Annotated in this window: 61 protein-coding genes and 1 tRNA gene (2 of these 62 cut by a window edge); 28 read left to right on the forward strand and 34 right to left on the reverse strand. The window is 36.6% G+C overall.

Going from position 1 to position 57,671, the window contains the following annotated elements:
• A protein-coding gene (locus V4D31_RS05155) for a CbiX/SirB N-terminal domain-containing protein (RefSeq protein WP_353685395.1) crosses the window boundary here: on the forward strand, positions 1-227 show its 3' portion. 157 nt of this gene lie to the left of the window's left edge; the window shows 227 of its 384 coding nt (coding positions 158-384); the start codon falls outside the window, past its left edge; it ends in the stop codon at positions 225-227.
• Here V4D31_RS05155 and V4D31_RS05160 read toward each other — a convergent pair.
• From V4D31_RS05160 to V4D31_RS05205, 10 genes are all read right to left on the reverse strand, one after another.
• On the reverse strand, positions 208-957 hold the full coding sequence (locus V4D31_RS05160; RefSeq protein WP_353685396.1) for a methyltransferase domain-containing protein: 750 nt from the start codon (positions 955-957) through the stop codon (positions 208-210). The genes V4D31_RS05155 and V4D31_RS05160 overlap by 20 nt on opposite strands.
• Positions 958-976: 19 nt before the next feature.
• Positions 977-2,812 carry a VWA domain-containing protein gene (locus V4D31_RS05165; protein ID WP_353685397.1) on the reverse strand — a complete coding sequence of 612 codons (1,836 nt, stop codon included), beginning with the start codon at positions 2,810-2,812 and terminating at the stop codon, positions 977-979.
• Positions 2,790-3,800, reverse strand: a complete 1,011-nt coding sequence (locus tag V4D31_RS05170) for an AAA family ATPase (RefSeq protein ID WP_353685398.1) — start codon at positions 3,798-3,800, stop codon at positions 2,790-2,792. Before V4D31_RS05170 ends, V4D31_RS05165 begins: the two co-directional genes overlap by 23 nt.
• Positions 3,797-5,266: a cobaltochelatase subunit CobN gene (locus tag V4D31_RS05175; protein WP_353685399.1), complete on the reverse strand. Its 1,470-nt coding sequence runs from the start codon at positions 5,264-5,266 to the stop codon at positions 3,797-3,799. The genes V4D31_RS05170 and V4D31_RS05175 overlap by 4 nt, the downstream gene beginning before the upstream one ends.
• Positions 5,266-7,647 (reverse strand): cobaltochelatase subunit CobN, encoded by a 2,382-nt coding sequence (locus V4D31_RS05180; RefSeq protein ID WP_353685400.1) that lies wholly within the window; start codon positions 7,645-7,647, stop codon positions 5,266-5,268. Before V4D31_RS05180 ends, V4D31_RS05175 begins: the two co-directional genes overlap by 1 nt.
• 10 nt (positions 7,648-7,657) lie before the next feature.
• On the reverse strand, positions 7,658-8,428 hold the full coding sequence (locus tag V4D31_RS05185) for an ABC transporter ATP-binding protein (protein WP_353685401.1): 771 nt from the start codon (positions 8,426-8,428) through the stop codon (positions 7,658-7,660).
• Positions 8,428-9,429 (reverse strand): iron ABC transporter permease, encoded by a 1,002-nt coding sequence (locus tag V4D31_RS05190; RefSeq protein ID WP_353685402.1) that lies wholly within the window; start codon positions 9,427-9,429, stop codon positions 8,428-8,430. The genes V4D31_RS05185 and V4D31_RS05190 overlap by 1 nt, the downstream gene beginning before the upstream one ends.
• Positions 9,416-10,411: an ABC transporter substrate-binding protein gene (locus tag V4D31_RS05195; RefSeq protein ID WP_353685403.1), complete on the reverse strand. Its 996-nt coding sequence runs from the start codon at positions 10,409-10,411 to the stop codon at positions 9,416-9,418. Before V4D31_RS05195 ends, V4D31_RS05190 begins: the two co-directional genes overlap by 14 nt.
• A complete protein-coding gene (locus tag V4D31_RS05200) occupies positions 10,381-12,597 on the reverse strand; it encodes a TonB-dependent receptor (RefSeq protein WP_353685404.1) in 2,217 nt (738 codons plus the stop codon). The genes V4D31_RS05195 and V4D31_RS05200 overlap by 31 nt, the downstream gene beginning before the upstream one ends.
• 353 nt (positions 12,598-12,950) lie before the next feature.
• Positions 12,951-13,505 (reverse strand): PEGA domain-containing protein, encoded by a 555-nt coding sequence (locus V4D31_RS05205; protein ID WP_353685405.1) that lies wholly within the window; start codon positions 13,503-13,505, stop codon positions 12,951-12,953.
• Positions 13,506-13,672: 167 nt separating this feature from the next.
• Here V4D31_RS05205 and V4D31_RS05210 point away from each other — a divergent pair, with 167 nt between their 5' ends.
• A complete protein-coding gene (locus tag V4D31_RS05210; RefSeq protein WP_353685406.1) occupies positions 13,673-14,368 on the forward strand; it encodes a phosphoribosylanthranilate isomerase in 696 nt (231 codons plus the stop codon).
• Positions 14,369-14,394: 26 nt separating this feature from the next.
• On the opposite strand, the gene V4D31_RS05215 is transcribed toward V4D31_RS05210, so the two are convergent.
• On the reverse strand, positions 14,395-15,105 hold the full coding sequence (locus tag V4D31_RS05215) for a nuclease-related domain-containing protein (protein WP_353685407.1): 711 nt from the start codon (positions 15,103-15,105) through the stop codon (positions 14,395-14,397).
• A gap of 153 nt (positions 15,106-15,258) precedes the next feature.
• On the opposite strand from V4D31_RS05215, the gene V4D31_RS05220 reads away from it, so the two are divergent.
• The 3 genes from V4D31_RS05220 (at position 15,259) to V4D31_RS05230 (ending at position 16,754) form a co-directional block, all read left to right on the forward strand.
• Positions 15,259-15,393 carry a hypothetical protein gene (locus tag V4D31_RS05220; protein WP_353685408.1) on the forward strand — a complete coding sequence of 45 codons (135 nt, stop codon included), beginning with the start codon at positions 15,259-15,261 and terminating at the stop codon, positions 15,391-15,393.
• Between the two features lie 115 nt (positions 15,394-15,508).
• Positions 15,509-15,826, forward strand: a complete 318-nt coding sequence (locus V4D31_RS05225; protein ID WP_353685409.1) for a hypothetical protein — start codon at positions 15,509-15,511, stop codon at positions 15,824-15,826.
• 235 nt (positions 15,827-16,061) lie between these two features.
• Entirely contained in the window at positions 16,062-16,754 is a 693-nt protein-coding gene (locus V4D31_RS05230) for a class I SAM-dependent methyltransferase (RefSeq protein ID WP_353685410.1), read from the forward strand.
• Here V4D31_RS05230 and V4D31_RS05235 read toward each other — a convergent pair.
• Positions 16,674-16,979, reverse strand: coding sequence for a DNA/RNA nuclease SfsA (locus V4D31_RS05235; protein ID WP_353685411.1), 306 nt, complete (start codon positions 16,977-16,979; stop codon positions 16,674-16,676). The genes V4D31_RS05230 and V4D31_RS05235 overlap by 81 nt on opposite strands.
• Before the next feature lie 202 nt (positions 16,980-17,181).
• Here V4D31_RS05235 and V4D31_RS05240 point away from each other — a divergent pair, with 202 nt between their 5' ends.
• From V4D31_RS05240 to V4D31_RS05250, 3 genes are read left to right on the forward strand one after another with little or no spacing between them, the layout of a single operon-like run.
• Positions 17,182-18,486, forward strand: a complete 1,305-nt coding sequence (locus tag V4D31_RS05240; protein ID WP_353685412.1) for a cytochrome ubiquinol oxidase subunit I — start codon at positions 17,182-17,184, stop codon at positions 18,484-18,486.
• A 2-nt stretch (positions 18,487-18,488) separates the two neighbouring features.
• Positions 18,489-19,511 (forward strand): cytochrome d ubiquinol oxidase subunit II, encoded by a 1,023-nt coding sequence (gene cydB / locus V4D31_RS05245; protein ID WP_353685413.1) that lies wholly within the window; start codon positions 18,489-18,491, stop codon positions 19,509-19,511.
• Positions 19,429-19,926 (forward strand): Rrf2 family transcriptional regulator, encoded by a 498-nt coding sequence (locus V4D31_RS05250; protein ID WP_353685414.1) that lies wholly within the window; start codon positions 19,429-19,431, stop codon positions 19,924-19,926. The genes cydB and V4D31_RS05250 overlap by 83 nt, the downstream gene beginning before the upstream one ends.
• 76 nt (positions 19,927-20,002) lie before the next feature.
• Here the strand turns inward: V4D31_RS05250 and V4D31_RS05255 are convergent, their stop codons facing one another.
• The 5 genes from V4D31_RS05255 to V4D31_RS05275 all read right to left on the reverse strand — a co-directional run bounded on the left by V4D31_RS05255 (position 20,003) and on the right by V4D31_RS05275 (position 24,675).
• On the reverse strand, positions 20,003-21,472 hold the full coding sequence (locus tag V4D31_RS05255; RefSeq protein ID WP_353685415.1) for an ammonia-forming cytochrome c nitrite reductase subunit c552: 1,470 nt from the start codon (positions 21,470-21,472) through the stop codon (positions 20,003-20,005).
• Positions 21,473-21,485: 13 nt separating this feature from the next.
• Complete coding sequence (gene nrfH / locus V4D31_RS05260) at positions 21,486-21,938, reverse strand: cytochrome c nitrite reductase small subunit (RefSeq protein ID WP_353685416.1); 453 nt, start codon at positions 21,936-21,938, stop codon at positions 21,486-21,488.
• Positions 21,939-22,263: 325 nt separating this feature from the next.
• Positions 22,264-23,397 carry a cysteine desulfurase family protein gene (locus tag V4D31_RS05265; RefSeq protein WP_353685417.1) on the reverse strand — a complete coding sequence of 378 codons (1,134 nt, stop codon included), beginning with the start codon at positions 23,395-23,397 and terminating at the stop codon, positions 22,264-22,266.
• 17 nt (positions 23,398-23,414) lie between these two features.
• Positions 23,415-23,488 (reverse strand) — tRNA-Arg (locus V4D31_RS05270).
• Positions 23,489-23,598: 110 nt separating this feature from the next.
• A complete protein-coding gene (locus tag V4D31_RS05275) occupies positions 23,599-24,675 on the reverse strand; it encodes a tyrosine-type recombinase/integrase (RefSeq protein ID WP_353685418.1) in 1,077 nt (358 codons plus the stop codon).
• A 159-nt stretch (positions 24,676-24,834) separates the two neighbouring features.
• On the opposite strand from V4D31_RS05275, the gene V4D31_RS05280 reads away from it, so the two are divergent.
• The 17 genes from V4D31_RS05280 (at position 24,835) to V4D31_RS05360 (ending at position 39,928) form a co-directional block, all read left to right on the forward strand.
• The gene (locus V4D31_RS05280) at positions 24,835-25,170 is read left to right on the forward strand and encodes a hypothetical protein (RefSeq protein WP_353685419.1); all 336 of its coding nucleotides are present in this window, start codon (positions 24,835-24,837) and stop codon (positions 25,168-25,170) included.
• Between the two features lie 24 nt (positions 25,171-25,194).
• Positions 25,195-25,395 (forward strand): hypothetical protein, encoded by a 201-nt coding sequence (locus V4D31_RS05285; protein WP_353685420.1) that lies wholly within the window; start codon positions 25,195-25,197, stop codon positions 25,393-25,395.
• A 113-nt stretch (positions 25,396-25,508) separates the two neighbouring features.
• Positions 25,509-26,018, forward strand: coding sequence for a sigma-70 family RNA polymerase sigma factor (locus V4D31_RS05290; RefSeq protein ID WP_353685421.1), 510 nt, complete (start codon positions 25,509-25,511; stop codon positions 26,016-26,018).
• A gap of 4 nt (positions 26,019-26,022) precedes the next feature.
• Entirely contained in the window at positions 26,023-26,904 is an 882-nt protein-coding gene (locus tag V4D31_RS05295; protein WP_353685422.1) for an AAA family ATPase, read from the forward strand.
• Positions 26,905-27,510: 606 nt separating this feature from the next.
• A complete protein-coding gene (locus tag V4D31_RS05300; RefSeq protein ID WP_353685423.1) occupies positions 27,511-27,780 on the forward strand; it encodes a helix-turn-helix domain-containing protein in 270 nt (89 codons plus the stop codon).
• Positions 27,777-27,914: a hypothetical protein gene (locus V4D31_RS05305; protein ID WP_353685424.1), complete on the forward strand. Its 138-nt coding sequence runs from the start codon at positions 27,777-27,779 to the stop codon at positions 27,912-27,914. Before V4D31_RS05300 ends, V4D31_RS05305 begins: the two co-directional genes overlap by 4 nt.
• A gap of 3 nt (positions 27,915-27,917) precedes the next feature.
• Positions 27,918-31,160, forward strand: coding sequence for a MobF family relaxase (gene mobF / locus V4D31_RS05310; RefSeq protein ID WP_353685425.1), 3,243 nt, complete (start codon positions 27,918-27,920; stop codon positions 31,158-31,160).
• 468 nt (positions 31,161-31,628) lie between these two features.
• Positions 31,629-32,018 carry a hypothetical protein gene (locus tag V4D31_RS05315; protein WP_353685426.1) on the forward strand — a complete coding sequence of 130 codons (390 nt, stop codon included), beginning with the start codon at positions 31,629-31,631 and terminating at the stop codon, positions 32,016-32,018.
• Positions 32,019-32,045: 27 nt separating this feature from the next.
• The gene (locus V4D31_RS05320) at positions 32,046-32,228 is read left to right on the forward strand and encodes a hypothetical protein (RefSeq protein ID WP_353685427.1); all 183 of its coding nucleotides are present in this window, start codon (positions 32,046-32,048) and stop codon (positions 32,226-32,228) included.
• A 61-nt stretch (positions 32,229-32,289) separates the two neighbouring features.
• Positions 32,290-32,505 (forward strand): hypothetical protein, encoded by a 216-nt coding sequence (locus tag V4D31_RS05325; protein ID WP_353685428.1) that lies wholly within the window; start codon positions 32,290-32,292, stop codon positions 32,503-32,505.
• A gap of 1 nt (position 32,506) precedes the next feature.
• Complete coding sequence (locus V4D31_RS05330; RefSeq protein WP_353685429.1) at positions 32,507-34,180, forward strand: type IV secretion system DNA-binding domain-containing protein; 1,674 nt, start codon at positions 32,507-32,509, stop codon at positions 34,178-34,180.
• Between the two features lie 46 nt (positions 34,181-34,226).
• Complete coding sequence (locus tag V4D31_RS05335) at positions 34,227-34,598, forward strand: hypothetical protein (RefSeq protein WP_353685430.1); 372 nt, start codon at positions 34,227-34,229, stop codon at positions 34,596-34,598.
• Between the two features lie 65 nt (positions 34,599-34,663).
• Entirely contained in the window at positions 34,664-35,746 is a 1,083-nt protein-coding gene (locus V4D31_RS05340) for a hypothetical protein (RefSeq protein ID WP_353685431.1), read from the forward strand.
• Positions 35,747-35,756: 10 nt separating this feature from the next.
• Positions 35,757-36,077, forward strand: coding sequence for a hypothetical protein (locus tag V4D31_RS05345; protein ID WP_353685432.1), 321 nt, complete (start codon positions 35,757-35,759; stop codon positions 36,075-36,077).
• Positions 36,078-36,087: 10 nt separating this feature from the next.
• Positions 36,088-37,230: a hypothetical protein gene (locus tag V4D31_RS05350; RefSeq protein WP_353685433.1), complete on the forward strand. Its 1,143-nt coding sequence runs from the start codon at positions 36,088-36,090 to the stop codon at positions 37,228-37,230.
• Complete coding sequence (locus V4D31_RS05355; RefSeq protein ID WP_353685434.1) at positions 37,227-38,294, forward strand: hypothetical protein; 1,068 nt, start codon at positions 37,227-37,229, stop codon at positions 38,292-38,294. The genes V4D31_RS05350 and V4D31_RS05355 overlap by 4 nt, the downstream gene beginning before the upstream one ends.
• A gap of 434 nt (positions 38,295-38,728) precedes the next feature.
• On the forward strand, positions 38,729-39,928 hold the full coding sequence (locus V4D31_RS05360; RefSeq protein WP_353685435.1) for a transglycosylase SLT domain-containing protein: 1,200 nt from the start codon (positions 38,729-38,731) through the stop codon (positions 39,926-39,928).
• A 1-nt stretch (position 39,929) separates the two neighbouring features.
• On the opposite strand, the gene V4D31_RS05365 is transcribed toward V4D31_RS05360, so the two are convergent.
• The 13 genes from V4D31_RS05365 to V4D31_RS05425 form a co-directional block, all read right to left on the reverse strand.
• A complete protein-coding gene (locus V4D31_RS05365) occupies positions 39,930-40,535 on the reverse strand; it encodes a tetratricopeptide repeat protein (protein ID WP_353685436.1) in 606 nt (201 codons plus the stop codon).
• The gene (locus V4D31_RS05370; protein WP_353685437.1) at positions 40,532-41,182 is read right to left on the reverse strand and encodes a histidinol phosphate phosphatase domain-containing protein; all 651 of its coding nucleotides are present in this window, start codon (positions 41,180-41,182) and stop codon (positions 40,532-40,534) included. Before V4D31_RS05370 ends, V4D31_RS05365 begins: the two co-directional genes overlap by 4 nt.
• A complete protein-coding gene (locus V4D31_RS05375) occupies positions 41,179-41,739 on the reverse strand; it encodes an isochorismatase family protein (RefSeq protein ID WP_353685438.1) in 561 nt (186 codons plus the stop codon). The genes V4D31_RS05370 and V4D31_RS05375 overlap by 4 nt, the downstream gene beginning before the upstream one ends.
• A gap of 1 nt (position 41,740) precedes the next feature.
• Entirely contained in the window at positions 41,741-42,115 is a 375-nt protein-coding gene (locus V4D31_RS05380) for a response regulator (RefSeq protein WP_353685439.1), read from the reverse strand.
• Entirely contained in the window at positions 42,096-43,952 is a 1,857-nt protein-coding gene (locus tag V4D31_RS05385) for an ATP-binding protein (protein ID WP_353685440.1), read from the reverse strand. Before V4D31_RS05385 ends, V4D31_RS05380 begins: the two co-directional genes overlap by 20 nt.
• Before the next feature lie 2 nt (positions 43,953-43,954).
• Positions 43,955-45,199: an ABC transporter substrate-binding protein gene (locus V4D31_RS05390; protein ID WP_353685441.1), complete on the reverse strand. Its 1,245-nt coding sequence runs from the start codon at positions 45,197-45,199 to the stop codon at positions 43,955-43,957.
• Positions 45,181-45,405: a sulfurtransferase TusA family protein gene (locus V4D31_RS05395; RefSeq protein WP_353684635.1), complete on the reverse strand. Its 225-nt coding sequence runs from the start codon at positions 45,403-45,405 to the stop codon at positions 45,181-45,183. The genes V4D31_RS05390 and V4D31_RS05395 overlap by 19 nt, the downstream gene beginning before the upstream one ends.
• On the reverse strand, positions 45,386-47,209 hold the full coding sequence (locus V4D31_RS05400) for an FAD-dependent oxidoreductase (protein ID WP_353685442.1): 1,824 nt from the start codon (positions 47,207-47,209) through the stop codon (positions 45,386-45,388). The genes V4D31_RS05395 and V4D31_RS05400 overlap by 20 nt, the downstream gene beginning before the upstream one ends.
• A gap of 43 nt (positions 47,210-47,252) precedes the next feature.
• The gene (locus V4D31_RS05405; protein ID WP_353685443.1) at positions 47,253-47,480 is read right to left on the reverse strand and encodes a 4Fe-4S binding protein; all 228 of its coding nucleotides are present in this window, start codon (positions 47,478-47,480) and stop codon (positions 47,253-47,255) included.
• 80 nt (positions 47,481-47,560) lie between these two features.
• A complete protein-coding gene (extJ, locus tag V4D31_RS05410; RefSeq protein ID WP_353685444.1) occupies positions 47,561-47,857 on the reverse strand; it encodes a selenite/tellurite reduction operon protein ExtJ in 297 nt (98 codons plus the stop codon).
• A 39-nt stretch (positions 47,858-47,896) separates the two neighbouring features.
• On the reverse strand, positions 47,897-48,886 hold the full coding sequence (gene nrfD / locus V4D31_RS05415; RefSeq protein ID WP_353685445.1) for an NrfD/PsrC family molybdoenzyme membrane anchor subunit: 990 nt from the start codon (positions 48,884-48,886) through the stop codon (positions 47,897-47,899).
• Positions 48,883-49,440, reverse strand: coding sequence for a 4Fe-4S dicluster domain-containing protein (locus tag V4D31_RS05420; protein WP_353685446.1), 558 nt, complete (start codon positions 49,438-49,440; stop codon positions 48,883-48,885). The genes nrfD and V4D31_RS05420 overlap by 4 nt, the downstream gene beginning before the upstream one ends.
• A 1-nt stretch (position 49,441) precedes the next feature.
• Positions 49,442-51,634: a molybdopterin-dependent oxidoreductase gene (locus V4D31_RS05425; protein ID WP_353685447.1), complete on the reverse strand. Its 2,193-nt coding sequence runs from the start codon at positions 51,632-51,634 to the stop codon at positions 49,442-49,444.
• A gap of 92 nt (positions 51,635-51,726) precedes the next feature.
• On the opposite strand from V4D31_RS05425, the gene V4D31_RS05430 reads away from it, so the two are divergent.
• The 3 genes from V4D31_RS05430 to V4D31_RS05440 are packed head-to-tail and all read left to right on the forward strand — an operon-like array spanning position 51,727 to position 53,197.
• A complete protein-coding gene (locus tag V4D31_RS05430) occupies positions 51,727-52,200 on the forward strand; it encodes a ubiquinol-cytochrome c reductase iron-sulfur subunit (protein WP_353685448.1) in 474 nt (157 codons plus the stop codon).
• The gene (locus V4D31_RS05435; RefSeq protein ID WP_353685449.1) at positions 52,197-52,841 is read left to right on the forward strand and encodes a cytochrome b N-terminal domain-containing protein; all 645 of its coding nucleotides are present in this window, start codon (positions 52,197-52,199) and stop codon (positions 52,839-52,841) included. The genes V4D31_RS05430 and V4D31_RS05435 overlap by 4 nt, the downstream gene beginning before the upstream one ends.
• Positions 52,838-53,197, forward strand: a complete 360-nt coding sequence (locus V4D31_RS05440) for a hypothetical protein (protein WP_353685450.1) — start codon at positions 52,838-52,840, stop codon at positions 53,195-53,197. Before V4D31_RS05435 ends, V4D31_RS05440 begins: the two co-directional genes overlap by 4 nt.
• A 27-nt stretch (positions 53,198-53,224) precedes the next feature.
• Here the strand turns inward: V4D31_RS05440 and V4D31_RS05445 are convergent, their stop codons facing one another.
• From V4D31_RS05445 to V4D31_RS05460, 4 genes are all read right to left on the reverse strand, one after another.
• Entirely contained in the window at positions 53,225-53,767 is a 543-nt protein-coding gene (locus V4D31_RS05445; protein ID WP_353685451.1) for an HD domain-containing protein, read from the reverse strand.
• Positions 53,768-53,780: 13 nt separating this feature from the next.
• Positions 53,781-54,977 carry an MFS transporter gene (locus V4D31_RS05450; RefSeq protein WP_353685452.1) on the reverse strand — a complete coding sequence of 399 codons (1,197 nt, stop codon included), beginning with the start codon at positions 54,975-54,977 and terminating at the stop codon, positions 53,781-53,783.
• 87 nt (positions 54,978-55,064) lie between these two features.
• Entirely contained in the window at positions 55,065-57,602 is a 2,538-nt protein-coding gene (gene leuS / locus V4D31_RS05455) for a leucine--tRNA ligase (RefSeq protein WP_353685453.1), read from the reverse strand.
• Positions 57,603-57,664: 62 nt separating this feature from the next.
• A protein-coding gene (locus V4D31_RS05460; RefSeq protein WP_353685454.1) for a cytochrome c biogenesis protein CcdA crosses the window boundary here: on the reverse strand, positions 57,665-57,671 show its end. 659 nt of this gene lie beyond the right edge of the window; the window shows 7 of its 666 coding nt (coding positions 660-666); its start codon lies off the right edge, out of view; it ends in the stop codon at positions 57,665-57,667.

The following is a 57,671-nucleotide window of genomic DNA, read 5'->3' on the forward strand; positions in this document are numbered from 1 at the left end:
AAGTTTTGTTAGAATGCGTAAAAGAAAAAGCAAAAACAATTATAGTTCATCCACTTTTTCTTTTCTCAGGAGGCCATGTAATATCAGAGATTCCAGAAATTATTGCAAAATTTAAAAAAAATTATCCTGATATTGAAATTAATGTTACAAAACCTCTGGGTCTTCATGAAAAACTCATTGAAATCATAAAGGAAAGAATTGAGGAACTTAAACAATGCCTTTTATAAATAGAACTTCATAGGTAGCGTAAACTCCGCTGTGATTACTAAAAAATCTTTTATAGGTATCACAAAAATTTTTAAATGCATTTTTCCCTGAAAATTTTTTGCCTTCAGTATAGTTCGTTCCTGTAAGTTTATGAAAAATCAGTAAATCTCGAGGAGAATTATAAATTTCACGGTAATTTTTTACTTCATAATTAAAAGAAAATCCTGTTTTTTTAATTAGCTCAAAATAAAACTCAACTTTTTTTAAAGGAAAAACCGAGCCAAAACCTGTGATTTCTGAAATCTCCTTTAATTCTTTCAAGGTATTTGAAGTAAAAATAGAAAAGTAAAATCTCCCACCTTTTTTTAAAATTTCTAAAATTTTTATAAGATTTTGTTCAGGATCCTTAATCCAGTGAAGCGCTGAAGAGCTAACCATTAAATCAGCGATATTTTTTCTTAAAGGGATTTCTTCTCCGCTGGCATTGACAAAAAAATGATTACCCTTTAAATTTGTTCTAAGTTTTTTAAGAAATTCAAAAGAAATATCAATGTGAATATAGTTTTTAAAAGAAATAGACTCACTTAAAGGAATACTCAAAAATCCTTTTCCACTACCAATTTCTACGATACAGTCATAATTTTTCTTTTCAATTTTTCTTAAAAGTTCAAAGGCAATCTTTTTCTGTAAAATTCCGATTTTTTCATAAGTATCAATAGCTTTGTTAAAATAAAATTTGACAGGCTTCATTATTTAATTCTAACACAGCTTAAATTTTGAAGGTTTTTACGATACCTAAAAGACTTTCACTTTTAAGCTCTTCTATCAGAAAATACTTTGCCTGAAGCCATTCTGCAATTTTAACAGCAAAATCTATTTTCATAAATTTATTTTTCTTTTCAGTATCAATCACAATAAAGTCAACTGAAGTTAGATTGCTTAACATAAAACAAATGCTTCTGAGTTCATCAAAAACTGTTTTACCAGTCAAAGAAACATTTGCCTTTCCATCAGTAATAAGAAGAATTAAAAAACGACTCTCAGGCTCTTTAATTGCCATCCTTCGAATTAGTCTGTACGCTTCCATTAGGCCTGCTGAAAGAGGGGTTTTACCTCCTGTTGGAATTTCTCTAAGTCTTTTTAAAGCAAGTTCATGCGATGAAGTTGGTGGAAGAATTGTTTCTGCTCTGTCTTTTCTGAATAAAATCATTGAAACTTTATCTCTTTTTTGATAACAATCCATTAAAAGTGAAAGAATCGCTCCTTTTGTTTGTATCATCCTTTGCTCAACTCCCATAGAGCCAGAGCCATCAACAACAAATACTACAGTATGGCTCATTCTTTTTTCTTTTTCCTTGTATCTTAAATCCTCCTCTTTAATTATCAACAAATCCTTCATACCTCTAATTTTTTGAAACGCAGCAGCAGCCCTCACTGTTGCATCAATTGCAATATCATTTCTTTTATGAAGAAGACTTCTTACATATCTGCCTGCCCTGCCTTTTGTTTTTGTCTTTGTTCTTCTTCCAGTGGATTGCCTTAAAGTTCTGTCTTTTCTGAAGAAAAATTTTCTTATTTTATAACTTTCACCAACAGGAAAAACATCTTCTTTTTCAGATGATGGAGTGTTTTGCGATTTCCCGTGTTCATGATCTTCATCTATTCGAGAAGGAGTCTGATTTTTATTTTTTTGTTCTTCATCATTTCTTTCTGAGCTTTGAGAATTGTCGAATTGGTGTTCAGGCTCATATTCTGGCTGTTGGTGTAAAAGTTTTTTTCTGTGATTTAAAACAAGTGGAGCTACTGTGATAACATGCTTTTTTTTAACAAAATTATCTCCAAAATAAGCTGCATAAGCCTTTGATGCATATAAAAGAAAAATGTCTGCTCTGTGAGACAAAACAGCTTCTTTTAAAACAACTTCAGAAATAAACTCTGTTATCTCATCTATTACTTTAATTTTTTTTATAAACTCTTTGCTTTTTATGATTTTTTCAATTAAAGAAATATCTTCTGCTATCTGGAGCTCCCTTGAAAAATTTAATCTTATTATTTCCTTTCTTTTTTCTTTGTCAATTATATTGTCCATGATAACACACATACCAAATCTATCAAGAAAGTGAGAGGAAAAATCAGCTTCTTCAGGGTTCATTGTTGCAAGGATTTGAAAATTAGCAGACTCTCTCAATGTAATTCCTTCTCTTTCAACTATATTTTCTCCTCTTGACTGAACTTCAAAGACAATTGAAAGCAAGTCATGAGGAAAAAGATTTATGTCTTCAATGATAAGAAATCCTCCATCTGCCTTTGAAAGAAGACCTTTCTGAAACCTTCTTTCCCCGGTTTTAATGGTTTCCTCTATGTCAATTCCACCTAAAACAGCCTCTTCAGTAGAATTCATAGGTAATTCAATAAAGGGCATGTTTAAGGCTTTAACAATTTCTTTAAATGCTTTCAGCAAAGTTGATTTACCTGTGCCTTTTTTGCCAGCAAGCAAAACTCCACCACAGGCTGGCTCAATGAGATTCAACAAAAGAGCAAGTCTGGCATTTTCCTGTCCTACAAAATCTGAAAACTTTATTTTAAATTGTTTCAAGTATTGCATTAAGCTTGTCTACTTCTTGAGATATATCTTCAAAGGGAAGTCTTTTAAGTCTATGTCTTAAGGTAAAAGGTGCAACTGCTTTAATATCTTCCTGGGTTATTCCATTCTTTCCATTAAACGCTGCAAAGGCTCTTGCAGCTTTAAGCATAACAATGTCTGCTCTGTGACCATCAAGATTAAGCTGACAAGTAATGTCAACTACAAAAGAAAGAGCACTGTCATCAATTTTAATGTTTTTAAGATTTTCTTTTGCCTTTATAATTTTTCTTACAAGAATTTGCTGTTCAGAATCCCATTTTTTGAAAAATTCTTCTGGATTATCGTCAAATTCTGCTTTTCTTTTAAGTACTTCAATTCTTAAGTTCTTATCTGTCAATGAATTGACCTGAACGCAAAGACCAAATCTATCAAGAAGCTGAGGTCTCAGTTCACCTTCTTCAGGATTCATTGTCCCTACAAGTATGAACTTTGCAGGATGAATAAAAGAGATGCCTTCTCTTTCAACAGTATTTACTCCCATTGCAGCAGAGTCAAGTAAAAGATCTACAATGTGATCTTCAAGCAAATTTACTTCGTCAATATACAAAAAGTTTCTATTTGCCTCTGCAAGAATTCCTGGTTCAAAGCGTTTTTCACCCTTTTTAATTGCATACTCAATGTCAAGTGTGCCAACAACCCTGTCTTCTGTAACACCTAATGGAAGTTCAACAACACGCATCTTCTTTTTTTCAATTTCAATTGAGCCATTTTTGTTAAGTTTCTCAATGCAGTCACTGCAGAAAGGTCCTTCAGGTGCGCAGTTAAATCTGCAGCCTTTAACCACATCAATCTCAGGAAGCAAATCAGCAAGTGCTCTCACAGCTGTTGACTTTGCAGTGCCCTTTTCGCCCATAATAAGAACGCCACCTATGTTGGGATCAATCACATTTAAAATAAGAGCAAGCTTCATCTCATCCTGGTCAACAATTGCAGTAAATGGAAATATCACCCTATTACCTCCTTCATCTTTTTTTTCCAGTATTCAACCTCATCTGCTGTAACTACATCTATTGAACCACCCTGAAAGTTTCCTTTTGTGTCTGCCATCTTCTCCTCAATCCATCCTTCAATCTCAAGATAAATTGCTTTTAATGCCTCTTTCACATCCTCTGAAGGATCCCACAGTCCTCGTTCAGTTGCCTCAATTAACCTTCTTGCAATCTCTTCCAATGCCCATGGATTGTGCTCTTCGAAAAATTTTTTGTTTTCTTCATTTATCAAAAATGTTCTTGCAATGTCATCAAAAATCCAATCATCAACCTCACGGGTTGTTGCCTCCCAACCGTAAACTCTTCCGATTCTTTTTGATATATCTCCGGCACCCTTGTATCCATGTCTTTTCATTCCTTCAATCCATTTTGGATTAAGCAGCTTTGTTCTTACAACTCTCCTTATCTCATCAGCAAGGTCTCTTACCTCAACATGGTCTGGATTGCGAGTATCTCCGTAATAAGTTTTAACCTCTTTTCCACTTAAATGTCTTGCCGCAGCAGTCATTCCTCCATGAGTTCCAAAATAACAACAGCATCCAAAAAGGTCATACTCATCTGAAACGACTTTATTGTAAGTTACATCAATTGTTTTTAAAACATTAGCAAGCTCTTTATGTTTAGATTCGCCCCATATTCCCTTTCCATAGGCATAACCATTCCAGTAAAGAAAAACTTCTGCTAAATCTTTCTCTTCTTTCCATGCAGAAGCATATACAGCAAGTTGAGTTCCTGCCTGATATGTGCCTGGCATTGAGCAGAAAATCCTCAGTGTTGCTGAACGCAGGTCTGCCCCATTCTGAGAAAGCTGCTCCAGTGTATGTTTTCTTACAAAATTCATATCATCAGGTTCATCAAGAGAGGCAACTGCCTGCACTGCCTCATCTATAAGCTCAATACACATTGGAAAGTTATCCCTTGTTATTCCAGAAACTCTTATTGTTACATCAATACGTGGTCTTCCAAGTTCACTTAAAGGGATTATCTCAATCCCTTTTATTCTTCCATTTGAAAGCCACACTGGTTTTACACCGAGAAGATACATTATCTGTCCCATTCCTTCTCCATCTGCCCACATTATGTCTGTGCACTGCCAGTAAATACCTACATTCTCAGGGTATCTACCTTCTTCATCAAGATGTTTTTTAATAAGTTTTTGAGCAAGCCTTTTACCAATCTCATAGGCAGAACGAGTTGGAACTCTGTGAGGGTCAAGGCTATAAAAGTTTCTTCCTGTTGGCAAAACATCATCTCTTCCACGGGTTATCAATCCAGAAGGACCAGAAGGAATATATCCACCAGAAAAACCATGAAGGAGAGATTCAATCTCTTTTGATTGCTCAATTTTTCTATTAAGTTCCAATATTTTCTCTTTAATTGCCCTCCATTCAGGCTTATCCCACTCTATTTTTTTAAGGACTTCCATCATGTTACCTCCTTCAATACTTCTTTTACAACTTCTTTACTTATCCTATCTATCTCTTCAATTATTGCACCGTATGATTTTCCTGTAAAAGAATCAATTTTTTCCTGCTGTGATAAAAGTTCATCAAACTCGTAACCAAGCAGTCTTGCTATCTCTTTTCTCAAAGAGTGTTTTTCTCCTGAATCATATCTTAAAATGGAATAAATGAAATCAACCCTTCTTTGTCCTTCTGGTATTTCACCAAATATGTGCATTCCATCCTGAATTTGAGTGTTTCTTATAAGTGATAGCCTGCCATGAGCCTCTTCAACTATTTTTTCAAAAGGTATTTGATGAAGTTCTTCATGGGTGAGAGTTGAAAGCTGAACTTTTTTGCCATTGTAAAAAATCTTTATTTCATGATCAAGTTTAGTTTTTTTTATCTCAGCAATTATCAAATGTTCAAGAGCATGTTTTCTTGCAGGCTCTTTCTTTGCATCCTCATACTCACCAAGAAGTCTTTCAAGCTCTGAAAGCTCGCTGTACAGCCCGCCTTCAGTAAGCACAGTCTGCATATGATCAACAAGCACTGCATAGCTACGCCTTTTTGCAATGGTTCCCTCAGGAGGATTATCAGCATTGTAAATATAAAGATGAGGCAGTGTATCTATGGCAATATCAGGAAAACACGCATTTGAAAGCCCCGCTCCTTTACCAGGCAAAAATTCAAGATTTCCATGAGTTCCCACATGAACTATCGCATGAGCCTTAAATTCACGGCTGAGCCACTTATATGTTGCAATATACTGATGAGGTGGTGGCACATCTGGGTCATGAAGTATTTTACACACCTGTCCATCACATCTTGCACCAGCACAGCCACGCTTTGGCTGCACACATACAATAACATTTCCATATTGCAAACCTGTAATTACAATTTTATTTTTATAAACCATTGCTGGTGGGATACCATTTTTATGTTCACCTGGAGGCTGTCCCCATGCATCAATCATTCTGAGCCTCGTTTTTTCAGGTAGTTCATTAAACCACTCTAAATACTTTTCTTTATCTACAAAGGCAATTGCTCCACCTTTTTCAACAATTTCTTCAATAGTTGTCCACCTGAACTCTGATATTGCCTTTTTATTCATTATTTCATCAATAAGTGCTTTACCACTGTCAGGCGGTTCAACATCATAACCAGCCTGTTTCATTTTTTTCATGATTCTTACAACACTTTCAAGGCTGTCAAGATGAGCTGCTCCTCCAACAGTTGCTTCCACAGATGCACATGGATTGTTATGAAGAACAAAAACAATACGCCTTTGCTCAGGAGGTGTTTTCCTAAGTTCAATCCATCTTTCAACCCTGTTTACAAGTTTTTTAACACGCTCTGCAATTGGCATCTTTCTTCTTTCATCCTGAGAACCTTCAACCTGAGCAGAAATTATTAATGGCTCAATTACTCCCTCAAACTCAGGCAAAGCAATTGACCAGCCTATGTCAAGATTAAGCTCTCCTTTTTCCCATTCTTCAATTGTTTTATAGTAAGATGAAATGGGCGATATCACAGGTACATCAAGTTTTTTCAAAATCTCAACTCCATCAGATGCAACATTAGTGTTGTCCATTCTTTTTTCTCGGCTTGTTCCAAGAAAAAATGATATAAGCTTTATCATTGCATCAATTCTTGGCTTTCCTTCTTTATCAATAAACCATTCAAGGACCACCTCTCCGCTTCCCTTTGTTCCAAGTGCTTCATCCTTAACTGAATAAGCAAAAGCAGGAATTACATTAAATCCCCTTGCTTCAAGCTCTTTAATAAGCAAATCTTCTACATCTGTATTACCATTTATCCAATAATGCCTTGAAAAGAGAATACCAACAGTAGGAGCATTCTTCCTTTCATACCATTGCATATATTCATCAATGCTGGTAAAAATCTTTTCAGCATCTGGATGATAAAGTCCTTCCCATGGAATCTGCTCTGGCTCCTCATATGAAATATCAAATCCAGCAAGCTTATTTGCTAAAAATAAAAACATATTCTTTATATTTTTTTCGCCATTTATAACAAGATACTGATAGGCTTTACTTAATAGCTCAGGCTTTACATTTGAAAGCATCCAATATGAAGGATCATGACCAAGACAGACAATTTTAGCTTTCATGCTACTTTCTTTCAGCTTTTTTTCAATCTCCTCCCATACAGACTCGTTTGAACGATAGAAAAAAAGGATATCCGCATCTTCCATTTCTTTTAAAACACTGTTAAGTCTTTCAGGTTCATTTTCAACTACTCTTGCAGAGTAAACTTTGAGTGAGAACTCATTAATATTTTTTGATGCTTTAAGAAGCATATTATAGTAACTTTGCCATACAACTGCTAAAATTTTTAACATAAAAAGCCTCCTAAATTATCGGACAGATTATGCTATGGCCATCAATAAAGCTTCTTTTCACATCCACACCATAAACCCTTTTTATCAAATCTTCAGTAATAATCTCACCTGGAGCACCCTCTGAAATTATACTGCCAGAGTTAATTACAACCACCTTGTCTGAAAAAAGTAATGACAAATTAGGATCATGAAGTGTCATAATTATCGTAAGAGCTCTTTGAATGGCTATTTCCTTAATTTTCTTAAGCACATTTATCTGATTTTTAAAATCAAGATGACTTGTTGGCTCATCAAGAAGCATAACTGGTGAGCCCTGTGCAATTGCCCTTGCAATAAGTGTAAGCTGACGCTCCCCTCCACTTATTTTTGTGTAAGGAGTATCTTTTAACCTTCCAATTCCTACTATTTCCAATGCCTCTTCTGCTTTTTCATAATCCCTTTTACCAGGAGATGAAAAAACGCCAACATAGCTTGCTCTTCCCATCAAAACAACATCAAAAACAGAGTATGGGAAAGGTGGTTCATGCTCCTGTGGAACAACAGAAAAAAAACGAGCCCTCTTTCTGAATGAAAGCCTTTCAACAGAAGCTCCATCTACTTTGACTTCTCCTCTGTAATACTTCCACAGTCCTAAAATACATTTAAAAAGTGTAGTTTTTCCAGATCCATTTGGTCCAAGAATCGTGGTTATAAAGCCTCTGTTTGCAGTAAAACTCACACCTTTTATTACATCACTACTACTACCTTTATGTCTGAAAAATAATTCTTTAATCTCTACCATCACTTACCCCATGCTTCTTTACCACCTTTTTTCATTAAATATACAAAGAATGGAGCACCTGTAAGAGCTGTGATTATTCCTACAGGGATGTCAAAGCTTGTAAGTGTACGAGACACAGTATCTGCAGCAATCATAAAAGATGCTCCTGCTGTAAGGCTTAGTGGCAGAAGTGTTTTATGATCAGGTCCTGTAAGCATTCTTACAAGGTGTGGAACCATGAGCCCTACCCATCCAATAATTCCGCAGAGAGATGTGGCAACTGCTACTGAAAGTGTTGAAAATCCTATGAAAAGAAGTCTGTCCCTTGAAATATTTACTCCTAAGGCTTTGGCTTCCTCCTCTACCATGCTCATAACATTAAGCCTCCATCTCATGAGAAATATTGGAAAAATTCCAGCAAGCACCCCTAATCCAGCAATTCTTACTGCCTTCCAGTCAGCAAGACAAAAGCTTCCCATTAGCCAGTAAACAATGCTCTGAAGCTTATGAGGATCAACAATAAACTTCACAATTGAAACCATTGCTGTAAAAAAAGCTGAAACAATAACACCTGATAGAATCAACGGAAGACGGCTTACTTCACCCTGTGTTCTTGCAACTGTATAAGCAATAATTACTGCAGTAACAGCAAAAACAAAAGCCATAAACTGAATTGGAAGGTAACTTAAAAATCCAATTGTTATAGCACATCCAAAGGCTGCACCTGCTGAAATTCCCAAGATAAAAGGGTCAACAAGGGGATTACGAAATATACCTTGAAGTGTTACACCCGCGCCTGAAAGTGTGGCTCCTACAAGACCAGCTAATATAATTCTTGGAAGTCTTATATCTAATATAATTGCTTTTTCTGGAATCTCTCCGATATCAAATATATGCACAGTCTCGTTTAATAAAATTTTTAAAACCATCAAAGGACTAATTCCATAAGCACCAAGAAAGAGGGCTATCCATCCTACAAAGACTGGAGAAATTAAAATTATCAATGCCTTAATAACCTTCATATTGTCTCACTTTATAATAAGATATTCCGAATACTTTTCTGTAGAAGTTATCAGCCAGCTTTTCAAAATTAATGTCTTTGAATGCTTCTGGATAAAGCTTTATTGCCATATAAAGAGCTATTGGTGCAAGTCTTGGAGACCATGTTGACCATTTAGGAAGCTTGTAAACTTTATGCTCTTTTACTGCCTTCACGAATCTCCATTGAGAGTTATTGTATAGCCATGATTCATTGTATCCTGCCCCACCCCATATAAAAATCACATCAGGATTCCACTGAATTATCTTTTCAATAGATATATCCATGTTTCTCTGATTTATTGATTTAGCAGAATTTAGTCCTCCTGCAATCTCAATAACATCGTTTGTAACACCAACTGCACCTGAAACAGTTGTTGGCTTTCCTCCAAGATGTATTGCTTTTTTCCTTTTATCAATAGGGATTTTTGATACCCTGCTCTTAATAAGCTTAAAAATTTTCTCCATCTCAGCAATAACTTCCTCTGCTCTGTTTTCTTTACCAAAAAGTTTTCCATGCATTCTTATTACCTGATAAAGCTCTCTGAGACTGTCAGGATATATTCCAATTACATTGATGCCCTTTTGCTCAAGAAAAGTTATTGTATTTGGATTGTATGTCCATGTAATCACGATATCTGGATTAAGTTTTAAAATTGCTTCTACATTGATATCAGTGCCTGCACCAGTAGTTGGCTTTTTAAATTGAGGATTTGTTTTAACTATTGCTTTATAAAGATCACAGTTTTCCTCTGCCCAACGGGACACACCTGCAACCTGACTCCAAATATTCAATGCTGGAATAAGTTCGTAGGATATTACAATAACAGCCCTTTTTACAGGTATGTTAACTGTAACAGTTCTTCCAAGCTTGTCAGTTATAGTATAGGTAGAGGCATAAGCTGCCCCTACCCATGCTAATGTAACTAAAGTAGCTAAAACTTTAATGTAAGTTCTGTAAACCATGATCTTCCAGGTGCCCTGTAGTATTGGTAGTATTTTCTATCAAATATATTGTCCACTGAAAAACTCAGCTTTGCAAACTTTGTAATCTGATATGCAATTCTTCCATCAACAACAAAATATGGGTCATAGGAACCATAAACATTGTTTACGCGATCAGAGTTATCATCATTACTGAACCACTTACCAACATATCTTCCAACAACCATAGCTGAAAAGCCTGATTTTTCAAATTCTGCTCCTACATTTGCTCTCCATAGAGGTGTATAAGTGAGTCTACACCCTACAGTGCTTGGATTTGCATTATTTTCTTTAATTTCAGAGTCAGTATAGGTAAAATTACCAAATAATCTAAGCCATTTTTCAAATCTTTGCTCAAATTCAAACTCAACTCCGCGGGATTCAGCTTTACCTACATTTACATATTCTTGATAGGTTGATGTAACTGTTTTACGATAAATTAAGTCTTTCATATAGTTTTCAAAATATGTGAGAGACACCTTTGCACCTTTCCATAGTTTTTGTTCAACTCCAATATCCCATGATGTAACAGTTTCAGGGTCTAATTGAGGATTCCCAGCATAAGTAATTCCTGTGGATGATGTCCAAGTTCTGTAAAGCTCATATACTGTTGGTGCTCTGAATGCTTTTCCAACTGAGCCACGAAGAGTTGTTGTTTCAAAGGGTTTATAAACAATGGCAAACTTTGGTGAAAAAGAGGATTTTGATTTTGATGGATACTCCTTTGGATAACCTGCTTTTCCAACATCATTTACATATCCATCATAGGTTTTCCACCAGTCCTGCCTGAAGCCTATATAAGCAGTGAGATTATTTAAAAGCATTATTTCATCCTGAATAAAAATTGCATATGTTTTATCCTTTCCTTTTGACTCATACTTTAAAGTTGTTGTTGAATTTTCATCTCTCCAATCTCTTAAATATTTTTCCTTTGTATTAGCATATCCGTGTCTGAAGGAGCTACCAAATGTAAGAATTTGATTGTTGAAAATTGGAAGACTAAATTGTAAATCAACCATGTATACTTCTGAAGGAGTATTTGATACATAACCACATTTTGTTGGATCTAAACCACATCCTAATCTTGTTGCCTGAGACAATGTTGTTACATACCAGTTTTTTTCTGTATCAAGGTATGAAAGATTTAGCTTCATTAAAAGCTCTTTATAAAGCTTTGTCTCAAATCCTAAGGAATATGTATTCTGGATTCTGCCTCCTCCGCCAGGAAGAAATGAATTTTCATATATTGTTGTTCTTCCAACTGTATATGTCCATACAGGATTTCCTGCAGCATTTCTTAAATATGTATGAGGCTCATCATAGTTGTATTCATAACGATTTCTCATAAAACTAAACTTTATTTTAGTATCCTTTGTAAACTCATACTGAGTTTTAATGGTAATTCCATCATCCCACCAGCGGTTGTCTCCTTTATCGCCTATGATATACGCTGTTTTTCCATCTCTTGTTGAAGTTATTTCGTATCCTGTAATCCCTGTAGGTGGTTTTGTGTTCTGAACATTCAAATCAGTGGGATATCCATTTGTTCCCTGCCAGCCATAGCTTAAAAATATGCTTAATTTATCCCACAGTTTATCACCATAAGAGATATAAACTCTTCTTAAGTCATCCATTGCTTCACCACGGCTCCAGCTTGAGCCATATCCTGATTTAAATGTAAACTCCCTTTTTTCAGGCATCTTTGTAATAAAATTTACAACTCCACCCATTGCATATCCACCATAAAGTGATGAAAAAGGACCTTTAACAACCTCAACTCTTTCAAGATCCTCTGGATAGTATCCACCCATCCTTACTTCACCAGTATAAGGATTATTTAGAACCATTCCATCCATAAGAATAAGAGTTCTTTTTTGCTCTGGAATGCCTCTTAAAGTTATAGCTGAAAGAGTATCCATTAGTCCCTTTCCCCTTCTTACAAATACACCGGAAATATCATTTAATGCCTGATCAATTGTCTTTGGTGCTTTAAGCTCAATTTTTTCTTTTGTTACAACACTTACAGAAGCTGGTGCTGATTCAACAGGAGTTTCAGTTCTTGTAGCAGTAACCACAATCTCCTCAAGTTCTTCCTCCTTTTTCTCAGCAAAAGCAGGTAAAATAAGGCATAAAATAAACATAATGCATATAAGAGTTTGAAAAATCATTTTTACGCCCCTCCTTGAAATTTTTCCAGTATCTGCTCCCTTCTTGAGAGGCATAGACTCTTCATGAGCCTGAATTCATAAAAAAGCCGTGCAAGGGATACATTCCCTTACACGGCCTTCATGACCAATCTACCCTTCTTGGGTTAAAATATTAAAGCAAAAATTTAAAATTCATGTCAAGTTCTATTGTAGAATCCAAATTTTTCAAGATTTTTTAATATCTCTGTGTAATAACTGTAGAAAGTTAAAATATCATCAATCGGAATTGCAGTTTCAATCGGCATTTTCAGGAATTCGTTGAAGTTGTGAAAAAAGGAGAGCCTCTGGGACGGAAGCTCTCCTTAAAAAGCTTTTTAAAATTGTATATCCTGCACTTTGCCGTCTTTGTTTACTACAACTTTTATTTCCTGCATTCCATTTTTCGTTGTCACTTTGCCGATGTAGTGATAGGTCGTTATGTTATCGTTTTGGCTGATTTTTACTGGCTTGCCCCAGAGGTTTTCAATCTCAAAAACTGTGGTTTTACCTTTTTCAAAAAGTATTCCTGATTGCTTTTTCTCATCAAGTTTGATATTTACAGGATCAATTGTCATAGCTCCACCTGAAATGGCATCAATGATAATACCTGGAAGCAACCACAGAATGTTTCCAAAAATTGTAGCGCCAGCATTAAAATGTTTTGAAAGCTCATAGGTTTGCTCAAAGCCATCCTTTTTAATCGTAATCTTTTCAGCCTTTCTTGACACTGTCATTGTGCATGGAGTTACACAAGACTGTGTCTCAATAATAGCCGTTGCACCAGGTGGTTCGGTACTGATAGAAAGCTCCTGTTTTGTTCCATGAACAAATGTTCCACAACCTGAAGCTATTAATGTTAATCCAATAAGTCCTGATAAAACTTTTCTCATACCTTGACCTCCTTTTTTTTATTTTTATTTTAACTTCTCAAAGTTAAGGTTTTGATAAAAAACAATATTGCAACAATATTGTAAAAGGGGTTAGGAATTGAGTATTGAATATGGGGACATGGCAAAGTGTAATATTAAAAAACAAAACTACTAAGGAGGTTCATTGTATGCTACCTTATCAAGTTAAAATCTGTGGTATTCGTTCAGCACAGGATCTTAAAGTAGTATCTGAAGCAAAACCTGATGCAGTTGGTTTTATTGTAGGTGCAAGACATTATACTCCAGATGAAGTAAGCCCGAACTTTGTAAGGTTTGCTATTGAGCTACTACCTGAAGAGATAATTCCAGTGATGGTTACACATGTAACAACTGCCAAAGAAGCTCTTGACCTTTTAGACCAAACTGGTTGTAAGGTAGTACAACTGCATGGGAATATCCCACCAGAAGAAGTTTATCTTCTGATGAAGAAAGCACCTGAATTGACAGTAATAAAAGCCTTCCATGCCAATAGAGCTGAATCCCTCGTATTAATTTCCCTTTATACGGGTCTGGTAGATGCAATAATCCTTGATACAGCCAGTGATGGCAGAGTAGGTGGAACTGGAAAAACTCATGACTGGAAAGTAAGTGCCAGGATCTCACAGGGGCTGACTGTTCCGTTGATCCTTGCTGGTGGACTGACTCCTGACAATGTAGACCTTGCCATAGAGCAGGTAGCCCCACATGCAGTAGATGTAAACACTGGAGTTGAAGATGAAGAAGGTAACAAAGATATAAAGAAAGTAAGAACTTTTATAAAGAAAGCTAAACAGGCTCTTGAAAAAATTCAGATAGAGTCAAAGCCAGCTTTGAAATCTTCATAAGAAGAGCCAGAGCCATGTGCTCTGGCTTATTTTTTGTTTGCTTCAATTACTCTGCTAATTCTTTCCACAGTTTCATCTTTTAGCTTCTCTGGTAAGTGTTCAAAAAACTGAGGTAGCTCCTCTACTTTAAGAATTTTAAACTTAGGGTTATCACTTTCAACAGAAAGCTTTGCATCCTGATTTGTAAAAACTACCAAAGCAGTAATAGGCACTTTTATGCCATAGGATAGAAGCAATTTCTTTATTTCCATGCTACCTCTTACTACCTGTCTTCCTGGATCTTTTAATGAGCCTTTGTAAGCTGTGCCCCTCTGTCCTATTTTTATATGATTCCAACCATCTGATGTGTAAGTTATATTTCCTTTGTCGTTTTTAACTTCCATAACAAACACACCTTTAGGGCCTATGACAATGCAGTCAATATCTCCACCATTAGGGATCTGATAGCCGTAAAACACAGTGTAGTTATCAGGAAGAATAAGACTCAGAATTCGCCTTAAACGTCGCTCTCCTTGTATTCCCAATTCAAAGGTAATTTTTTGCCCCGAGACTTCCTGTGCTTGATAAAACAGTATAATTGATATGATAAATCCAGCCAATGTTAAAAAAGGTATCAAAGGAAGAAGTATAATGGAAAATACAAGTACTACAGCAGCTCCTAAGTGATACTTGCTACAAGTGTGCTCCAGCTGAGATACTGTTTGCTGGAGGTAAGTTGACATAAAAACTTCCCTCATACAAACCTCCTCCAAGGTATTTTTAAGGAAATATTACTACATTTTAGAGAAAAACCTGCAAGAACTTTTTGCTTTTTTTATTTGACAAAACTTTTAGATAAGAGTAATATTTTGTATAAAAGATATAAGATCCTAAAAAAGGAGGACTCTTTTATGAACAAAGAGACAGAAAAATACAGAAAGGAAATAGAAAAATTAAAAGACACCCCCTACAGTAAAACATTCAAGTTCAAAACAAGCAAACTCAAAAAAAGTGCAAGAACAATAGAAAATAGTTGCAGGGATTAGTATACCTATTATAGGTTGTTGTTACACAGTTTATCGTATACTTAAATATGCAGGTACTGATCTTGAATCTGCCAAATGGATTCTTCTTTTTACAGTAACATATTTTTTATTTCTTTTGCTTTCTGTAATTAAAATCCTCCCTATTGAAAAAGAAGACGTTAAAGAAAAAACAGAAAAAGATAATATTTACAGTTGTTTAGATAATGAAAAAGATCTTTTTACCCATAAGAAAAACTTAGATTGGGAAGAAGATCTTTTTACTCTTAAAAAGAGCAGTATTGACAGTATTGATAGTGCTTCAACTGTGCACAGCAATAGATGTTACTATTATGATTACTATTATGGCATTATATATGATTACTGTTATGGCAATACATCAGATACAACTCAATACTTCCCTTCTCATAATGATTTTTATCATAATGATTTTTAGTTAAATGTGTTTTCAATTAATTTGTTAAGGGGGTAGTTTGTTTTATTTTTTCATAAAATTTCAAATAGATTTTCAATGAAGCAATTCGCTGGATTGACAAAATTATAAAACTCATATAAAATTAATAAACTTTGGTCTGAAGACCGGTTTAACCTGATTTAGAAAGTAAAAAAAGTGGTCATGAAGGCCACAGTTTTGGGCAGAAGCCTGAAGCTGTGGCTTTTTTATTTGGATTATGATAGCAACTGAAATAAAGAAAATCTCATACTGGAATGAGTATGTAAGATGGTATAAGCTTTGGCGTGAGCACAACAGTTATCATGAGCCAATAAAAAACTTTATCTTCAAATTTATTCAGCCAAAAATAAAAATCCTTGATATTGGTGCAGGAGATGGAGTGTTAGCTTTTCCTTTAATAAAAATAGGCAATTATGTAACTGCCCTTGAACCTTCTCAAACTATGCAAGAGTATCTTTACGAAAACTCATTCAACCATGGAGTTAAACTAAAAATTGAACCGCGAAGGTTTGAAGATTTAGAAAGTAGTGAACTCAGAGAATTTGATCTTGCTTTAGCCTGTAACAGTCTTCATCTTACTGATTATGGAATTGAAGGCTCAATCGTCAAACTTTTTAGTTCTCAAATAAACAGTGTTTTCCTTGTTACTGAAAAAACTTTCAGTATTGATAAGATTAGCTCAAATTATCCTGAGTATTCATTGATTTTCAATCATTCCTATATCTGTGAAAGTTCCTTTGCCTATCACAGTCTTGATGAAGCTTTTGAACACTGGCAGTTCAAATACAAAAGAGAGCTTTTCAGCTGGGAAAAAGAAAACTTAATGAAATCACTTTGTTTTGAAAAAGATCATTTCTGGCTTAAAGACCATGCCTTTGTAAATATATTTTACTGGAGGAGGATAAAATGAGGAGATTGGAAAAGCAGACTCCTTTAGGTACACCAAGCTTTTTACTTCTATAAAAGTCTTTGAAAATTCATAGTCAATATGTCTTTGTCCTCTTTCAGTTTTAGCATGGGGAGACATTCTTTCTCCAAAAAGACTGTAGGGCTTAACCTCCAGATAAATTTTTTCTTCATTGCTTTTAGAGACCCTTACTTCCTTAGAGAATACTTGAAAATCCCTGTTTGTCAATTAAGTATGGAGTAAAACATATTTCCCTTCTTTTTACACGCCAAAACAGTAAATGGAAGCTTTTGGTCCAGAGGCAGAAGACTTTTTTGAGTAGCCGTTGATTTTTACGGCTGTATCTGAGCCACTTTAACTATTAAAAATCTCTTGACAAATTTTTTTAAAGTGGATAAAATTAATCAACAATAAATTTTAGGAGGGAGGTATGGATACAGTTTTATTAAGTAGGCTTCAGTTTGCCATAACTGCAGGTTTTCATTTTATTTTTGTTCCTCTTACATTAGGACTTTCGGTTCTTACAGCTTACATGGAAAGCAGATATGTGGCAACAGGAGACAAGGATTATCTGAGAATGGCTAAGTTCTGGGGAAGGCTTTTTTTAATTAATTTTGCCTTAGGAGTTGTTACAGGAATTACTCTTGAGTTTCAGTTTGGAATGAACTGGGCAGAATACTCCCGTTATGTTGGTGATATTTTTGGTTCACCTCTTGCAATTGAGGCAACTCTGGCATTCTTCCTTGAATCAACATTTATTGGCGTGTGGATTTTTGGATGGAACAGAATCTCTCCAAAGCTTCATGCTCTTTCAATATGGCTTGTGGCAGCGGCAACAAACTTGTCTGCTCTGTGGATTTTGATTGCCAATGGCTGGATGCAACATCCTGTAGGATATGTTTTAAGAAATTCAAGAGCAGAGATGGTTGATTTCTGGGCAGTTGTAACTAATCCCTATGGAATATTGAAATTCTTTCATACTGTAATGTCAGGCTGGGTCGTAGCAGGATTTTTTGTTCTTGGAATATCAGCATATCATCTTTTGAGGAAAAATGAAACAGAGTTCTTCAAAAAATCTCTTAAAATAGGAGCCACCTTTGCTCTTATAAGTTCAATTTTAGTTGCTTTTGTTGGACATTTTCATGCCCATGAGGTTACTCGCACTCAACCTACGAAGATTGCTGCAATGGAATCTTTATGGGAAACAACTCAAGATGCACCAATGTATTTATTGCTTGTTCCAGATCCTAAAAATGAGAGGAATTCTATTGAGGCGATCAAAATTCCATCCATGTTAAGCATTCTGGCAGGTCAGAAGGAAATAAAAGGTTTAAAAGAGTTTCCTCCTTCTGAAAGACCTCCTGTAACTCTTACATTTGTAAGCTTCAGAGTTATGGTGGGGTTAGGTTTTCTTTTTATTCTACTGTCTCTATGGGCATTGATTACATTTAAAACCATTGAAAACAAGACAGCTCTTTTAAGAATTCTTCTGTGGTCAATTCCTCTTCCTTACATTGCAGCACAGCTTGGATGGATTGTTGCAGAAGTGGGACGGCAACCCTGGATTGTTTATGGATTGCTTAAAACCGCTAATGCTGTATCAAAGTCAGTTGAGCCTGCTCAGGTAGTGGCTTCTTTAATAGGATTTACATTATTTTATGGTGCTCTTGGAATAATTGATATTTACCTTCTTGCAAAATATGCAAGAAAAGGTCCTGAACCGAAGGAGGTGTAATCATGGAGTTTCAAATTATCTGGTTTATTTTATGGGGATTACTATGGGCAGTTTACTTTGCCCTTGATGGATTTGATTTAGGAGCTGGAGTGCTTTATCCATTTATTGGAAAAACTGAAGTGGACAAGAAAGCAGTATTACATGCAATTGGTCCTGTATGGAACGGCAATGAGGTATGGTTGATAACAGCTGGAGGTGCCACTTTTGCTGCTTTTCCTACAACCTATGCCTACATGTTCAGCTGGCTTTATACTCCGCTTTTAATTATACTTTTTGCCCTTATATTCAGAGGAGTAGCAGTAGAACTCAGAGGTAAGGCAACTTCAGAATCAATGAAAAAATTCTGGGATTTCTGGGTATTTGTAGGAAGTTTCATACCTGCTTTGCTCTTTGGTGTTGCCTTTGGAAACATATTTATGGGACTGCCCTTTGATGACTCTGGATACTATGGAACACTTTTCAGTTTACTTAATCCCTATGGCTTGCTTGTTGGCTTGCTCTTTTTATTTACCTTTATAGTTCATGGTGGATTGTGGGTTTCATTGAGAGTTCCTGATGAGCTTGCTGAAAGAGCATTATCAAAGGCAAAAAAATTCTGGTATCTACAGGTAACTGTAGCTGTGCTATTTTTAATTTTCACAGCTGTTTTTACAAATCTTTACAATAATTTCATAAAATTACCATTATGGTTTGTTGTTCTTGTAGTGAGTATAGTTTGTCTCCTTTTAACTGGTTTTTATATTATGAAAAAGAAAAATGGACGGGCTTTTGTATCTTCTGCCCTATTCATTATTACTCTTGTTTTTAACGGTATTATCGGTCTTTATCCAAATCTGATTCCATCATCAATTGATTCAAAATACAGTCTTACAATCTTTAATTCATCATCCAGTGTTTATACCCTTAAGGTTATGACAATTGTTGTGATAATCTTTATTCCTATTGTTCTTTTTTATCAGGCATGGACATATAAGACTTTTATGTACAAAATTACAGAAGAAGAACTTAAGGAGGAAGGCTATTAAGGGATTACAGATCACAAGAGAAACAGACTATGCAATAAGAACTGTGCTTTATCTTTCAGCACAAAACAACTATACTGCAAAAGCTGAAGATATTTCAAAACAGATGCAAATACCAAAGAGTTTTCTGATGAAAATACTAAAACAGCTTGACAGGGCAGGATTAGTCATACTTAAAAGAGGAGTTACAGGAGGAGTAACATTAAGTAAAAATCCAGAAAAAATAACTCTTTATGATGTGATTGTTGCAATAGAAAAAACAGTGGCACTTAATAGATGTGTTATTAATAAAAGAATTTGCGGGCTTGTCTCTCACTGCCCTGTTCACCCTGTATGGTTTAAAATAAAAGATAGGTTAATTCAGGAATTGAAAGAAATTAATTTTGCAAAAGTACTGGCACAGGAGACTGTTTCTTAGGCAGTCTCCTCAAAAAAAGAACCTCTTTGGTGCCCGCAGAGAGAGGCTTACCAAAGAGGTTCTTTACAAGATTAGCTTATTTGAGCAGAGCCTCTATATTCTGCTGGGTTCCATAGGGATCTTTAAACTCTTGTTCTGGCTTGAAATTGAGCTTCTTTTCACCACGATTATTCAGATACTTTTTAAGTTCAAGATCAATATTAACAGGAACCTGAACCTGTGCCTTTGCAAGCATTGTTCTTAAAACTGCCTCAGATTTTGATGCATAAGAGATAGCATCACCAAGTATTCTCATTGCTTCTGTTGGATTATGGAATCCAATAGAATTTTCAGCTCCTATGAAAACTACTCTGTAAAGAGCTTCAAGATATAGATCCTTTGCTTTATTGTAAAGAGTTTGGTCAAGCTGCTTTCCACCTTCTTGTGCTTTGTTGGCTATCTCAAATAATTTCGCAGTAACAGCTGTTTGATATCCTGCTCTTAGTAGCAGACTCATTGTTCTGTCCTGTATTGTTAACACTCTCTGTTTTAGCCATTCAGGAGTTTCACCGTGACATTGCAGACACGCTTTCATATCAGACTTAAGAGGACTCATTATTCTGTGTTCAGAGACTTTGAATCCTCCCATCTTTTTATAAGGCATATGGCAGTCTGCACAGGATACTCCAGCATTCCAGTGGGTTGAATTATTTGAAAAGAATTCAAACTCAGGATGCCTTATATAAGCCAGTTTAAATCCTGTAACAGCCTGCTTCCATTCGCCATATGAAGGATCACTTTTTAAAACTTTAATTATATTTTCAATAGTAATACCTCCCAGTTTGCTACCCTGCCAAGGGAAGAAAACACCTGTTGGTTTCATATCTTTATCTCTTGGAACAACATAGGTTACATGACACTGGGCACAAATTATGCTGCGCATCTGCTGATGGGATATGTTTGAAACATCAACTCCCATTGTCTGCAATGCCTTGACAAGAGTAAATCCTCTTCTTATCTGAAGAGAAGCATCTTTTGGATTGTGGCAGTCAATGCAGGAGTCACCAAGTTTCCTATGTTTCTCTGGTATCCAATTCAAAACTTCTTTATAAGGTCTATTATAGTAAGCAAGTCCATATTTTGCTTCAAGCTCTGGTGCATAGGAAGTTTTACAGGTAAGACAAACACCGCCAGGTTTTAATCTGGAAGGATCAATTTCAGACTGGTCAATTAATCTGTAAAAGTGAGCTCTCGGCTCATTGTATTCAATACCAAATCCCCATCCATTGTAAAGTAAAGCCATAAAAGGATATTCAGAAAGTTTGTCGTATATCACTTTGTCTGTATCCCATCCTCTTTTGTATTTACTTTTACCAGCAGGTGTTGGCTCCTGTGATTGTTTATACATCTCATAATGGATTGGATAAACTTTTCCCCATACCTCAGGGTCTACTTCATTTTCAGGAATAGCTGTTGCTCTGAATTCCTTTGGTTTTTCTGGTTGACATCCAAAGAGAAATATAATAAAAAGTAAACTTACGATTAAAAATAAACTATATCGTTTCATAAAAATACCTCCTTTAGATTGTTTCTCTTAATCCTGCCTGTTTATGAGATATTCTTTTATGACAATCCCAGCAGACTCTATCTGATACAGTAATTCTTGAAACCATCTCTCCATGACATCTCAAACAGTTTTGTTGAATTGTCTTTTTTGCATGAGCTGAAGCCTTGATTGGCTCAGGAACTGCTCCAGTATGAAAGGCTATAATATCCCTGCTCCCATCAACTGCTTTCCAGAAATAAAAGCTTACTTTTGAATCATTTGGAAGATGGCAATCCACACATTTAAGAGAATTATGCAGTCCCCCTTTCATTAAACTTAAATACTGCTCTTGCATTACATGACAACTGGCACAGTACTCTGCAGTGTTGGTTTTTGCAAGGATTTTAGGAGATAGAAGAACTACCATAAATAAAAGAAAAACTATGCCAATTGCGTAAACTCCATATTTTGAAACTTTACTGTTCATGGTCACCTCCTTTCTCTTTTTGTCCTAAGTATAATATAATTCTTGAGGACTGTCAATAATCTTGTGTCCTATAGTTTCTTCAATATTCACTCTGTTAGGTGTAAAACAGGCACAATCAATTTTAAAGTATCTTGCTGAGATTTTTTGGATACCTTCTTCAACCGTTTCAAAGTTTGCATCAGTAAGTTCTCGCCAATTTCTGCTTCCAACGCATGATTCTTCACCAACAACTTGGGGCTAAAGGCAATTGATAGCATGATTAACACACAGAATAAGGAATTTTTATTAACAAAAAAACAGTAAAAGAGATGCTAAAAATGCGTTCTCAAGAATTGGTAGAAGCACAATAAATTTTGTTAAGCTCCTGCTTTATTATTTCAAGGGCATTAATAACTTCTTGAAATGTAGTGAATTTACCAGTGCTGATTCTTATTGAAGAAAGAGCTTCTTGTTCAGACAATCCCATTGAAAGCAGAACATAACTCGGTTTTCTCACTCCTGCATGACAGGCTGAGCCTGCTGAAATTGCAACTTTCTGTGAAAGTCTTTCAACAAATTCATCAGCTAATATTCCTTTAATTGAGATATTCAGAGTATTGGGAAGTCTTGGTGAACCTGCTCCATTTAATTTAGCATTGGAAATTTCAAGGAGTCCTTTAAGCAAGGGCTCTGTTACTTCAAGAAGATGCTTGCTTATTTCATCAAATTCTTCATAGATTATTTCTGCTGCCTTCCCTACTCCTGCAATATATGGAGTATTTTCTGTCCCGGGTCTTAATCCTTTTTCATGGGATGCACCAAAAAGCAAAGGCTTTATAAAAAAATCTTTTCTCAGAAAAAGCGCTCCAATTCCCTTTGGTGCATAAAATTTGTGTCCAGCAATAGAGAGCATTGTAACAGGAAGTTCTCTAACAGAAACACGAACTTTTCCAATGCTCTGAGCACAGTCAGTATGAAAAGGTATTTCTTTCTCTGCAAGCATTTCGGCGATCTCCTTTACTGGCTGAATTACTCCAGTTTCATTATTTGAATGCATTATTGTTACAAGAATTGTATCCTTTTTTATTGCCTTTTTAACATCATCTGGATCAACCATTCCTTGAGAATTAACTGGCAGGAAAGTAACATCATAACCCATACGTGCAAGTTGTTTACATGGATTGACAACTGAAGGATGCTCAATCGAAGATGTAATTATATGTCCACCATTAAAACAAAGGGTTCTACCAAATATGGCAAGATTGTTTGATTCTGTTGCGCCTGATGTAAAAATTATTTCTTCTGGTTCTGCATCAATAAGTTTTGCTACTTTTACCCTTGCAGATTCAATAATCTCCTTTGCTTTTTTTCCAAATTTATGCGAACTTGAAGGATTCCCAAATTCTTCAAATGTTTTTATTATTTCTTCTTTTACTCTTGGCTCTAAAGGAGTTGTTGCATTGTAATCAAGATAAATCATCTCTATTAAAATCCATATGCCCCCTGCAGGGATCGAACCTGCGACACCAGGTTTAGGAAACCTGTGCTCTATCCTACTGAGCTAAGGGGGCTAACCTATAAAAATAAAGAGTTACAGAGATTGATATAGTTAATCACTGTAATAAAATCGTAATAAATTACCCCATCACTTGTTTTAATATAACACGAACCTCTATATTTATCAAGATTGTTTTAACCCTTCAGAAGTGTTTTCTGAGGTGTTTTTCCTGGTATCCAGCAGTGTAATAAATTGTCTGAGACTCTCAGTGGAATGGTGTGCATATCGCTGTGTACTAGATATATCTTTATGCCCAAGCAACTTTGCCACACTGTAAAGGTCAACGCCACACTGCACCAGTCGGGTTGCAAAAGTGTGCCTAAGGTCATGGAATGTAAATCCCTGGATACCTGCCTTAGCCAAAGCTTTGTAGAATTCCCTCATCAGGTTTCGTCTTAGGATGCTTTTTCCTGACTCTGTGTGAAAGACATATTCTGTCATTGTTACTACCTTTGATCTAGCCTTTCTCAGCAAAAGGAAATACACAGTATTATTCATTGGTATAGTCCTAGGCTCGTTGTTTTTGGTTTTTTCCACAGTTATAGTTTTCCGGAACAGATCTATGTGTCTCCACATAAGACTCAGGATCTCGGACTGCCGCATTCCTGTATGCAACGCCAATGTAATTATGTCAGGTAGTTGCCCATTCAGATAACCCTGAGATGCACTCAATAATCGTTCCTCTTCCTCAGATGACAGATACCGTGTCCTGGTATTGTTCTCTGGAAGTGCCTGGACCTTTGCACAGGGGTTTTCCCTTACCCACTCCCACTGCCTCCAGGCAAGGTTGAATGCTATACTCAATGTTCTGAATTCCCTATTAACCGTTGCCGGGGCCACACCCTGGTCAAGCCGTTGCTGCATGTAATTTGAAATCACCTTAGGTGTTATATCAGCCAGAAGCATACCACCTAACGCTTTTTTGAGATGTCTGATGGCTGATATATATCGTGTGTGGGTGGATGCCTTTTTCCGTGGTGCATGTTCTTTCAGGAATTTTTCCATGAGGTCATCAAAGGTGTGCTGCTTTGACTCATCAAGATCAAACCATTTACCTTCTGTTATTTGGGTGATAACTTTTGCATAAATTTTTTCCGCCAGTTTGTAACTTGATGTTCCTGTGGATCTGTGATATTGTTTCCTATTATATGTGAAGGACATCCACCACATGGAAGAATCTTTTCTCTTGTAAAGTCCCATGGTACTCTCCTTTTGAAGGATTTCCCAGCAAACCCTCGTTGTCAAAGACCGGTTTGCTGGTATTATACCATACATATATATGCGTTTAAAATAACTTTTTTCCCAGGTGGCAGAAAAAACAGTGGACAAAATGCATATTATTATTGAGGAGGTGAGGATATGGCAAATCTCAGGGAAATACTTGAGCAAAGGAAAGCAGAAAGAATTAAAAACACTACTCTTTTCTGGCGTCCCATCATAGGGGACGTGATGGAAGGAACAGTGGTGGATATCGGTTCAGTTATAACATCTCTTGGTGAGAGCAACTACATTGATGTAATGACTGATACTGGGGAAATAGTGACAATCTGGTTGAACACTGTCCTGCAGGCACTAGTGGAAAAAGAAAAGGTGAAAAAAGGTGACAGAATAGCAGTGGAATACCTAGGTGTAAGATCCAAAAACAAAAAGATAGCACACAAAGAATATGTGATTGCTGTTGAACATACCTCTTGACATACTTTGCTTACGTATGTTACTATGCATATAGTAGCCCTTGGCTACAAAGAAAAAAAACAAGAGAAAGGAGGTATGGCCAGAGACAAGGGACACAGGAGGAAATACCAACCTATACCCTGCAGTAACAGGGTCAAAATCCCGCCAATTAAACCTACCGGGAAAATCAGGAGGAAGCAAAAGCAAAGCATACCTGCCACTGTAGCAGGTTTTTCAAAAAACTAAGAAACAAAGCCTGTCCTACAGGCTCTCAAATCTGGGGAAGTGGAGGCAAAAATAGAAGTTACCCCATTTAATGGGGTTAAATCCCCCTACCTGGCCGAAAAAAGGCCATGGAAATGCAAGAAATCGACTGGCAGGAGATTGAAAACAGCGTAAAACCGTATTGTGTGGCAAGATGGAACGGAGATGGAGAGGATATCTACCATGACGCTGTGGTAATACTTTTAGAAAAGATCCGGTCTGGTGAATTTGTATACTCTAGCAAAGAACAAACCATATCATATCTGTTAGAAACCGCAAAAAAAATAGCTCGTAAATACCAACATAGGGAAATACCCTTTTCAGCATTAGAAATTTCTGATTTTGCGGATTCCACAGATGTATCAGACAGGGTATGGGAAGCACTGGCAAAACTATCCCCTCAGAGCAGAACACTATTAGAAATGTGGTCACATGGGTACTCTATATGTGAAATCGCCGATGTGACGGGAATGACCTATAAACAGGTGTGGATGTATATAAATAGCGCACTACAGCTACTCAGAAAACACTTTGGCATATATACCACTTCATCTTCACATACAAATTCATCCTCACATGCAGAACAGCTAACACTATGGGGGTGAGAAAATGCTAGAGCGGGTAAGCATTGCAGAAGCAAAAGAAGTGGAGATAGATTTCATTCTGCCAGGGTTGACTGCTGGGAGCGTAGGTATGCTGGCTGGCGCCCCTGGTGTGGGAAAAACTATGCTAGCTATGCAGATAGCTGTCGCAGTGGCAAGCGGAAGAGACGTGGCATACGGGCTATGGAAAGTCCATGGGACAGGACCTGTCACAATGATATGTGCTGAAGAACCGGTAGATATACTGTGCAACAGGTTGCATTATATTAAACTGAGCGAAGGTATTACACAGGAAGAAGCAGAAGACATAGATCTAAACCTACACATATACTCTGCGATGAAAATAGACACTCGCATAATTGTCACGTCCAAGGAAGGCCCAATAGAAGGGCCGTTTCTATCCACACTAAGACAACTGGCACTAAACCAAAGGCTCGTAATTTTAGACCCTTTGGTAATGTTCCACGATTGTAATGAAAATAACAACGTAGAAATGTCATACCTGATGCGGGTTTTAAAAAACATATGCATAGAAACACAAACAACAATACTCCTGGTACACCACTTTCACAAAGGGGGTGCATATGACAAATCATGGACAGCAGTTAGAGGTGCATCTGCTCTCACGGCGGCCGCCCGATGGCAGATGAACTGCTTCAACGAAATAGTGCCAAAAACCAATGTTCAGGTAGTGCGCTTGGAAATTGTGAAATCCAATTATGTTGGAAAGATACAAAAAGAGTGGACTATCAGAACCAACGAACATGGCGTATATGATGCTAGACTCCCTATTCCTATGCCTGAAGACCTTGAAGACGATGAAAAACCTATAAAAAAAGTCAAAACTAACAAGTACAACGGAAGGTATGAAATATCTGAGGTGTTCTAACTTCCACAGGAGTGCCACAGTCCACCCTGTGGCACTCCAGAAGTAGAACCTGGCAGAACAAAACACTTGGCAGTTATCTCGAAAAGAGACACTTGGCAGTTATACCAAAAAGCCATCGTGTTGTGAAAAATGCACACATTTTAGGCATTTTAGCAATTTTTTAGGACATAAAAAATATATTTATATTTAAAATATAAATATATTTTTATAGCAGAGCACCCCTATTTAAAAAAGGGGTGCTCTGCTATAAATAAAAAAATAAAAATAAGGGGGGCGGTAAGGCTTACTTTAAAAGAGCCTTACCGCCCCCCTTTTAAAGAATTTTTTTTAAATACTCAAAAATAACAGGTTTACTCCATATTCATGGGTTTTACCCATATAAACAGGTATCACCATATACCCTGGAAATAGTGTAAAGCCATGTTTGTTTGATTTGCATAGCTACCAGATGAACGCCTGATGAAACCAAGCATGCTGTTTGGCACAGCCAGCCAGGCTCTCTTAACGAGAGCCTGGCTGGCTGTGCCTATGGTGCCATAGTGTGTGATTATATTTGCCAGGAAAAAACCAAATGAAAAATGCATATATATAGAGAGGAGGTGCAATATGGAGGAAAAACTACTAACGTCTCAAGAAGTAGCTGAAATTCTAGGTATCACTATGCACAGACTTTATACCTGGACAGCACAAGGAAAAATTCCTGTGATAAAGATATCCCGAAAGATGATACGTTTCAGATGGTCTGACATTGAGCAGTGGCTTCAAGAAAAAACAGTTTTACCGCAGGCACAGTGTAGAAACACCAGGAGTGTTGGTGGGAAAGGCGTAGATATAGACAGGATAGTTGAAAACGCTAAGAAGGAGGTGGGAATATGAAAGAATTTGTGGAGCTTATGAAAGACAGAGAAGCCAGAAATAGAATAATACGACATGTGTTGCTGTGGAGCATTATCGGTATTGGAGGGTTACTGGCATTCTGGGTTTTTGTGTTTGTAATGTTCTTGAGGTGATCGATGGTAACAATAGGGCATGTATATGCTTCTATGACCGATTATGCCAAGGATAACTACTATTTACGGGATGAAACTACAGGCAAAATATCTGAACCAGAAAAAATTGGCGAAGGGTGGAAATACTTTGGTGACGTGCGCGTACGTATAGATGAGGGGGTATATAAAGCGTTGAAAAATGGTTGTTCCCCTGTCAACGGGGAACAGCTTGTTAAGGTTGGTGTAAATGGTGAACACCGCCCCGGGTGGGATATAGTTTTTGCTCCTCACAAAAGTTTTTCTGTCTACGCCATGACTTCTCCAGAGAACCGCCAGTTGGTTCAGAAAATTCATGACATGGCGGTAGCAGATACATTGAATTATCTCGAAAAAAACCTTATTCAAGTGAAGCAAACACATGACGGTGTAACCATGCCCACTAAAACTGGCAACATGGTAGCTGTGAAGGTGGATCATACTGTGAATAGGGAAGGGGATGTAAACATTCATTCTCATGTGGTAATTTTCAACATGGCATACAATGAAAACACCGGCAAGTGGCAAGCTCTCCATTCTGACGCATTTCATTCTGATGTTTTGCAACGAGTATACGAAAACCAGTTGGCATATCATGCCAAACAGGTTGGGCTACCTGTTGCATTTGAACTGAGCCAGTCAGGGAAGAGTGAGTATACCACAATTGCTGGGATATCCCAGGAGGTTATAGAAGCTCATTCACAGCGTGTTGTTGAAATCAAAGAGTATTTGGAGAAAAACATGGTGGAGTTGCAAAAAAGATACCCAGATGCTAGTATGGGTGAACTCAAGAGGATAGCTACTATTGAGACACGGCCAGAAAAAATACCAATGACCATGGAGCAAATCTTGCAACGGTTCGAGCAGAATAACCAAACAATAGGCATAACCACGCAAGATATATTGCTCGGTGTAGAACGCGCAAAAGAACAGATGAAGGAATATATCCCAATGACCGCATATGAAATGGCTAAAACTGCTGCAGATGCGATAACTGAGCACCAGTCGGTTTTTTCACAGCAGGACTTAGTGAAGACAACAGTTAACCTTAGCAGAGGGGATGTCTCAGTCCACGATATAATGGCCACTATTAACGATATGAAGGATATTGTAATGCTCAAAAGTAGCGAGCTGGTTAAAAATGGTGGCAGAGTATATACTGATGCAATATACACCACTTTAGAAGTTCAGAAGGCTGAGAAAGATACCATCAGAATAGCCCGTTCAATGCAAAGTGATATAGTTATGTCCAAGGAAGATGTATCATCTTTCATTACACAGAAAGAGGCAGAAGGCGTAAAATATACAGAGTCACAAAAAGAGGCTATAGAACACATCCTAACCTCTGAAAATGGCGTGATACTCGTTCAGGGTGATGCAGGGACGGGAAAATCAACAGCCATGGCCGCAGTCCGAGAGAAGCTGGAGTCTATGGGATACACAGTGAGAGGTTTTGCACCAACGGGGAAAGCTACGGAGGAGCTGAGGATTAATGCTGGCGTTGAGAAGTCTCAAACATTGCATTCATTTTTGCATGGATACAAGCCTACTACTTCACCCCCAGTTGTTGCGGATAAAGAAGAATACGCCAGGATGGCATCTCGTTTATCCGAAAAAGAATGGGAGAAACTAAGACAGCCCGTGTCTGAAAAGGATTTACAGAATGCCATAAAAGGTAGTTGGTTTAAGGATACGCACCTTAAATATGACAGCGAGATAAAGGTTATGACAGTAAAGGCTGAAAAGAGCCTGTGGGATGTATGGAAAAATAGGGTTATGAATGAGTTCCGAAACTTTAAAAATGAGATACTATCTAAGATTGGCATGCAATCCACATATAGAGAGGTTAACAGAGAGTATATGGTATACACCAAATATTCAGACGGCACTATCCATGCTGCATTGCAAAAAACCCACTGGGAAGTAGACCGGAAAGGAAATGTTTCATACACATCTACAACGTATCATCAAAACGGCGATATATATGTTTTCCAAAAAAGCACTATCGGAGGAGTAACCAGAGAAACATCTACGCTATACAGGAATCCGGCTAATGTCATAACAAAGGGGAAAGAAGTATGGATTCTAGACGAAGCCTCTATGGTTGGATCAAAACAGATGCACGAGTTGTTAAAGATAGCAAAAGAACAGAATGTCAAAGTCGTGCTGATCGGAGATGTGAAACAGTTACAGGCAATTGAGCAGGGCCGGGTGTTTAAAGATTTACAGGAAAGGGCAGGGCTGAAGATTGTTGAAATGAAGGACTTGGTGAGGCAACAAGAAGAGAACTATAAGGCCACTGTTAAGGACTTCTCTGAAAAGAGGTTTGATGAGGCGTTCCGAAAATTGGAAAACAAAGGCCGGATTGTGGAAATAGCAGATAAAAATGACCGCATTACAGCTATTGTGCGTGACTACATTGCATCGCCAAAGGATACTATTGTGGTAACAGCTCTTAATGCCGACAAAGCGTGGCTGAATTCTGCCATTCATGCTGAGTTACAAAAGCAAGGCGTAGTGGATTCAAAGGAGTATACTTTCACCGTAAGGGAATCAAAAAATCTCAGTGCTCCAGACAAACTTTTGTCGCAAAATTATCAAGTGGGTGATGTGGTAATTTCTTCAAAGGCGGGTCTCATGGGCAGGGCAGGGACAGAGGGAAAAGTCATAGAAGTGGACTACCAAAATCACCGTATCACAGCAATCACGAAGGACGGGAAAACCTATCAGATTGACCTCAGGCGTGATGGCGATAAGTTAGCAGTTTATGCTGAAAAAGAGCAATCCTTTGCAAAAGGCGAGCGGATAGTTTTTCAGAAAAATGACCGAGGCCTTGAGGTAAAGAACGGGCAGGTGGGGGAATTGAAGAGTATTGATGCAGATGGCAGGGTAACAGTCAAGATGCAGGATGGAACGGAGAAAAAATTTAACCTAGTCACTCAGTATAACTACATCGACCGAGGCTATGCCGTGACCGCATACAAGAGCCAAGGTCAGACAGCTGAACGGGTAATTTACCACGCTGACACTGAAAAAGGAGTGAACTACAACGAGGCCTACGTTGCCCTAACAAGGGGGAAAACTGATATACGGATATATACAGACAGCAAGGAGAGATTCACTGAGCAAATGAAAAACGAGGTGACTAAATCCAGCACCCTGGATTACGCAAAAGAAACTAGCTGTCAAACTGAAAAGGGTTATAGCTCCGGGCGGGACAGGGAACTGTAACAAATATGGTTATCTGCAAACTAGCAGAATTGTGCATTTGCACATTTTTGCTATAGTTTTACTCCTGACATGTGGAAATAATTTCCACATGTCAACCGTCTTTTGCTGAGGCTACCGCACCGTGACGAAATAATTTCGTCACGGAAGTTTTACCTTGATTTGTCAAGCACTTTAGTCAGAACCCATCAGATCGTATGCTATACCTATCGGAAGGGCTGTTTTTTCTGTTCCTCTTCCATGGTTTTCTCCTGATCCCGTGCATGCCGAAATTCCTGTGTGCCTCCTCTTTCTTTGTTTTCTCCTATCTCCCGCTTCAGCAATGACACCCAACGCAACTGACCGTTGCATCTAGTGCCAGCACTGTTGCCTGTTTTTATAGGTATTTCCTGTAGTTGCAGTACTGGCACCTTGCCAGTATGCCAGTCCAAAATACATAGTGCACCACCAGAATAGACAAGGCTTTTTATAGTGCCAGCACTTTTAAGTGCATCCATGCCAGCATTGCTGGCAGGGAAAAAATACTGTTTTTGGTGCATATATATTGTAGGAGGTGAAGAAATGGCAAAGAAGGTAACAGTGCGATTTTCAGATTCCGAGTGGCAAAGGATCACGGAAGCAACAGTTGGTAAAAATCCAACAGAAATGGTGCGATATCTGATTGAGCTTGGTTTACGAAAAAATGAGGATAACATATCAGAAGTGGTGGCTGTTATGGCACAGCTTGAAGGTGCTATGCGTAGTATGACTAAGGATGTGGTGTGGATTAAGACATTTTTGAGGCTTTTTCTGGAAATGCAACCATCTTTTGGCCAATCTCGTATTCGTGAATTTGAGAGAAAGCTAGGTATAGAAGAGTGAACTTCTTAAGAAAGGAGGTGATGAAAAGTGAAAAAGAAGACTCCCCAGGAGTTGCGGGAAATGGCCAAAAAGTTTCTTGAGGAAGCTAAGAAGATTGAAGAGGCACAGGCTGCGAAATTGGGCAAAGTAATCATGTCCATCAAGGATATTGAGAATACTCCAGCGGAGGTAATAAAAGAAGCAGTGATGAGAGCTTTAGGTAAGTCCTGACCCTAGCAATATAGAAGACTTTGTCTTCATGTTAGGGCAGGCATTTTATAGGGGGGGTAATATGTATATCGACATAATAGACATGGTAATTGAAGATTTAAACTTTTTTAGGGGTTTTGATCATAAAAAATTGGACACTATTTTTAAAAAATACGGCCTAGAAGTGGTAGATGATGAGCACATTCAGAATGCATGTATACTTACGTTGGCAGGAGGAAATGATCTATTTAAAATAGTGTATATCAAACCAAAAAAACGGTGGTATGTTGCGAGGTAACATGCGACAGGAGAAACAGGAGACATTCAAGGGTTTTGAAACTTGGCTATCAGCTTTAAAAATGCGGGCGAAGATGGTGACGTATGTCACCATCGCTTTTCTTTTTGCGCACATGGTGATAACACTGCTGCTTAGTTACATCATGTATAGGACAACATGGTCACTTGTTATAAAGTATGCCTGGAGTAGTCTGTCTCATTTCACATGGCCGTCTGCACTACTCCCTGCTTTGTTGGTGTTGCTTAAAAAAAGCATATGGATATTTGCTATGTCCTTTTGGTTATGGTTGCTGTTTCCATTTGCAATACGTTATTTCAAACACCGGGCAGAGAAACAAGCAGAAGATGTTTACATACGAGGGGCGAGAGTTTTGGATAGAGACGAGATACAGAGAATGATTAAAGAAGAATGTGATCTACCACTTGGATCGTTTAAAATGCCGGTTTCTGCAGAGGTAAAACACATGTTTATCGTTGGAAGGCCAGGTGTCGGAAAAACTGTGGCTTTATCCCAGGTGATAGAGCGGTTGAAAGAGAGGAAGGTAAAGGGTGTGATATATGATTTCAAAGGTGACTATGTATCTAAATTTTATGATCCATCCACCGATATCTTGTTTAATCCTCTTGACACACGCTGCCTGGGATGGAACATTTTTAATGAAATATCCACCCATATGGATATAGATGCTGTGGCACACTCACTTATCCCACCTCCATACATGGCCGATCCGTTTTGGAACGACGCAGCCAGAGATGTTTTTGCTGGGATATTACACTACTTATGGCAAAACAACGCGAAAACAAATATGGATATATGGAATGCTGTGACTGCCCCGGGGGGAGATATAGCTATCTGGCTTAAGAATACCAAAGGTGGAGAAAGAGGCTATCGCTATATAGAGGATGCCAGCAGTAAACAGGCGATGTCTGTGTTTGCAGTGATGATGCAGTATGTAAAGAGTTTTGAGTTTATGGCCCGTGCGGGCGGTGATTTTTCCATCCGCAGGTGGCTGGAGGATCCGCAAGGCGGGTTTATATTCATTACTAGCTACAGCGATATCAAGGATACCTTGAGACCTATTTTGTCATTGTTTTTGGACCTGATGGGACGCAAATTGCTGTCGCTGCCTGATGATTTGAACAGACGTATTTTTTTCATCATTGATGAGTTTGGAACACTGCAAAGGCTATCTACTATTGTTCAGTTGTTAACCTTATCCCGAAGCAAAGGCGGTAGTGTTTGGGTGGGCATCCAGGACGTAGGGCAGTTAGACAAGATATACACACCTGCCCTCAGACAGGCCATAGTGAATGCGTGCGGTAGCAACCTTGTATTTAGCGTAGCTGACCCGGAGACTGCCAGGTTTTTGAGTGAAAAAATAGGCGAGGCTGAAGTCATACGACCTGAGGAAGGATATTCCATGGGACCTGAAGATATGAGGGATGGTATCTCGATACAGCGGAGACGTGTAACGGAAAAGGTTGTCTTACCATCGGAGCTTCAGAACATACCAGACCTGACTGCCTTTTTAAAGTTGCCAAACTACCCCTGGACCCAAACCAAGTTCACATACAAACACTACCCTACCAAAAATCCGTCGTTTATCATGAAACCAGACTTTGTCTTGGACATGCAGGCAATTAAAGAACCTGAACTGGAGGAAAAAGAATGTTGAAACCTGCATATATTTATTAGAAACACAAGAAAGGAGGTGATGAAAAGTGAAGGTGAATGTGTTAGACATGATAGGTATAGGGATATTTGTGATGGCAGTGCTATTGCTTGGTATTGCTTTTGCTTTCGCTGATGACACGAATTACAAAATACCATGCACATACTGGGCTAAGACCCCTGGGTTTTTAGGGGTAAAGTCAAAACATAGTGCAGATTTTACAATTTTTGCTAACGTGAGACCTGTGTTAGAAAATGCCACAAAAATCTTTCAAGGGATGCTAACTGAACCAAACATGAAGGAGTTCCAGATGGCACTTACGCGAGTGCATACCGATGTAGGAAGCAAAAAGCCAACTGAAGCTGGTGTAACATGCAAGTTTGAAGATGGAGATTTCATAATTCAAGCTACTAGGCGTTAGCCTATTCAAGGTGCGGTTAAAACCAAAACCGCACCTTGAAAAACTTTTTAAAGGGGAGGTATTATATGTTTAAAAAGAAAATAACAATAGTGCTAACTATATTGCTTCTGACTGTCCCTGTTTTTGCTATGGATACAAACGTTGACACGGGTAAATTTAAAAAGCATGGCAAAGAGCAATCACAAACACAGAAAAAAACGTTGGAACAGAAAACGAGCAAGGGTAGAAAAAGAGCACATACTCAGGCTACAGGAACAGAAACAATAGAAAGCCAGAGTGATAAACAGGCATGGCAGGATACTACAGGGGCAGGGGCGGAGATAACACTACCACTTGAGGCGGTTTTTATGGATCGCATTGCTACTCTTGAATCTGAAACCGGAACTATGTTTAATGCTTGCAAGTTGGTTACACACCCCTTAACACCGTATGATTTAGGTTTAAATGTCGAGGCAGGTTACGGTATAATAGATGCCATAAAAGCACAATACTACAATATGGCAGGACAAAATTATATGCCTGTAGGAGATGTAGTAGATGAAAGTAAAATCCGACAATACAGAGATTGCATGGCATTCTATGGTGCTGTGATTGCTCAGGCGTATCTATATCTTACACAGGACCTTTCGTCCCTTAAGGCCTCTCTTTCCAGAGGCACAAACACCGTGGTAAAAGGTATCGGATATGATGATTTTGTGACACTTGCAAATGCTGCACTGGATAGAGCCGTATATGGTGGAATTACGAATAAAACGATAAAACGTATATATGAACGAATACTACAGGACAATAGCTCTTGTGTTTTTCAAGGGCAACCAAATGTTGTGAAATGTGGATCCACCCAGATTACGATTCAAACCATCCCTCAGCTAATCGCATACGGGATAGAGTGGTATGGCACAAAATTTGCAGGATACCATGGTAGTTTTAAGGTTAACAGAGCCTGGAGCTACTTAGCATCTTTGGAGCAATCCAAAACCAACTCAAAGTATGCACGCTGGATAGATGAAGTAACCAAGTATATAGAGGAGTTAGAAAGTCAAGGTAAGACAAAAGAAGCAACGCTGGTGAGGAAAAAAGCAGTAGAGATTGTTAAAAGTGGTAAACAAACAGTATCACCATCTTTTCTTTTGTCAGGAATTCACTAGGAGGTGAGATATGGGAACACTTATCAAAATTATGATAGTCACCGCTCCTGTTTTGGCCATAATTTTTTACTATGTTGTTATTAAACAGAGTCAGATAGATGTGGAAGTAAAGACTGAGGATGCACAATTTGAACGGGTTTGGAATGAAACGGAAATGGATTTGGCCAAAACACAGGAGCAAAAACAAAAATACGCAGAGAGGGCCAAGGAAGCAGACGCAGAATTACAATCGCTCAAAGCTAAGGAAAAGGAACGAGAGCAAAAAACTATGGAATTTGAAAAGGAATTTGAAAAACAAATGAAAGATTTTGAAAAAGAACATAAAAAATAGGAGGTGTAAAATGAAAAGATTTTTGATAATAGTATGTTTAGTTGTCATAGTTAGTGGGTGTTCTCTACCTTCTTTTGCTTATAAACCAGATCCTATCTTTGAATCTCCTAATCTGAAAATCATACGTGGAGGTCATTGTTATGCTCCAGATTATTTTAAGTTTAATAAACAGAAAAACTATTGGGAATGTCCCACACCTGGTAAACTTTTTAGAGATTATAGACGGTATGGTTGCACAGCTGCCATAAAATTTGACCGTGATATAGTAGGTTTGTTTCGAGGATTAATATTTGACAGAGTGCCATCTGGAGTAGGAATCCCAGGTGCTTTTTGTTACTTTACTGATGAATTCTATGAAGGACAAGCGGTATATGACAAACAAACCGGTTTTTTAGTAGTGATGCCATATGTGATCAAAACTCCACTATGCTATGTGTATGGACCTACTACACAACGAGGGTGTTTTGCAGTGTTCTATCCAGCAAAAAACCATATGAAACTCTTTTTATTAAGAGGCAATATGAAAAAGATATTTGACTTTTTGGTAGATAACTTTGATTCTCTATATGAGGTTAATAAAATTATGGATGAAAGGCTTAAACGGTTTCTTAAACCAAAAGAAAAAAACGAGGAAAAAGACAGTAATGTCTTTAAAGAGTTGTATCAGAAAATAAAGGAATCTCATATGTCACTGTTTTGTGCAGACCACCAATTAAAACTTAACGAAAATCTCTATTCAATAGATGATCCACAATTTTCACAATGTCTTTCTACGTATTTTGGAGGATATACTAGAGTGGCAGGACCAAAAAATATTGAAGAGGCTACTGTGGTAATGCTTCTCGAAAACATAAATGCTATCATGAAATACAAAGAGGATTATCTATATGAACCAGGGAAAAGCTATATACTGAAACACATTGCGCCAGATGTTATATATCTAGTTCACTCAATCAATGACCAATTTGATTCAAATATACCGCTATGGAGAAAAAATCTGTTGCAGTGGCTTAAAGACAATATCAAAATGGATTTGTACGGCGACAATATTTATAGGGATAAACCTATTGATATTGATCCTGTTGAGCTTATAAAAAAGCTTAGAACACTAAATCCAGATACATTGTTTACTCCAAGAAAGGAGGGAAAATGATTTTATTTGTGTTAGTGATAATTTCATTGTTAATGTTTTGTAACACTACATTTGCTGGGTGGGATGCTATTATTCAGGATGTTCATAAAGAACAGGAACACATAATGCAAGAACAAAAAGAAGCAGAAAAGGAAGTAGAACGAATAGGTAAAGAAGGTCTGTTTGAAAAAATGGTTAAAGATTATCTTACACAACCATCAATAGATATGTCTTATGAGGACAAATTCTTAGCAGCAGTAGAAATTGGTAGATATATTACTGCGCATAAAATATGTATACAAAAACAAAAGAATAATCCTGATGCAGTAAAAAAGTGTGCTGAAGAAATTGAAAAGGCACGGAAAGAAAGAAAGGGAGGTTGTGTGGATCTAAAGCGGGTATCGTTTTTAATCGGAGTAGTACGTGCCGAAGAGGCACGCATTAGATCTCTTGGAAAATCTTGTATAAAAGCAACAAGTGGAGATGAAAAATTGATACAATGTAAGATAGCACAGGAAACGTTAAAGCTAACAAACGAAAGAGCAACGTTTAACTTCTTTTTAGGTACAGGGACAGTACCAACTGAAATTGGCGATGTAATTTTTGGAGCACCATTTAAAGTTACACAAATACATTCTTTTCCTGTTTCTGGGATAGTATACGACATAGTAGTGAATGGTGGGGTGATAACTATGCTTGTGCCTACCACAAAATATTACATCACTATAAAGACTATGCAAGACGTTATGGCCTCTCCTACTTTAATGCCAAAAGATATTACCGGGGAAATAATCGATTTTTCCATGCCCTTTAACCTTTCTGAAGCTAAAACCATCATAACTCCTGCAAAAGGATTTTCTATGGATACCAAAGCTGTAATAGACGTCATGAATGAAATGATTAGAAACACTAATATCTTCTGCTATCTTTCTTTTGAAGAAATCTTGACCTCCGAGAAATCCAGGAATGCTTTAGTCGAAAGTATGATAGAATATCTAACCTATCCTAATTATCTCGCTAGATTAGAAGGAACCGCCGGGAAAGCCCACCCCTTCAAAGGTAAGATGAAATCACTAAAACACTAACTCTGGTGCCACAGGGTTTACCTGTGGCACTTCTGAATGCGTAGAATGCCCTTATTTTCGTTTTTTTGTGTGGGAGTATAGGATAATATTCCCCAAGGTAAAAAATCGATTCTAGGGGCATTGTAGCAATCCACAATGCGCTAACTCTGGTGCCACAGGTAAACCCTAATACACTGTAATAAAACCGTAATTATATCACCACATACTAACGGAATACTAACATATTCTTAGCAATATGAAAATACATACAATTTGGCTAAAAATAAGGATTTTTGAGGGTTTGCTGGGATTGTTCTATTGTTTAGGAAACCTGTGCTCTATCCTACTGAGCTAAGGGGGCTAAAAAAATTATAGCAAAAAAATAAATGAAAATGCCAAATTTTACAGAACAAGAGGTTGAAAAAATAACATGTTTTAGGGTATAAAAAATAGTTATGAAAAAGATGGTGTTAATCATCCTTTTTATTTTTGCTTTTTCAAATCTGTGTTATTCTGAAGATAATAAAGATACTGCTTCTTTTAAACAGGACGAAAAAAATGAAGTAATATTTTCAGGTACTGAAGATTTTAAACTTTTACCAGATACAAAAGAAAGCTTTATTGGAAAGGTAGAGAAGCATATTAGTTTATTTTCAGAAAAATTAAAAGAAAAGTTTTCTGTATGGCTCAGTCGCTCTACAAAGTATATTGAAAAAATGAAAGAAATATTAGTTGAAAAAGGATTGCCTGAAGACCTTGTTTATTTGCCTTTAATAGAAAGTGGATTTAATATGAATGCTCGCTCAAGAGCAAAAGCAGTTGGTCCATGGCAGTTCATTGAAAGCACTGCAAAAAGGTATGGTTTAATAGTTGACTGGTGGAGAGATGAAAGAAAAGATCCAATTAAATCAACTGTTGCTGCTGCAGAATATCTTAAAGACCTTTACAAAATGTTTGGAGACTGGTCTTTAGCTCTGGCAGCTTATAATGCTGGTGAAGGCAGAATTTATAAAGCCGTAAATAGGGTTGGAGAGAATGACTACTGGATGCTTCTTAATACAAAGTATTTACCAAAGGAAACAAAAAATTATGTTCCCAAATACATTGCTGCGATAACAATTGCCAAACAACCTGAAAACTTTGGCTTTGAAAATATAAAAGAACATAAAGTGCTTACATATGATGAGGTTGTAATCCCTTCTCCTACTGATCTTGATGTAATTGCCAGGTGTGCAGAAGTTAATGTAAATACCATTAAAGAACTAAATCCAGAACTTAAAAGATGGTCTACTCCAATGAATGTTAAACAATACATTATCAGAATTCCTGAAGGCAAAAAAGATATTTTTCTTTCCAATTTTGAAAATATACCCGCTGAAAAAAGATTCAGTTATGATAAGTATATAACAAAAAAAGGTGATACGGTTTATAAAATTGCCAGGAAAACAGGTTACTCTACCACTGTTCTTTATGAAATGAACGGAACGGAAATTTTTAAAAATCTCAAACCTGGAACTGTAATAATGATTCCTCCAAATGACAAATTTACACGTTCAAAGGAAGATAAGTTTTACGAAAAAAAGCCTGTAAAAAATAAAAACAAAAAAATAAAAAATAAGAGTAAACAGGTCAAAAAAATTAAGAAAAAAGCATAAATTAGTTATTACTTTGTAATTTTTGCAATTCCTCTTTGGCAATTCCAATTAATTCAGAAGAAGGAAATTTGTTGATAATTTCTTCATAATACTTTTTTGCTTCTTCTTTGTTGTCAATTTTTGCCAATTCAAATAAAGCAACATCTTTCATTACAGTTGATCTGCTATTTACAATCTCCTTTAAAGTTTTAATTGCCTGCTGTTTTTCATTATTTTTAAGATAAATCATTGCAATTTTAAATTTTGCAAGATTTGAAAAACTCTCATCATCAGAGTTTGCTACTTTATTTAAATACTCAATAGCTTTTCTCTGGTCTTCTGCTAAGGAGTAAGAATATCCAGCATTCAAAAGATAAATGATTTTTTTCTTTTTTTCATAGGCTTTTGCAAATAAATCACCTGCCTGAGAAAATTTCTTTTGAAACAATGCTTTATATGCTTCATATTCAAGCTCTTTTGCATCGCTTTCCTGTTTAATATTGTAAATATAAAAACCTGCTATTAAAACAGCTATTCCAAGAAATATAAACATTCCTATTACAAGCTTCTTTTTTTGAGCAAATAATTTTTCCTTAAGGGTTTCTACATCTTCTACCTTTTGTTTCATGAAACTTTCCTCCTTACGATTTCTTCCATATTCTGAAATACTTTATGAATTTCTTTTTCTGTTAAGCCAGCACCTTTTAATACTTTTATAGCAAATTCTTTTGAAATAAGATCCATGGGCGAATGGGAATCAGTATTAATAACAAGTTTTGCTCCTTTGTCTAAGGCAATCCGTGCAACATGACCATTGCTCAAACTGTGACCTCTTCTTGATGTAATCTCAAGATATATATTTCGTTCTGCTGCCAGAGCTGCTTCTTGTTCAGTTATCAAACCAGGATGAGCGAGTATATCAATGTCTGACTGCAAAGCTGCCATGTTTGTTCCTTCTTTAACAGGTTCTACAAGAGTCTCACCATGAACAATAACTATTTTTGCACCAAGCATGCGTGCTTGTTTTACTAAATCAGGAATAATCTCAGGACAAACATGCGTGAGTTCTGCACCTGGAAGTAAAGTTAAAGCAGTAAAAGGCTGAATTTTCTCCATTACTTTTACAATTCTTGGAACAATAAAATCAATGTTTGATGGATCTACATGATCAGTGATTGCAAGAGCTCTGTAACCAATTGCTTCAGCTCTTCTGATGATTTCTGCTGGAATTAATTCTCCATCACTGAAAACACTGTGAATGTGAAGATCAATCATTTTATAAACTCCAGCATTTTTTTAAACTCATCTGTTCCGGCTTTTTTTAGAATTTGAAATACTAATGTTTCAGTGCATGTTATTACTGCTCCTGCATCTTTCATAAGGTTAATCCCGATTTCCCAGTCCTGTTTTTTTCTGCTACACACAGCATCACATGGTACAAAAACATAATAATGCCTTAAAAGAAAGTCAAGTGCTGTTTGACATACACATACATGGGTTTCCATTCCAGTAAGAATGATTTTTTGCCTGCCAAGTTCTCTTATTTTAATGGCAAATTTTTCTTCTCCAAAACAGCTAAAATATATTTTTTCAATAGCTTGTTCACTTAAAAGATTTCCTATTTGCTCAAGAGTTTTTCCTAATCCTTTAGGATACTGCTCAGTAAAAACAACAGGAATTTGATAAAGCTTGCAAAGCTCAATTAAAACAGTGATATTTTTTATTGTTCTCTCAATAATCTCTTCTTTCATAGCTCTGGCAAGCTTTTCCTGCATATCAACTATTACAAGTAAAGCCTCCTCAGCAGTTATAAAAAACTTTTCAGCAGTCAATTCATACCTCCTCTGCAAGTTCTCTTAAAAGTTTTATTATATCATCTATTCTAAATGGTTTGGTAACATACCACTTAACTCCTAATTCTTTAGCTGTTTGTTTGTCTACTTCTTGCCCCTTTGCTGTAAGCATAACAATTTTCATGTTCCATGAAGGAGGTTGTTTTTGTAAAACTCTGCAAACTTCAAACCCGCTCATCTTTGGCATCATAATGTCTAATAACACTATATCAGGTTTTTCCTTTTTTATTAATTCAAGACCTTCTTCTCCGTCACAGGCTTCTATTGCTTGAATATCAATGTCCTCTATTTCATCAATTATTTGAAGAATTAATTCTCTTATGATAGGTTCATCATCAACTATTAATATTTTCAATGCCTTCCTCCTTTCTTTTTAAAGGGATCGTAAAATAAAAGATGCTACCTTTGCCCAATTGACTTTCAACCCAGATTTCTCCTCCATGAGCTTCTACAATCTGTTTTGAAATTGGAAGTCCTAATCCTGTTCCTTTTGGTTTGCCTCTTATCAGGTCTCCAACTTGTTTAAATTTCTCAAAAATCCTGTCTTTTTCTTCTTCAGGAATTCCTATGCCAGTGTCTTCCACAGATACAAGGATCTCATCTCCATTAAGCTGTGCTTTGCATTTTACATATCCTTTCTCAGTAAATTTTAATGCATTTGATAGCAGATTAATAACAACCTGAATAAGTCTTTCTTTATCAGCATTTATCTCTGGAAGGCCTGGTTGAATCTCCATATAGAAGGGAAGTCCTTTCTGTTCAAAAAGTGATGAAACAGCCTTGTATGCATCTGTTATGACTTCATTTAATGAAATCTCTGTGAAATTCCATATAGCCTTACCTGACTCAAGTTTTGAAATGTCAAGAACATCATTTATCAATGAAGTTATCCTCTCTCCTTCAGAAAAAATGATGTTAAAATTTTTGTTAATCTTGCTTACTGCTTTGGATAACTTTGAATCATTAAGATCAAGATGGGGGAGAATATTTTCAACAAATTTTTTATTTATCATCTCAATAAACCCAAGTATTGAAGTAAGAGGAGTTCTTAATTCATGGCTTACCACTGTGATAAACTCAGTTTTAAGTCTATCAACTTCTTTTTCCTGAGTAATATCTCTTATTAAGATAACAGAACCAAGAATTCCTTTTGCCTCTGATTCTTCAGAAAAATACTCTTTTTTAATGCTTTTTGCAACCGCCTTTCCAATTCTTTGATTAACAAGATTTATTTCAGTGGAGACAACTTCTTCAGTATTAAGTGATTTTTTTGCCAATTTATCAAGCTCCTTTCCAAGAATTTCTACATTTTTACCTATCATTTCAAACTCTGCTTTACCAAACATCTCTGAAGCAGCAGGATTAATGTGATTAATTACTCCATCTTTGTCAACAACAATAAGTCCATCTGCCATGTTGTCAATTATAGTAGTCAGATAGGCAAGAGTATCCTGAAGCTCAACAACAGCATCTTTAAGAGCAAACTCATATCTGTCAAATACTTCGTTTATATTATTCGCCATTGATTGCATTGTATTGGCAAGAAGGCCTATCTCATCTTTTGATTTAATATCTACCTTAGCGTCAAAATCATGGGCAAGTAGTTTTTTGGCATATTCAGTCAACTGATTAAGTGGCTGGGATATTTTGTTTACCATAAAATATGCAAGAAAAACACTGAAAATAAAAATTAAAGAAAGAAGTGTAAGCTGCTTGCCAAGCACAGCCCACATTTTTTGATTAATGTTGTTTTTATTCATGCCCACATGAACATAACCCACAGCTCCTTCTGTGATTGGAGATACTATATCTAAAAAATCTCCTGCCCCATAAATACTTACATCTTTTATGCCTCTTTTGTGTATCTGAGCAATTTTTTTAATCTCTTCAGGAATTGCTGGAATAAATGTATGGGAAATTATTTCACCTGTTGAGTCAACAACGAAAACATATGAAACTCCTTCAATTTCAAGAAATTGGTCTATCATAGCCTGAACAGTGGCTGAATCAAGATTGAGAATGGTTTCAGCAGAAGATGAGGCAATGCTGCTTGCAATAGCAGTTCCTTTTGATTTGTATTCTTCAGTGAGATTATTATAAAGATGCCAGCCAGAAAAAATACTTATAGTGACAAATATGATAGCAAAGAGAAATATTATTCCTAAGAGAGTTTTCTGAAAAAGCTTTGACATTCTCATTTTTTCCATTCACTCCAGTCTTTTATTGGAACAAACTTACCATTTTTGTAAGTTGTATAATATACTCTATCCAGTGCTTGATGCTTGGTTTTAGAAAAACTTATTTTTTCATCAATGCCTATATCAAGATTTTTAATGTGTTCTACCACTGTTTTAATATTTTGTCTTTTTGGTGTTTTACCAAGTCTTTTAAGAACTTCAACAATGACTTTTGCATTGAGAAAGCCTTCAAAGCTTACAAAGCTATATTTAAGAGGTTTATAGTCTACTTCCATCAATTCTGGAGGTGGCATTGGATTATACTTATCCATAAAAGTTCTATACTGCCTTACAGCTGGCAAACTCATATCTTCATAGCTTGGCACTACCTGAGAGTTTATTAAATTATAAGTGTACTTTTTACCTGTTTTTTTCTCTTCCTCAAGAAGAAGATTTATCATAAATTCACTGCCTACAAAAGATACATTTGCAATAGGAACATCCCATCCCATGTCTCGTGCATCTCTTATAAATCCTGCACAGGCTGCATAGGCACCAACAGATATTACAGCATCTGCTCCAGCATTTTTCAGAATCTCAACCTGTTTTTTAAAGCTCTCTGAATATTTAGCACCTCTTTTATATGTTGCCTCTGCCACTATTTTATAACCATACTTTGCAAGGGTTTTTCTCACACCATCCCATCCACTTCTTCCATAGGCATCAGCTTGATAGAAAATTCCTATTTTTTTTCTTCCAATCTTTATAAAATTTTCAACAAGTCCACCTGTTTCCTGCTCATAGGATGCCCTTAAATTAAATACATATTCATCATAGGGAGGCTTTCTGTGAGGAAGAGCTCCTGTAAAAGGGAAAAATAAATAAATATTTTTGTTGCTATAACTTTTTAATATTGGAAGTATTCTTGTTACAGTTGGAGTTCCAACATAGTTAAAAAGCGTAAACACTCTATCTTCTTCAACAAGTTTTATAGTATTTTTTATTGTAGGAATCGGGTTGTATCCATCATCATATGCTTTAATAACGATTTTTTTTCCGTAAATACCACCATTTCTGTTAATATGTTCAAAATATGCCATTGCTCCTCTGTAAAGCTCTATTCCAAGCCCTCTTGTAGGACCTTTAAAGGCAGCAGACATACCAAGGTCTATAGTATCACTGTGGTGTTCTGCAAATACAAAGGATGGAATTAATAAAAGGACAATGATAATTGAAAGAGTTTTTAAAACTGAACCTGACATCTTTTTACTCCATTGCCTTCATCCTTTATCCATAAAAGAGTTTTATTATTTCTTCTACACCAATTTTTAACATCATTTTCAAAAGTTGGGCAGTCTGCAATAACCTCAAGAATATCCCCTTTTTTCATTTTCAATGCTTTGATTGTCATCTGAATTGTTGGCTGTGGACATTTCAGCCCCCGAGCATCAAGCAAAATCACTGCCATCGTTTACCTCCTCAAGTGCTTTCAATATTCCGTCTATTTCAGCTAAAAATTCTTCAGAAGTATAGCCATCAAGCTCGATTGCTTTTGAAGCACAGGCAGGTACACATATTCCACATCCTTCACATAAAACTTCAACAATTTTTGGTCTATTTTTTTCAAGTTCAATTGCTCCATAGGGACATAGAGATAAACATATTCCACAACTGCTACATTTATTATAGTCTATTTTTGCTATAAATGGCTGTTTTATTATTTTGTTGTCTTTCAAAGATGAAATAAGCTTTCCAACCTGAGCCATTGCATCAGTTATTGCTTCCTCTGTTGTCATTGGTTCTTTAACAGAACCAGTTAAAAATACTCCTGAGGGTTCTTCTAAGTTTTTATCTAAAACAACTGCAGGGCATAAAACAACAATATCACAGGGAAATTTTTTCTTTTTTAAAGAGACAATCAACAAGTTTTTTCTGTTAATTTTTAAATTTTTCAAATTTTCATATCTAAAAATTTTTGTTAAAGGATCTTTTATCGCCTGCTGATAAAGTTTGTATGCCTTTTTGCCTGGTAGCACTATCTCCTTAACAAAATGAATTATTTCAGCATCTTGCAAAGTATGTCTAATGATTCTGTTAAATTTAAAAGCATACTGACAGCATATTTTACTACAGTAAGGATAATAATTTTCATCAAGACTTCCAACACAATGAATTATGGCAATCCTTTGAGGTGACTGCCCTGAACTTGTTATTATTTCTCCTTTTGTGGGTCCTTCAGAATTTAAAATTTCTTCAAATTCCAGTGCATTGTAAATATCTTTGAATTTTCCATAGCCAAGCTCAGGAATGGCTTTACAATCCATAAGCTCAAATCCTGTTGCCCATAGTATGGCATTGATTTTTATATTTTCTTCCTTTTCTGATTCATGGAAATTTATTGCATCTACAGGACATTCCTTTATGCATAAGTTACAGTCCTCTCCTTTAAGCGCAAGACACATCTCAGGATTTATTCTTGCCACTGCTGGAAGCTTCATTGATTCTACTCTGATAGCATTTACTGGACAGACTTCTTCACATTGAGAGCAACCAATACATTTTTCAGGATTAACATAAACTGGCTTTGATATCACTTTTGCAAAAAAACTTCCAAAAAATCCTTTTAATTCTTTTAATTCTGAATTTAATCTCAGTTCTATATTAGAATTTAAAACCTCCTCAATCATTGGATGAACCATACAGGGTCCGCAGGAAAGATCTGGAAAGAGTTTTTCATACTTAACGATTTTACCGCCGAGGGAATCTTCCTTTTCAATTAGATAAACTTTCCGACCAGCTTTTGAAAGAGCAAGTGCTGCTTTGAGCCCTGCTATACCTCCTCCAACAACCATTATGTCTTTTGAAACTGGAAATTCTTTTTCAAAAAGCGGTCTTTGTTTTTTCAGTCTTTCCAGTACTCCATTGAAAAGTGCATATGTTTTTTTAAGTGCTCCTTGTTTATCTTTAGTAGCCCATGCAACCTGTTCCCTGATATTAACGAAATTTATCATGTATGGATTAATTCCTGATTCTGCTACAATGCTCTGAAATAGAGATTCTTTATTTTTTGGAGAACAAGCAAGGATAATTAAGCCATCAGGTTTTTTTAGAGTTAATAAATTTTTAATTTCTTTTTGAGTTTCCTCAGAGCAAGCTAATTCAAATTTTTCAAACCATTCAACTTTATTAATTATTAGCTGATTAAGTTTTTCAAAATCAATCTTTTCAGTTATCTGCCCTGCACAGGCACAAAAAATAGCCCCGATTTTCAACACTGCCCTCTTACTGGAATAAATTTATTTTACCACAAAAGAGTCAATCTTCTACGAATACTTCTATGGCTATTTCAGGGCAAACAACTGCGCACATTGCACATCCTATGCAACTTTCAGGGTTTGAAAATTTGGCAGGGAAATAACCTGAGGAATTAAACTCTGATAATATTTCAATGCATCCCTTAGGACATGTTAAAATGCAGTATTTACAGCCTTTACATCTTTCTGAATCAATAACGATTAAACCTTTTTTAACCTTTGTTTGCATGGATTTAATTTTAAATGTTTTAATGTTTTAATGTCAAATGTAAGGAGGAAGGACGGAAAGCACCTTCCTCCTTGATTTGATTAACAGCCTTCAACAGCTTTTTTCTTCTTTGGTGCAGGTGTTGCTTCTTTACCCTTTTCCTTTTTTACAACACCATCTTTTACTGTAACTTTGTCTCCCACTTTAATACCTTTTACATTTTTAACTTCTACTGTAACTTCCTTGCCATCAGCCTGCTTGATTGTAAGTTTTTTTCCTTCAATCTTTGTAACCGTTCCCTGTACTGCCTCAGTTTTCTTTACATCTGCAGCAAAAGATGTAAAAGCTACTGCAAATACAAATGTTAAAACCAATAGTAATGCTACCGCTTTTTTCATTCTGTCACCTCCTTTCTTTTCAGAATTTGTTAAATTATATCAATAAGAAGACAGTTTTGTTAACTGTCCAGCATAAACTATTGCTGCTCTTAAAATTAAAGTTCCAGCAAGAACTAAAATAGCTGCAAAATTCATTCTAAAAATTTGAGCCTTTGTAAACTCACCATGAATGCCATCTTCAAACTCTTTTAATTCACCGAGTTTTATTCTCAATGCCAATGGAAGGAGTAGAAAAATAACAATCAAAGCAATTGTAAATATGAAGTGTTCACTTGTAAGAGAAAAAAATGGTGCAATAGCTTTTTTATACGGTGCGGTGGAAGTGTAAAGTCCATAGAAAAACAATGCTATCACCACAAGCTCTGCAACAATTAACCATATATCAATTTTTGTAAATAAAAATTTTATCTCTGCTTTTTTAGCTATTATAACAACCATTGCAGCACCTGATGAAAGAGCTGAAACAAGAAACAGAATTGGCAGTGTTGCATTATTCCATAGAGGAATTGCTGCAAAGGAACTTAAAAGCACACCGGTGTATATTCCAAGAAATATTCCAAGAGCAAAATTGAGTTTTGCAATAGGTCTCATTTTTGGTGCAAGCTTTTCAGAAATTTTTATAAGAAAAGACAATTTTAAACGATGTCTCTGCTCTTTTGGAATAACAGCTAAAATGTAAAGAACATTAGCAAAAAGCACTACTGGCACTCCCCAGGTACCCCAGGACATAAGAGATAGTGGCTGAAATGTCAAATAACCCCAGAAAAGATGTAAAGGAGAGCCAAGATCAAAAATTATAAACTGCGCACCAACAGCAAGAACTATAAAGGCAATTAATGGAGCTCTAACACATTGAGCAAGTTCTTCAACAGGTTGTTTCGGAATTCTTAAGTTTGCAATTGAGCACATCACAAGCATTCCAGCAGAAAGACCTCCAAGAAATAAATAAATGATAATTCTCCAATCCCATACTTCTAAGTGAGGAAAGGTTATTGTATTTGTTCCTGTTATACTGAGTTCTATCATCATAGACCTCCTGCAAATTTTTTATTAATGTAAAATACTCTTGGACGAGTCCCTGCAAATTCAAGTCTAACAGTGGCATCATGCTTTTTAAGAAGTTGAGACACTTCACTGTTTGGATCATCAAGATCGCCAAATATTCTTGATTTACCAAGACATGTTTCTACACAGGCAGGTTTTTTCCCTACTTGAAGTCTGTGCTCACAGAAAGTGCATTTGTCAGCCACTCCCTCTGGAGTTGAATATCTTGCATCATATGGACAGGCTAAAATGCAGGCTTTGCATCCAATGCATTTTTTCTTGTCAATCTGAACTGTTCCATCCTCTGCTCTGTGGGATGCTCTTGTTGGACAGGCATCTATACAGGGCGCATTTTCGCAGTGATTGCAAAGTTCTGATCTTAACTCCATTCTTAAATATGGGAATTCTCCCCTTGTCTCTTCAACGACTCTCGTTCTAAAATATCCATCTGCAACATTATTTTCTTTTTTACATGCAATAACGCATGCCATGCATCCAATACATCTTTCAACATCTATAACCATGGCATATCTTGGCATATCAGACCTCCTTGGCAATTTTTACAAAATTAACTCTCATACCAACACTTCCAGAAATCGGATCAATATCATATCTCGTTATCAACTGCTGATCATCAGCACCCCTAAGGTATGCTCTATGTAGAAGTTTTGATGTAGTGCTAAATCCATGAACAAGATAAATACAATCTGGTCTGATTCTCTCTGTAATTTTTATCCGAACTTTATTGGATTTCACACCATCTTGATTTATCAATATAATGTATTCTCCATTTTTAAGTCCCATTTTCTTTGCAACCTTTGCATTTACCCAGGCAACATTTTCCTTCATTAGTTCCCAAAGAGATGGATTATTCGTTGTTCTTGAAAAAGTATGAACTGGAGCTCTTCCATATATTAATCTAAACCAGCCTTCTGCTGGCTGAGGATGCTTTGTATACTTTGGAACAGGATCAAATCCTTTTTCTTTTAATTCTTTACTGTAAAGTTCAATCTTTCCTGAGGGTGTTTTGAATTTTGGCTGATTATCAGCTGTTATGTAAGGCTTTTCACTTTCTGGAAAACTTATGTATCCATTTTTTACAAGCTCACTATAATCTATCCCCCAGGTTTGACACTTCATTTTTAAGAAATCTTCAAAGGTATTCCATGGGAAGTATTCTTCAAGACCAAGTCTTTTACCGAGTTCCTTTGCTATCCACCAGCCTGGCTTGGTATCATACATTGGCTGTACAACAGGCTGGCGAATTGAAACTCCAAAAGCTCTTTCCTTAACAGTGAATAAATCATCGTGACGCTCAAGATAGGTGCATTCAGGAAGCACGACATCAGCAAGCATTACTCCATCATAGGGCATCATGTCAACTGCTACAAGAAGGTCAAGTTTCTGAACAGCTTGCAATGTATCCCTTTGATTTGGCATTGCTTTCATTATGTTTGTTCCTGTAATAAACCAAGCTTTTATTGGATAGGGTTGTTCTGTTAATGTAGATTTAACAATTGCATGGGTTACTCCTTCTTCTCCTGCAAAAGGATAATTGCCTTTGTTTATTGCTGGTTTTTGTGGTGCTGGATAATCTTTTTCTGAAAGAAACACTGGTTCAAGTTTTTTCTTTGGACTGAGATATATTCCACCAGGTCTTCCATAGGCTCCAAGAAGTGCTGTTAATATGGCAACAGCACGCTGACGCTGAACATTGTCTGAATACCAGGCAGTGTGTCTTCCAGGATGTATCAAAACATGAGGTTTATTTTTCCCGATTATTCTTGCTGTCTGAACAATTAAGCTAACTGGAATCTCCGTTTCCTTCTCTGCCCATTCTGGCGTATATTCCTTTACAGCCTGGGCAACTTCATTAAAACCTACAGTGTATTTTGCTACATATTCTTTATCATAAAGTTCTTCCTGAATTATCAAGTTTATCCAGCTAAGTAAAAGTGCCAGATCAGTGGCTGGTTTTATTGGTAACCAGTATTTTGCCTTACTAGCAGCAGTTGAAAATCTTGGATCTACAACTATTACAGTAGCCCCCTCACCCACTGCCTCAGCAAATTCCTGACACTGAGAGTTATGAGCATTTTCTCCGAGATGACTACCTATGAGCACCACTACTTTGCTGTTTTGAATATCGAGTCTTTCAGGATTGCCAACATCTTCTCCATAGGTGACTTCAAAGGCAACACCTCGAGCTCCTCTACACAAAGCAAAGGAAGGCATTGCAAAATTTGGCGAACCAAAAGCCTGAAGAAGATGCATAAAATAGGTTGATATTGTTCCATGTGTAAGAAGAGCTATTGATTCTGCTCCATACTGTGCTTTAATTTTCTGCATTTTATCTGCCACAAATCCAAGTGCTTCATCCCATGAAACTTTTTTAAACTTTGCCTCTCCTCTTTTGCCTGTGTTTATAAGTGGAGTTTTTAATCTGTCTGAGTCATAAAGAAGGCCTATTCCACCATGACCTCTTGCACATAATTTACCACGAGAATTTGGATGAAGCGGATTTCCATCAAGCTTTACAACTTTACCATCCACAACCTTTGCAATAACGCCACACCGCCAAAAACACATCTCACATGTAGTGGGCACATATTGGGGTAATGAGACAGGCTTTTTACCAAGACCTAAAACAGAAGTTACCACTGAAGTTCCAGCTACAGCTACACCACCTGTTGCAGCTGCAATTTTTAGAAAATCTCTTCGGGTAATGGTCATACCTTCACCCCCTTATTTTTGTTATACTATGTATAAATAATAGTAGCTAAAAAATTTTTTGTCAATAGATTTTTTAAATAGGATATATGGGTATGGAAAAAATTGCTTTAAATGATAATAATTTGCATAACCAAAAAAGAAGGCTTTTTTTAAAAAAGATAATAAACTTTATTTTTTTAATTGCTGGGCTTTTATTTGCAGTTACTGGTTTAATTTTTTTAAAGCCTAAAAAACCAAAAAATAGACCTCTCAATTTTTTTGAAATCTCAGAGGATAAAATTCCTAAGGAAGGTGTAAAAAAAGTAGACATTGCTGTGGAGGAAGGAAAGTTAATAAAAATATTTCTGGTTAATAAAAATAATTCAATTATCGCTATTAGCCCTGTATGCACCCATCTTGGCTGTTTTGTAAATTTTGACAGAACCGTAAATGAATTCATATGTCCATGCCATGGTGGTAGATATGATATAGAAGGGAAGGTAATTGATGGTCCTCCGAAAAATGCTCTTCATAGACTTCCTATTAAGATGGAAAACGGTAAAATTTTTATAGGGATAAAACTATGAAAGTTGTTGATTGGTTTCTTGACAGATTCAGATTAAAATCAGCCCATAGAGAAATTTTTGAAAGAGATATTCCAGAGGGAATTAATTATTTTTACTGTTTTGGTGGAATTGCCTTTACAGCATTTTTAATATGTTTGCTCTCCGGGCTTTTTCTATCATTTTACTATACTCCTTCTGAAAAAGAAGCTTATTTAAGCATTCAGAAAATTCATGAAGAAGTATATCTTGGAAAACTAATGCGGGGAATTCATAAATGGTCTGCTAATGTGCTTATTGTAAGCCTTATAATTCACTCAATAAGAGTTTTTATTACCAGGAGTTATAGGCCTCCCCGGGAATTAAACTGGATTGTTGGAGTTATTATATTCATAATTGTGATGTTTGAAGGCTTTACTGGTTATCTTCTTCCATGGGATCAGAAAGCCTATTGGGCAACTGTTGTAGGAACAAACATTATTGGAAGCATACCAATAGTGGGAGAGACTCTTTTACTAATTGTAAGAGGCGGATATGATGTAACAGCAACTACTCTTTCAAGGTTTTACAGTTTTCATGTGCTGTGGTTTCCCATGATTATAATTCTTCTTTTATGGGCACATTTTCATATGATTAAAAAACTTGGCATATCAAAGCCTTTATGAAAAAGAAATTTTACCCTGATTATCTTATTGAAATTCTGTTCTTTGCAATTATTACTTTTGAAATAATTCTTATACTGGCATTCCTTTTTCCTCCTGTGATTGGCAGAGAAATTGATTTCACAGCAGCCTATCAACCTCGTCCTGAGTGGTATTATCTCTGGCTGTTTTATCTGTTAAAATTTTTCTCAACTGATAAAATTTTCATCGGTGGAGTTTTACTGCCTTTTACATTAATAGCCTTTCTCATGTTAATTCCATGGCTTGAGAAAAAAATTGGATGGAAATTAACATCATTTATCGGACTAATTTTTCTACTTCTATTTATTGTAACCACCATAATTCAAGCTTTATCATAATAGCCCATAGGGGTATATTGAAGCTGCTTAGTCATCTCTCTCGAACAAATTAAGCCATTCTTTAAAAATTTTTACCTTTTCCTCACCATATCTTGAAAGATCTTTTATTATTTCCTCCACAGTTCTTACTCTTACAGATCCATCAGACTCTTTTGAGAAAAACTTGTCTGCATAGGAAATTATTTTTTCTTCCATTGTAACAGGAACCATGTCTCTATGAGGCAGGGGAAGATTTTTTTTGATTATCTCTTCCATTGTTATTCCAACTCCTGTATGTCTTTCACAGACAAGAGCATGCTTTTGAAATCTCTCTTTTTCAAGAATTTCCCGACCAAGATATCCATGAGCAATATAGGGAAATCTTCCATGACAGTCAAGTTTTGGAGTATTTGTCATAAAAATCCCAATATCATGAAGCATCGCTGCTTCATAAATAAACTGTTTGTCTACATTAAATTTTTCTGCGATTTTTAAAGCCTTTTCTGCAACTGCTTTTGAATGATTTATGAGTATTTTATATGCCATGCTCTGAGGATTGTAGTATTTTTTTATGATTTCAAAAGGATCCATAAAATTTATTATATCATGAACTTTTTAATTGAGCTGGTAAGATTTTAAGAAAAATAACTCCTCCTGCGAGGCATATCAAAGAGTAAATTTCAAGCACTGTCTTAACTCCAAATTTTTCAACTAATGCTCCAACAAGAAGATTGCCTATAGGTGTAAATCCAAGAAAAACAAAGGCAAAAAAGCTCATTACTCTCCCTCTAAGTCTTTGCTCTGTTAGATGTTGAATAAAACTGTTACTTACAGTAAAAAAATTAACAAAAGCAACGCCAAGTAAAAATGCAAATCCAATTGTTAAATAAATATTATGAGAGAGGGTAACTCCAAAAAGTCCTATTGGAAACAAAAGAGAAGCTCTGAAAATATGGTTCAATTTCTCCGGTATGTCTCGCCTTAAAGCTATGAAAATACCTGACAGAAGCGAACCTACGCCAACGGATGACACTATCATACTAAATCCCTTTGCTTCCACTTTTAATATCTCTCCAGCTATTATCGGCAGTATAGTCATAAAAGAAAGTCCGAATAATGTAAAAATTCCCACAGAGCAAATTATATTTAAAATTTGTCTGTTTTTAAGAATAAAATACAATCCCTCTTTTAAACTCTCTTTAAAGGAAACATGGATTGAGGAAGTTGAAAAATTTAATTTAATACTGAAAAGAATAAAAATAAGTGGAAGAAAGCTTAATGCATTTAAATAAAAACACATGTAAAAATTTAAGTGAGCTACAATAAATCCTGCAAGCATTGGTCCTACGATTCTTGCAATATTAAAAGATATTGACTGCATTGCTACAGCAGAAGTAATCATGTCCGGATAGACTATTTCAGTTATAAAAGCCTGCCTTGCTGGCATATCAAAAGCTGTAGCTATTCCGAGAACAAAAGAAGCAATAGCAATATGCCAGATATTTATAAGGTTTAAATGAATTAGTACTCCAATTACCACAGCAGGCAGAGCTGAAAAAGTCTGAGTGACAATTAAAATATTTCTTCGTGGATATCTATCAGCTACCACACCTCCAAATAAAGTAAAAAGCAGTGTGGGAAATGAAGCAAGAAAGGAAATCAAACCAAGATAAAAGGCAGATTTTGTAAGAACATAAACAAGCCAGCTCTGTGCTATATGCTGCATCCATGTGCCACTTAGAGATATGACCTGACCTATCCAGTAGGCTCTAAATTCTTTAATTTTCAAAGGATGGGACATTTTTTATTATATCATTTTAATAAAAAAGAACCTCTTCGGTGCCTAAGAGAGGCTTACCAAAGAGATTCTTGACAGGATAAGTTTACTCTATCCTTTCACCACGATGTTGACCAGCTTGCCTTTTACAGGGATTACTTTAAGGATTTCTTTACCATTTATCCATTGCTTTACTTTTTCATCATCAAGGGCAATTTTTACCACTTCTTCATCACTTAATCCTTGTGGAATCATTATCTTTGAACGAACCTTGCCATTTATCTGAACAACAAGCTCTATCATTTGCTCTTTTGCAAGCTCTTCATCATAGGAAGGCCATGATTCATTGAGGATAAAACCTTTTTCTCCCATTTCATGCCAGAGTTCCTCAGCAATGTGAGGTGCAAATGGGCTTAGAAGAAGGAGGAAGTTTTTAAGGGCGAATTTAAATACTTTGCGGTCTTCATTAGTTTTTGGTTCATAGTTGTAAACCTCATTAACAAACTCCATGAGCCTTGCAATGGCTGTGTTAAACTGGTATTCCTTTTCTATGTCAAGGGTAACACGCTTTATTGTGCGATGAATAAGGCTTAAGAGACTGAAAGCTGAAGGCTGAAGGCTAAAGGGATCAATGCTTTCAGTATGAGTCTCCTCTTTAAGCCATCCATGATTTTTATAAAACAGGGCATATACTCTCTTTAAAAATCTATGTGCACCTTCAACGCCCTGGGAAGACCATTCAAGGTCTTTTTCAGGCGGTGCTGCAAAGAGTGTGAAAACCCTTACTGTATCTGTTCCGTAAGTTTCAATCATCTCATCAGGATCAACAATGTTTTTCTTTGACTTTGACATCTTCTCCACTCTTCCTGTTTGCACATGTTTTCCACAGTGGATGCATTTTCCATCTTTTACTTCCTTTGGAAAAAGCCAGTCATGCTCCGGGCAGCGGTAACTTTCCATGCAGACCATTCCCTGTGTAAGAAGTCTTTGAAATGGTTCATCAAAGGGAACAATTCCTAAATCACGAAGCACCTTTGTGAAAAATCTCGCATAAAGAAGATGTAGCACAGCATGCTCCACTCCACCGATGTACTGATCAACAGGCATCCAGTATTTTATTTTTTCTTTATGAAAAGCCTCCTCATCTTGCAAAGAGCAGTATCGGACAAAATACCATGAAGAGTCAACAAAGGTATCCATTGTATCTGTTTCTCTGCGAGCATCTCCCCCACAACGAGGACAGCGTGTTTTATAAAATTCTTCAACATATTTAAGAGGAGACTCGCCCTTCCCTGTAAGATTCACATTTTCAGGAAGTATCACTGGAAGGTCTTTCTCAGGTACAGGAACAATGCCACAGTTGTCACAATAGATTATGGGAATTGGTGTTCCCCAGTAACGCTGCCTCGAGATTCCCCAGTCACGAAGCCTGTAATTAACAGTTTTTTTACCAAGCCCTTTGTCCTCAATGTAGTCTGCAACTGCTTTTTTACCCTCTGCTGATGGAAGCCCTGAAAAAGCTCCTGAATTAACCATAACTCCTTGTTCTTCGTATGCCTCTTTTAAAGGCTCAGGCAAATCTTTATCAACAGGCTTTATGACGACTTTTATAGGAAGCCCGTATCTTACAGCAAATTCAAAATCCCTCTGGTCGTGGGCTGGAACGCTCATTATTGCTCCTGTTCCGTATTCCATCAAAACAAAGTTGGCAATCCATATGGGAACTTTTTCTCCGTTAAGGGGATTTATTGCATATTTTCCAGTGAATAAACCTTCTTTAATCTCAGGCTCACGCTGAAGCCTTCTTATTCTCTTTAAAGCTTCCCTGTCCTCGCAGAGCCTCTCTGCAAAGGGATGCTCTGGTGATATACACATGAATGTTACACCGAATATTGTATCAGGACGGGTTGTAAAAATTCTTAATGCATCATTCATTCCATCAATTGGAAAATCAACTTCAACACCTTCACTTTTCCCAATCCAGTTACGCTGCATTGTAAGAACCTTTTCAGGCCATCCAGTAAGTTTATCACAATCCTGAAGCAGTTCTTCTGCATAGGCAGTAATTCTTAAAAACCACTGCTCAAGCTCCTTCTGTTCAACCTGAGACTCACATCTCCAGCAGGTTCCATCAATTACCTGCTCATTGGCAAGCACTGTGGCACAGGAAGGACACCAGTTGACAAAGGATGATTTTCTGTATGCAAGCCCTTTTTCGTAAAGCTTGAGAAATATCCATTGATTCCATCTATAGTATTCAGGAGTGCATGTGGTAACTTCACGCCTCCAGTCATAGCTCAAGCCAAGTTTTATAAGCTGACTTTTCATGTAATCAATGTTTTCGTAAGTCCATTTTGCAGGATGTACTCCGTGCTTTATGGCAGCATTTTCTGCAGGAAGGCCAAAGGCATCCCATCCCATTGGATGAAGCACGCTGAAGCCTTTCATCCTTTTGTATCTTGCAATAACATCACCAATTGCATAGTTCCGGACATGACCCATATGAATTCTTCCACTTGGATAGGGAAACATCTCAAGACAATAAAATTTTGGTTTTGATTTTTCTTCATTTACTTCAAAAATTTTTTGTTCAAGCCATATTTTTTGCCATTTTGTCTCTATTTCGCCTGGATCATAATTCGATAGCATGCCTCTTCCTCCCCAGTTTTTTTGGTTATTATATAGAGAAAAATGCTAAAAATTCAAACATTTTACTGA

It is taken from the genome of Thermodesulfovibrio sp. 3462-1, assembly GCF_040451425.1.
In the GTDB taxonomy this organism is placed as follows: domain Bacteria; phylum Nitrospirota; class Thermodesulfovibrionia; order Thermodesulfovibrionales; family Thermodesulfovibrionaceae; genus Thermodesulfovibrio; species Thermodesulfovibrio obliviosus.

Excerpts from the sequence above, each read along its gene's own strand:
- V4D31_RS05305 (WP_353685424.1), top strand. The coding sequence starts at position 27,777 with ATGAAAGAATTTGTGGAGCTTATGAAAGACAGAGAAGCCAGAAATAGA.
- V4D31_RS05255 (WP_353685415.1), bottom strand. The coding sequence starts at position 21,472 with ATGAAACGATATAGTTTATTTTTAATCGTAAGTTTACTTTTTATTATA.
- V4D31_RS05240 (WP_353685412.1), top strand. The coding sequence starts at position 17,182 with ATGGATACAGTTTTATTAAGTAGGCTTCAGTTTGCCATAACTGCAGGT.
- cydB (WP_353685413.1), top strand. The coding sequence starts at position 18,489 with ATGGAGTTTCAAATTATCTGGTTTATTTTATGGGGATTACTATGGGCA.
- V4D31_RS05190 (WP_353685402.1), bottom strand. The coding sequence starts at position 9,429 with ATGAAGGTTATTAAGGCATTGATAATTTTAATTTCTCCAGTCTTTGTA.
- V4D31_RS05405 (WP_353685443.1), bottom strand. The coding sequence starts at position 47,480 with ATGCAAACAAAGGTTAAAAAAGGTTTAATCGTTATTGATTCAGAAAGA.
- V4D31_RS05355 (WP_353685434.1), top strand. The coding sequence starts at position 37,227 with ATGATTTTATTTGTGTTAGTGATAATTTCATTGTTAATGTTTTGTAAC.
- extJ (WP_353685444.1), bottom strand. The coding sequence starts at position 47,857 with ATGAAAAAAGCGGTAGCATTACTATTGGTTTTAACATTTGTATTTGCA.
- V4D31_RS05165 (WP_353685397.1), bottom strand. The coding sequence starts at position 2,812 with ATGCAATACTTGAAACAATTTAAAATAAAGTTTTCAGATTTTGTAGGA.
- V4D31_RS05395 (WP_353684635.1), bottom strand. The coding sequence starts at position 45,405 with ATGGCAGTGATTTTGCTTGATGCTCGGGGGCTGAAATGTCCACAGCCA.
- V4D31_RS05160 (WP_353685396.1), bottom strand. The coding sequence starts at position 957 with ATGAAGCCTGTCAAATTTTATTTTAACAAAGCTATTGATACTTATGAA.
- V4D31_RS05185 (WP_353685401.1), bottom strand. The coding sequence starts at position 8,428 with ATGGTAGAGATTAAAGAATTATTTTTCAGACATAAAGGTAGTAGTAGT.
- V4D31_RS05300 (WP_353685423.1), top strand. The coding sequence starts at position 27,511 with ATGGAGGAAAAACTACTAACGTCTCAAGAAGTAGCTGAAATTCTAGGT.
- V4D31_RS05385 (WP_353685440.1), bottom strand. The coding sequence starts at position 43,952 with ATGTCAAAGCTTTTTCAGAAAACTCTCTTAGGAATAATATTTCTCTTT.
- nrfD (WP_353685445.1), bottom strand. The coding sequence starts at position 48,886 with ATGATGATAGAACTCAGTATAACAGGAACAAATACAATAACCTTTCCT.
- V4D31_RS05325 (WP_353685428.1), top strand. The coding sequence starts at position 32,290 with ATGTATATCGACATAATAGACATGGTAATTGAAGATTTAAACTTTTTT.
- nrfH (WP_353685416.1), bottom strand. The coding sequence starts at position 21,938 with ATGAACAGTAAAGTTTCAAAATATGGAGTTTACGCAATTGGCATAGTT.
- V4D31_RS05175 (WP_353685399.1), bottom strand. The coding sequence starts at position 5,266 with ATGGAAGTCCTTAAAAAAATAGAGTGGGATAAGCCTGAATGGAGGGCA.
- V4D31_RS05290 (WP_353685421.1), top strand. The coding sequence starts at position 25,509 with ATGCAAGAAATCGACTGGCAGGAGATTGAAAACAGCGTAAAACCGTAT.
- V4D31_RS05435 (WP_353685449.1), top strand. The coding sequence starts at position 52,197 with ATGAAAGTTGTTGATTGGTTTCTTGACAGATTCAGATTAAAATCAGCC.
- V4D31_RS05230 (WP_353685410.1), top strand. The coding sequence starts at position 16,062 with ATGATAGCAACTGAAATAAAGAAAATCTCATACTGGAATGAGTATGTA.
- V4D31_RS05210 (WP_353685406.1), top strand. The coding sequence starts at position 13,673 with ATGCTACCTTATCAAGTTAAAATCTGTGGTATTCGTTCAGCACAGGAT.
- V4D31_RS05275 (WP_353685418.1), bottom strand. The coding sequence starts at position 24,675 with ATGGGACTTTACAAGAGAAAAGATTCTTCCATGTGGTGGATGTCCTTC.
- V4D31_RS05440 (WP_353685450.1), top strand. The coding sequence starts at position 52,838 with ATGAAAAAGAAATTTTACCCTGATTATCTTATTGAAATTCTGTTCTTT.
- V4D31_RS05445 (WP_353685451.1), bottom strand. The coding sequence starts at position 53,767 with ATGGATCCTTTTGAAATCATAAAAAAATACTACAATCCTCAGAGCATG.
- V4D31_RS05340 (WP_353685431.1), top strand. The coding sequence starts at position 34,664 with ATGTTTAAAAAGAAAATAACAATAGTGCTAACTATATTGCTTCTGACT.
- V4D31_RS05420 (WP_353685446.1), bottom strand. The coding sequence starts at position 49,440 with ATGCCAAGATATGCCATGGTTATAGATGTTGAAAGATGTATTGGATGC.
- V4D31_RS05215 (WP_353685407.1), bottom strand. The coding sequence starts at position 15,105 with ATGAGGGAAGTTTTTATGTCAACTTACCTCCAGCAAACAGTATCTCAG.
- V4D31_RS05365 (WP_353685436.1), bottom strand. The coding sequence starts at position 40,535 with ATGAAACAAAAGGTAGAAGATGTAGAAACCCTTAAGGAAAAATTATTT.
- V4D31_RS05200 (WP_353685404.1), bottom strand. The coding sequence starts at position 12,597 with ATGATTTTTCAAACTCTTATATGCATTATGTTTATTTTATGCCTTATT.
- V4D31_RS05265 (WP_353685417.1), bottom strand. The coding sequence starts at position 23,397 with ATGATTTATCTTGATTACAATGCAACAACTCCTTTAGAGCCAAGAGTA.
- V4D31_RS05195 (WP_353685403.1), bottom strand. The coding sequence starts at position 10,411 with ATGGTTTACAGAACTTACATTAAAGTTTTAGCTACTTTAGTTACATTA.
- V4D31_RS05205 (WP_353685405.1), bottom strand. The coding sequence starts at position 13,505 with ATGAGAAAAGTTTTATCAGGACTTATTGGATTAACATTAATAGCTTCA.
- V4D31_RS05430 (WP_353685448.1), top strand. The coding sequence starts at position 51,727 with ATGGAAAAAATTGCTTTAAATGATAATAATTTGCATAACCAAAAAAGA.
- V4D31_RS05330 (WP_353685429.1), top strand. The coding sequence starts at position 32,507 with ATGCGACAGGAGAAACAGGAGACATTCAAGGGTTTTGAAACTTGGCTA.
- V4D31_RS05220 (WP_353685408.1), top strand. The coding sequence starts at position 15,259 with ATGAACAAAGAGACAGAAAAATACAGAAAGGAAATAGAAAAATTAAAA.
- leuS (WP_353685453.1), bottom strand. The coding sequence starts at position 57,602 with ATGCTATCGAATTATGATCCAGGCGAAATAGAGACAAAATGGCAAAAA.
- V4D31_RS05180 (WP_353685400.1), bottom strand. The coding sequence starts at position 7,647 with ATGTTAAAAATTTTAGCAGTTGTATGGCAAAGTTACTATAATATGCTT.
- V4D31_RS05295 (WP_353685422.1), top strand. The coding sequence starts at position 26,023 with ATGCTAGAGCGGGTAAGCATTGCAGAAGCAAAAGAAGTGGAGATAGAT.
- V4D31_RS05390 (WP_353685441.1), bottom strand. The coding sequence starts at position 45,199 with ATGTCAGGTTCAGTTTTAAAAACTCTTTCAATTATCATTGTCCTTTTA.
- V4D31_RS05350 (WP_353685433.1), top strand. The coding sequence starts at position 36,088 with ATGAAAAGATTTTTGATAATAGTATGTTTAGTTGTCATAGTTAGTGGG.
- V4D31_RS05425 (WP_353685447.1), bottom strand. The coding sequence starts at position 51,634 with ATGACCATTACCCGAAGAGATTTTCTAAAAATTGCAGCTGCAACAGGT.
- V4D31_RS05450 (WP_353685452.1), bottom strand. The coding sequence starts at position 54,977 with ATGTCCCATCCTTTGAAAATTAAAGAATTTAGAGCCTACTGGATAGGT.
- V4D31_RS05285 (WP_353685420.1), top strand. The coding sequence starts at position 25,195 with ATGCATATAGTAGCCCTTGGCTACAAAGAAAAAAAACAAGAGAAAGGA.
- V4D31_RS05345 (WP_353685432.1), top strand. The coding sequence starts at position 35,757 with ATGGGAACACTTATCAAAATTATGATAGTCACCGCTCCTGTTTTGGCC.
- mobF (WP_353685425.1), top strand. The coding sequence starts at position 27,918 with ATGGTAACAATAGGGCATGTATATGCTTCTATGACCGATTATGCCAAG.
- V4D31_RS05280 (WP_353685419.1), top strand. The coding sequence starts at position 24,835 with ATGGCAAATCTCAGGGAAATACTTGAGCAAAGGAAAGCAGAAAGAATT.
- V4D31_RS05360 (WP_353685435.1), top strand. The coding sequence starts at position 38,729 with ATGAAAAAGATGGTGTTAATCATCCTTTTTATTTTTGCTTTTTCAAAT.
- V4D31_RS05370 (WP_353685437.1), bottom strand. The coding sequence starts at position 41,182 with ATGATTGATCTTCACATTCACAGTGTTTTCAGTGATGGAGAATTAATT.